This is a genomic window from Reichenbachiella sp. (assembly GCF_965223055.1).
Classification (GTDB): Bacteria; Bacteroidota; Bacteroidia; order Cytophagales; family Cyclobacteriaceae; genus Reichenbachiella.
This window is the reverse complement of record NZ_CBDCVM010000010.1, coordinates 115343-173013: the sequence shown is the minus strand read 5'-3', so window position 1 is coordinate 173013 and position 57671 is coordinate 115343. Positions and strand designations below refer to the sequence as shown.

The 57671-nt window shown below is 39.2% G+C and carries 56 protein-coding genes (2 of these 56 running past the window's edge); 20 read left to right on the top strand and 36 right to left on the bottom strand.

The window, feature by feature from the left end; all coding sequences use genetic code 11:
• From ACOQO5_RS08635 to ACOQO5_RS08575, 13 genes are all read right to left on the bottom strand, one after another.
• A protein-coding gene (locus tag ACOQO5_RS08635; RefSeq protein WP_420581291.1) for a hypothetical protein crosses the window boundary here: on the bottom strand, positions 1-619 show its start. The gene continues 716 nt to the left of window position 1, outside the view; only the first 619 of its 1335 coding nucleotides appear in the window; it begins with the start codon at positions 617-619; its stop codon lies beyond the left edge, outside the window.
• On the bottom strand, positions 603-2351 hold the full coding sequence (locus ACOQO5_RS08630) for a VWA domain-containing protein (RefSeq protein ID WP_420581290.1): 1749 nt from the start codon (positions 2349-2351) through the stop codon (positions 603-605). Before ACOQO5_RS08630 ends, ACOQO5_RS08635 begins: the two co-directional genes overlap by 17 nt.
• Positions 2314-3234 (bottom strand): VWA domain-containing protein, encoded by a 921-nt coding sequence (locus tag ACOQO5_RS08625; protein WP_420581289.1) that lies wholly within the window; start codon positions 3232-3234, stop codon positions 2314-2316. Before ACOQO5_RS08625 ends, ACOQO5_RS08630 begins: the two co-directional genes overlap by 38 nt.
• A gap of 82 nt (positions 3235-3316) precedes the next feature.
• A complete protein-coding gene (locus tag ACOQO5_RS08620; protein ID WP_420581288.1) occupies positions 3317-3796 on the bottom strand; it encodes a DUF4381 domain-containing protein in 480 nt (159 codons plus the stop codon).
• Positions 3793-4737, bottom strand: a complete 945-nt coding sequence (locus tag ACOQO5_RS08615; RefSeq protein WP_420581287.1) for a DUF58 domain-containing protein — start codon at positions 4735-4737, stop codon at positions 3793-3795. The genes ACOQO5_RS08620 and ACOQO5_RS08615 overlap by 4 nt, the downstream gene beginning before the upstream one ends.
• A 78-nt stretch (positions 4738-4815) precedes the next feature.
• Complete coding sequence (locus tag ACOQO5_RS08610; RefSeq protein ID WP_420581286.1) at positions 4816-5781, bottom strand: AAA family ATPase; 966 nt, start codon at positions 5779-5781, stop codon at positions 4816-4818.
• Between the two features lie 7 nt (positions 5782-5788).
• Positions 5789-6796 (bottom strand): HAD family hydrolase, encoded by a 1008-nt coding sequence (locus tag ACOQO5_RS08605; RefSeq protein ID WP_420581285.1) that lies wholly within the window; start codon positions 6794-6796, stop codon positions 5789-5791.
• A gap of 77 nt (positions 6797-6873) precedes the next feature.
• Positions 6874-8373 carry an arylsulfatase gene (locus ACOQO5_RS08600; RefSeq protein ID WP_420581284.1) on the bottom strand — a complete coding sequence of 500 codons (1500 nt, stop codon included), beginning with the start codon at positions 8371-8373 and terminating at the stop codon, positions 6874-6876.
• Positions 8374-8424: 51 nt separating this feature from the next.
• Positions 8425-9216 (bottom strand): hypothetical protein, encoded by a 792-nt coding sequence (locus ACOQO5_RS08595; RefSeq protein WP_420581283.1) that lies wholly within the window; start codon positions 9214-9216, stop codon positions 8425-8427.
• Positions 9217-9380: 164 nt separating this feature from the next.
• On the bottom strand, positions 9381-10433 hold the full coding sequence (locus tag ACOQO5_RS08590) for a formylglycine-generating enzyme family protein (protein WP_420581282.1): 1053 nt from the start codon (positions 10431-10433) through the stop codon (positions 9381-9383).
• 16 nt (positions 10434-10449) lie between these two features.
• A complete protein-coding gene (locus tag ACOQO5_RS08585; RefSeq protein WP_420581281.1) occupies positions 10450-11676 on the bottom strand; it encodes a sodium:proton antiporter in 1227 nt (408 codons plus the stop codon).
• Positions 11673-12146, bottom strand: a complete 474-nt coding sequence (locus tag ACOQO5_RS08580; protein WP_420581280.1) for a GNAT family N-acetyltransferase — start codon at positions 12144-12146, stop codon at positions 11673-11675. The genes ACOQO5_RS08585 and ACOQO5_RS08580 overlap by 4 nt, the downstream gene beginning before the upstream one ends.
• A gap of 100 nt (positions 12147-12246) precedes the next feature.
• Positions 12247-14682 (bottom strand): ABC transporter permease, encoded by a 2436-nt coding sequence (locus ACOQO5_RS08575; RefSeq protein ID WP_420581279.1) that lies wholly within the window; start codon positions 14680-14682, stop codon positions 12247-12249.
• Between the two features lie 302 nt (positions 14683-14984).
• On the opposite strand from ACOQO5_RS08575, the gene miaB reads away from it, so the two are divergent.
• The 10 genes from miaB (at position 14985) to ACOQO5_RS08525 (ending at position 23667) form a co-directional block, all read left to right on the top strand.
• On the top strand, positions 14985-16442 hold the full coding sequence (gene miaB, locus ACOQO5_RS08570) for a tRNA (N6-isopentenyl adenosine(37)-C2)-methylthiotransferase MiaB (protein WP_420581278.1): 1458 nt from the start codon (positions 14985-14987) through the stop codon (positions 16440-16442).
• Positions 16443-16454: 12 nt separating this feature from the next.
• A complete protein-coding gene (locus ACOQO5_RS08565) occupies positions 16455-17732 on the top strand; it encodes a sigma-54 interaction domain-containing protein (RefSeq protein ID WP_420581277.1) in 1278 nt (425 codons plus the stop codon).
• Positions 17716-18243, top strand: coding sequence for an LPS assembly lipoprotein LptE (gene lptE / locus ACOQO5_RS08560; protein WP_420581276.1), 528 nt, complete (start codon positions 17716-17718; stop codon positions 18241-18243). The genes ACOQO5_RS08565 and lptE overlap by 17 nt, the downstream gene beginning before the upstream one ends.
• A 42-nt stretch (positions 18244-18285) precedes the next feature.
• Positions 18286-18672, top strand: coding sequence for a hypothetical protein (locus ACOQO5_RS08555; RefSeq protein WP_420581275.1), 387 nt, complete (start codon positions 18286-18288; stop codon positions 18670-18672).
• Positions 18599-19039: a hypothetical protein gene (locus tag ACOQO5_RS08550; RefSeq protein ID WP_420581274.1), complete on the top strand. Its 441-nt coding sequence runs from the start codon at positions 18599-18601 to the stop codon at positions 19037-19039. Before ACOQO5_RS08555 ends, ACOQO5_RS08550 begins: the two co-directional genes overlap by 74 nt.
• 133 nt (positions 19040-19172) lie before the next feature.
• Entirely contained in the window at positions 19173-20423 is a 1251-nt protein-coding gene (locus ACOQO5_RS08545) for a hypothetical protein (RefSeq protein WP_420581273.1), read from the top strand.
• Complete coding sequence (gene secG, locus ACOQO5_RS08540) at positions 20424-20801, top strand: preprotein translocase subunit SecG (RefSeq protein ID WP_420581272.1); 378 nt, start codon at positions 20424-20426, stop codon at positions 20799-20801. It abuts the gene before it with no gap.
• A gap of 228 nt (positions 20802-21029) precedes the next feature.
• The gene (locus ACOQO5_RS08535) at positions 21030-21308 is read left to right on the top strand and encodes a co-chaperone GroES (RefSeq protein ID WP_420581271.1); all 279 of its coding nucleotides are present in this window, start codon (positions 21030-21032) and stop codon (positions 21306-21308) included.
• Between the two features lie 45 nt (positions 21309-21353).
• The gene (gene groL / locus ACOQO5_RS08530) at positions 21354-22991 is read left to right on the top strand and encodes a chaperonin GroEL (protein ID WP_420581270.1); all 1638 of its coding nucleotides are present in this window, start codon (positions 21354-21356) and stop codon (positions 22989-22991) included.
• A 280-nt stretch (positions 22992-23271) separates the two neighbouring features.
• Positions 23272-23667, top strand: a complete 396-nt coding sequence (locus ACOQO5_RS08525) for a DUF3127 domain-containing protein (RefSeq protein WP_420581269.1) — start codon at positions 23272-23274, stop codon at positions 23665-23667.
• 55 nt (positions 23668-23722) lie between these two features.
• Here ACOQO5_RS08525 and ACOQO5_RS08520 read toward each other — a convergent pair whose 3' ends face one another.
• Positions 23723-26071: an FtsX-like permease family protein gene (locus tag ACOQO5_RS08520; RefSeq protein WP_420581268.1), complete on the bottom strand. Its 2349-nt coding sequence runs from the start codon at positions 26069-26071 to the stop codon at positions 23723-23725.
• A 68-nt stretch (positions 26072-26139) separates the two neighbouring features.
• Complete coding sequence (locus ACOQO5_RS08515; protein WP_420581267.1) at positions 26140-27273, bottom strand: helix-turn-helix domain-containing protein; 1134 nt, start codon at positions 27271-27273, stop codon at positions 26140-26142.
• A gap of 337 nt (positions 27274-27610) precedes the next feature.
• On the opposite strand from ACOQO5_RS08515, the gene ACOQO5_RS08510 reads away from it, so the two are divergent.
• The 5 genes from ACOQO5_RS08510 to ACOQO5_RS08490 all read left to right on the top strand — a co-directional run bounded on the left by ACOQO5_RS08510 (position 27611) and on the right by ACOQO5_RS08490 (position 32808).
• Positions 27611-29005: a tetratricopeptide repeat protein gene (locus tag ACOQO5_RS08510; RefSeq protein WP_420581266.1), complete on the top strand. Its 1395-nt coding sequence runs from the start codon at positions 27611-27613 to the stop codon at positions 29003-29005.
• Positions 29006-29121: 116 nt separating this feature from the next.
• Complete coding sequence (locus tag ACOQO5_RS08505; protein WP_420581265.1) at positions 29122-29895, top strand: phosphosulfolactate synthase; 774 nt, start codon at positions 29122-29124, stop codon at positions 29893-29895.
• A gap of 17 nt (positions 29896-29912) precedes the next feature.
• Positions 29913-30866 (top strand): DUF368 domain-containing protein, encoded by a 954-nt coding sequence (locus ACOQO5_RS08500; protein WP_420581264.1) that lies wholly within the window; start codon positions 29913-29915, stop codon positions 30864-30866.
• Positions 30863-31603, top strand: coding sequence for a shikimate dehydrogenase family protein (locus ACOQO5_RS08495; RefSeq protein ID WP_420581263.1), 741 nt, complete (start codon positions 30863-30865; stop codon positions 31601-31603). The genes ACOQO5_RS08500 and ACOQO5_RS08495 overlap by 4 nt, the downstream gene beginning before the upstream one ends.
• Before the next feature lie 50 nt (positions 31604-31653).
• Positions 31654-32808: an MFS transporter gene (locus ACOQO5_RS08490; protein ID WP_420581262.1), complete on the top strand. Its 1155-nt coding sequence runs from the start codon at positions 31654-31656 to the stop codon at positions 32806-32808.
• Here ACOQO5_RS08490 and ACOQO5_RS08485 read toward each other — a convergent pair whose 3' ends face one another.
• Genes ACOQO5_RS08485 through ACOQO5_RS08465 form a run of 5 tightly spaced genes read right to left on the bottom strand, consistent with a single transcriptional unit; the run spans position 32809 to position 34991 of the window.
• A complete protein-coding gene (locus tag ACOQO5_RS08485) occupies positions 32809-33021 on the bottom strand; it encodes a hypothetical protein (RefSeq protein ID WP_420581261.1) in 213 nt (70 codons plus the stop codon). It lies immediately after the preceding gene.
• A 55-nt stretch (positions 33022-33076) separates the two neighbouring features.
• Entirely contained in the window at positions 33077-33766 is a 690-nt protein-coding gene (locus tag ACOQO5_RS08480; RefSeq protein WP_420581260.1) for a nitrilase-related carbon-nitrogen hydrolase, read from the bottom strand.
• Positions 33767-33778: 12 nt separating this feature from the next.
• Positions 33779-34258 (bottom strand): hypothetical protein, encoded by a 480-nt coding sequence (locus ACOQO5_RS08475; protein WP_420581259.1) that lies wholly within the window; start codon positions 34256-34258, stop codon positions 33779-33781.
• A complete protein-coding gene (locus ACOQO5_RS08470) occupies positions 34231-34620 on the bottom strand; it encodes a hypothetical protein (RefSeq protein ID WP_420581258.1) in 390 nt (129 codons plus the stop codon). The genes ACOQO5_RS08475 and ACOQO5_RS08470 overlap by 28 nt, the downstream gene beginning before the upstream one ends.
• On the bottom strand, positions 34605-34991 hold the full coding sequence (locus ACOQO5_RS08465) for a hypothetical protein (RefSeq protein WP_420581257.1): 387 nt from the start codon (positions 34989-34991) through the stop codon (positions 34605-34607). Before ACOQO5_RS08465 ends, ACOQO5_RS08470 begins: the two co-directional genes overlap by 16 nt.
• 111 nt (positions 34992-35102) lie before the next feature.
• On the opposite strand from ACOQO5_RS08465, the gene uvrB reads away from it, so the two are divergent.
• Positions 35103-37127: an excinuclease ABC subunit UvrB gene (uvrB, locus tag ACOQO5_RS08460; RefSeq protein ID WP_420581256.1), complete on the top strand. Its 2025-nt coding sequence runs from the start codon at positions 35103-35105 to the stop codon at positions 37125-37127.
• A 7-nt stretch (positions 37128-37134) separates the two neighbouring features.
• On the opposite strand, the gene ACOQO5_RS08455 is transcribed toward uvrB, so the two are convergent.
• The 6 genes from ACOQO5_RS08455 to ACOQO5_RS08430 form a co-directional block, all read right to left on the bottom strand.
• Positions 37135-37749, bottom strand: coding sequence for a LysE family translocator (locus ACOQO5_RS08455; protein WP_420581255.1), 615 nt, complete (start codon positions 37747-37749; stop codon positions 37135-37137).
• Between the two features lie 41 nt (positions 37750-37790).
• Positions 37791-38993 carry a hypothetical protein gene (locus tag ACOQO5_RS08450; RefSeq protein WP_420581254.1) on the bottom strand — a complete coding sequence of 401 codons (1203 nt, stop codon included), beginning with the start codon at positions 38991-38993 and terminating at the stop codon, positions 37791-37793.
• A 6-nt stretch (positions 38994-38999) separates the two neighbouring features.
• Positions 39000-39869: an outer membrane beta-barrel protein gene (locus ACOQO5_RS08445; protein WP_420581253.1), complete on the bottom strand. Its 870-nt coding sequence runs from the start codon at positions 39867-39869 to the stop codon at positions 39000-39002.
• Between the two features lie 4 nt (positions 39870-39873).
• On the bottom strand, positions 39874-41595 hold the full coding sequence (locus ACOQO5_RS08440; RefSeq protein ID WP_420581252.1) for a DUF1501 domain-containing protein: 1722 nt from the start codon (positions 41593-41595) through the stop codon (positions 39874-39876).
• A gap of 10 nt (positions 41596-41605) precedes the next feature.
• Positions 41606-43363, bottom strand: coding sequence for a DUF1800 domain-containing protein (locus ACOQO5_RS08435; RefSeq protein WP_420581251.1), 1758 nt, complete (start codon positions 43361-43363; stop codon positions 41606-41608).
• A gap of 109 nt (positions 43364-43472) precedes the next feature.
• Complete coding sequence (locus ACOQO5_RS08430; RefSeq protein WP_420581250.1) at positions 43473-45041, bottom strand: GH3 family domain-containing protein; 1569 nt, start codon at positions 45039-45041, stop codon at positions 43473-43475.
• A gap of 118 nt (positions 45042-45159) precedes the next feature.
• Between ACOQO5_RS08430 and ACOQO5_RS08425 the strand changes: the two genes are divergently transcribed.
• The gene (locus ACOQO5_RS08425; RefSeq protein WP_420581249.1) at positions 45160-45843 is read left to right on the top strand and encodes a YggS family pyridoxal phosphate-dependent enzyme; all 684 of its coding nucleotides are present in this window, start codon (positions 45160-45162) and stop codon (positions 45841-45843) included.
• Between the two features lie 5 nt (positions 45844-45848).
• Here ACOQO5_RS08425 and ACOQO5_RS08420 read toward each other — a convergent pair whose 3' ends face one another.
• The 10 genes from ACOQO5_RS08420 to ACOQO5_RS08375 all read right to left on the bottom strand — a co-directional run bounded on the left by ACOQO5_RS08420 (position 45849) and on the right by ACOQO5_RS08375 (position 55558).
• A complete protein-coding gene (locus ACOQO5_RS08420) occupies positions 45849-47069 on the bottom strand; it encodes a hypothetical protein (protein ID WP_420581248.1) in 1221 nt (406 codons plus the stop codon).
• Positions 47070-47079: 10 nt separating this feature from the next.
• Positions 47080-47430: a hypothetical protein gene (locus ACOQO5_RS08415; protein WP_420581247.1), complete on the bottom strand. Its 351-nt coding sequence runs from the start codon at positions 47428-47430 to the stop codon at positions 47080-47082.
• Positions 47431-47455: 25 nt separating this feature from the next.
• Positions 47456-48709, bottom strand: coding sequence for a hypothetical protein (locus tag ACOQO5_RS08410; RefSeq protein WP_420581246.1), 1254 nt, complete (start codon positions 48707-48709; stop codon positions 47456-47458).
• 247 nt (positions 48710-48956) lie between these two features.
• Positions 48957-49322, bottom strand: a complete 366-nt coding sequence (locus tag ACOQO5_RS08405) for a methylglyoxal synthase (RefSeq protein ID WP_420581245.1) — start codon at positions 49320-49322, stop codon at positions 48957-48959.
• 58 nt (positions 49323-49380) lie between these two features.
• Positions 49381-51030 carry a glucose-6-phosphate isomerase gene (gene pgi / locus ACOQO5_RS08400; protein WP_420581244.1) on the bottom strand — a complete coding sequence of 550 codons (1650 nt, stop codon included), beginning with the start codon at positions 51028-51030 and terminating at the stop codon, positions 49381-49383.
• A 94-nt stretch (positions 51031-51124) separates the two neighbouring features.
• Positions 51125-51799 carry an HAD family hydrolase gene (locus ACOQO5_RS08395; RefSeq protein ID WP_420581243.1) on the bottom strand — a complete coding sequence of 225 codons (675 nt, stop codon included), beginning with the start codon at positions 51797-51799 and terminating at the stop codon, positions 51125-51127.
• Between the two features lie 103 nt (positions 51800-51902).
• The gene (corA, locus tag ACOQO5_RS08390) at positions 51903-52910 is read right to left on the bottom strand and encodes a magnesium/cobalt transporter CorA (RefSeq protein WP_420581242.1); all 1008 of its coding nucleotides are present in this window, start codon (positions 52908-52910) and stop codon (positions 51903-51905) included.
• 75 nt (positions 52911-52985) lie between these two features.
• Positions 52986-54023, bottom strand: coding sequence for a DUF3667 domain-containing protein (locus ACOQO5_RS08385; protein ID WP_420581241.1), 1038 nt, complete (start codon positions 54021-54023; stop codon positions 52986-52988).
• The gene (locus ACOQO5_RS08380; RefSeq protein ID WP_420581240.1) at positions 54024-54206 is read right to left on the bottom strand and encodes a hypothetical protein; all 183 of its coding nucleotides are present in this window, start codon (positions 54204-54206) and stop codon (positions 54024-54026) included.
• A 2-nt stretch (positions 54207-54208) separates the two neighbouring features.
• The gene (locus ACOQO5_RS08375) at positions 54209-55558 is read right to left on the bottom strand and encodes an NfeD family protein (protein WP_420581239.1); all 1350 of its coding nucleotides are present in this window, start codon (positions 55556-55558) and stop codon (positions 54209-54211) included.
• Positions 55559-55628: 70 nt separating this feature from the next.
• Between ACOQO5_RS08375 and ACOQO5_RS08370 the strand changes: the two genes are divergently transcribed.
• The 3 genes in view from ACOQO5_RS08370 to ACOQO5_RS08360 are tightly spaced (each overlapping or abutting the next) and all read left to right on the top strand, a layout consistent with a single transcriptional unit that may run on beyond the window.
• Positions 55629-56405 carry a hypothetical protein gene (locus ACOQO5_RS08370; protein ID WP_420581238.1) on the top strand — a complete coding sequence of 259 codons (777 nt, stop codon included), beginning with the start codon at positions 55629-55631 and terminating at the stop codon, positions 56403-56405.
• Positions 56395-57456: a LysM peptidoglycan-binding domain-containing protein gene (locus ACOQO5_RS08365; RefSeq protein WP_420581237.1), complete on the top strand. Its 1062-nt coding sequence runs from the start codon at positions 56395-56397 to the stop codon at positions 57454-57456. The genes ACOQO5_RS08370 and ACOQO5_RS08365 overlap by 11 nt, the downstream gene beginning before the upstream one ends.
• Positions 57446-57671: the 5' portion of a TIGR02757 family protein gene (locus ACOQO5_RS08360; protein WP_420581236.1), read on the top strand. The gene runs 536 nt beyond the window's last position; the window shows 226 of its 762 coding nt (coding positions 1-226); its start codon is at positions 57446-57448; its stop codon lies off the right edge, out of view. The genes ACOQO5_RS08365 and ACOQO5_RS08360 overlap by 11 nt, the downstream gene beginning before the upstream one ends.

The following is a 57671-nucleotide window of genomic DNA, read 5'->3' as shown; positions in this document are numbered from 1 at the left end:
GTCCGACATGGGTTACGCTATCCCAATTTATAGGAGGAATTAATTCTGCCACTGTACCTTCTGCTCTCCGAGTTATACTTCGTTCCAGTACACTTCCTACTTTTACTTCTAGTTTAGACTGGTTCCATTGGTCATGCACGGTTAGACCATTCGCCACCAACCAATCTGATTTATTAAAGCCTGGAGGAATTGGGCTTACTTTTATAATTCTTTCCTTGGTTTTCAATTTCCTTTTTACACCCTTATAGTCTCCTTCAGGAGGTGACTCAACTTCCAGTGTTAAGGAGGGGAAAACCACATCCTTTTCATCAAAAGGAAACACATTATAAATGAGCTGGATACCTGCATAGTTTTGATTCCCATCCATATACGATGTACTCACGGGCCTAAAATAAGTAGTAAACGCTCCATTTACTTTGATATTCCCAGGGTCGAGTCCACTGGTAAACCAAGTGGAGGTGTAAACGGTAATCGTAACTTCTACAGGTTGATTGACATAAGTAGTCGCTCGATTGTGTCTGACTTGACTCCATAGCTTTTGAGCCGGACTTCTGTTTGCTACAAATGAAAAACAGAACAAAAGCATCAATCCATATTTTGCCTTACCACTTATCTGCATCTGGATTGGGTTTTAGGTTTTTCTGTTTGACTTGATATTCAAATTTTCTTTTTAAAAAAAGCATCGGATCATCATCCACTTTTCTCATGAGCACCTTACTCTGATCAGTTCTAGGCCCATCATTCTCTATATCTTCAGGCACCTCATCTAGTTCTTTCCCAAGTCTGACATCAGTAGACACTGTTTCTTCTTTGCGCTCTTTCTCCATATCTTCCTTCGTTGCTTCTTGCCCACCGCCACTTAAGTCTTCCATATCTTTATTCTGTTCATTTTTTGCAACACCAGATTCTGTGGCTTCCTGTGCTTCGGAAGGATTAATTTTTGAAGTCCCTCCTACTATTTGTTCAATTTTTTGTTGATTCTTTAAGGCTGAAGAATTACTTGGATCCAATTCAATAGCCTTGGCAAACGCTAATTGAGCGGCCAGCGTATCTCCATTGCTGAAGTATGCCAGCCCAAGATTATAAACACCTTGAGCTGTAGTGTCTTCATTAAATGCTTTTATAGCAGATTCAAAATCGCCCGACTTAAAATAAGCCACCCCTTTGCGCATGGGGTTTTCATATTTTTCAGCAGCCTGGTCATAAGCCCCTTGATTACTCAATTTCTGCCCTTGGAAATCCTGTGAATACCAGAGGTCTTGAAAACTATTCACTTTTTCGCAGGAGGATGAAAACAAGATAATTGTTACATAAATGACCCACCCTTTGCGAAACCAGAATAATATCAACAATGCCATAGGAAAAACAAAGAGTAACCCTGCATCTCTCCACTCGTCATTTTTTTCCTTGGGATCTTCAGTGAACGTAAGGTTGGCTGATATTTTCTTACTAATGACCTCCATGTCGCTCTTGTCTAAAGTCAGTGAATGAAGCGTAACACCTTCTAATGCCCCTAATCGATTCAGGCTTTGTTGATTCAAAGCAGAGTACACTGGCTGTCCTTTCTTATCTTTCATCACTTTCTTCCCTCTTCTACTTGGCACTTCACCTCCTGTTATTGTACCCATAGGTACAATCTCAATGGTATGATTCGTCTGGGATACAAACTGACCAAAAAGTTCAGTATTGGACGATTCAAAATCATCAGCAAAAATGACTACTGTGCCCGGCGCATCTGTAATTGACATCACAGAATCAGCTAAAGTCAACCCCAAGGACAAATCCGAACCTGCAAAAGGCATGACTGACGGTTTTAGTCCTTCGACATGACTACTGATAATTTTATAGTCTTTTGTCAATGGAACAATAGTATGTGCCGTACCGGCAAAACCCACCAATGCGACCCTCGCGTGTGGATTAAAATCCAGTAAATCCTTGATTTTGAACTTAGCCCTTTCTAATCGATTGGGTTGCAGATCTTCAGTCATCATACTTTGTGACAAATCCAATAGAATGACTACTGGTGTCTCCAAATTTCGTCCAGACACTTCCATGCGTTTCCAAGTGGGCCCAGCAGCACTTATTATTCCGAAAAGAAACACCAACAACAGAATGAAATTCATCCATACTTTTACAGTTAAATTTCCTTTTTGGATCACGAAAGGCCTTAAATGGGGAGCAATAATACTTTTCCATTTCACTTCTTGTCGAATACTAAGTAATCCTATGATAAAAAAGCATAAGACAGGCAAGAGCGCCCAAAGAATTAATGGACGAATAAAATGGAATTGCTCCCAATCTATTGGCAACCAATCATTGAACATACGACTCCTTTCTTGATCTGATCGCATTAATTAAATCCATGACGATTACAACAAAAGTTAGTAGCAGCATGAGACTCAAGGCTGCATACAAAGGATACATATAAAGCAGAGTAACTGGTTTGTTTTTCTCCTCCTCAAACTCCATGGGTTCCATTTTATCTAATTCAGCATAGATTTCTTGAAGCCGCTTATTGTCCTTTGCCAAGAAGTATTGCCCACCTGTCAGTTCAGCGATCTCTTGCAATGTCTTTTCATCCAAATCTGAACCTTTGTTGCCCGGTGTGCCAATTCCTATTGTATAGATCATCACTGAATCTTTCTTGGCTAAAGCTGCAGCATCTAAAGGCAAAATATCTGTTCCTGCGTCTATACCATCTGTAAGCAGTAGCATTACTCTAGTTTTGATGGTGTCATTTTCAAATAATTCTACACCTTTCGTTATGGCTTTCCCTATATGTGTGATTTGACCTGCCATTCCTACATCAGCTTCCTCTAGCATCTGATTGACAGTTTCCAAATCTGGTGTAAATGGGGCTTGAATATAGGCGTTAGATCCGAAGAATATTAATCCCATACGATCACCCCTCCTTTTTTCGATGAATTCATGCATTACAGATTTCACCGCATGCCAACGCTCGGTTTTCTCACCATTTACTTCCCAATCTTTTTGAGCCATACTAAATGATATATCGGCCACAATTAGGAAATTGCGTGATACTTTTACCTTCATTTCGGGCTTGCCTACCAATCTTGGATTAGTGAGAGTAGCTACCATTAACAACCATATTATTCCAAAAAACAGTTTTCTTAGTAGCCCACTTCTTTTTACAAATGAAGCCTTTCTAGCTTTGAGAGCTGTATAAGTAATCGCCTTTTGATAGTTTGGCAAATTGAGTGATGCGCTTCGCATTCGTAATGGTGGAAAAATCCAATAGACCAAAATTGGTAATGGAAGAAGGAACAACGCCCAAGGAAATGCTATTTCAAAATTATTAGGCATGCGTTTTTATCCATTTTACAGCATTCACACTCAATTGATATCGTGTGGCAGTATCGAGTTCGACTTGTTCATAGAGTAGTTTTTCTATATTAGAATTCATTTTCAAAAACTGGACCTGATGGGCAGTTTCATCTAAATACTCCAGCCATTTTTCACCCGTCAACGGAGCCACTATCTTTCTTCCGTATCGATGAATCGCCACTCGTTTTAGAACAACCAAAATGCTAACGGGATCATTTTCCAGTTTTTCAATCTGTGCAATAGCATCTCTTCTGTATTTATTTTTTATATAAATCCTAAGAGCATATATCATCCATATGAACGCAAAAACAATTGACACTCCTAATAAAACTGCCCATCCGATAGTTTCAAATGCAAATGCCACAGGTGGTGGTTCATATAGACCATCCAATTCAAGAGAATTAAAACTTTGAATATTGGAGTCCGATATATTAAACCTAATCGATTTCATTTTCTAGATTGTCCGAATGCCTCTTTGAGTTGTTCATCTACTGGGTCAACGGTATTAACTTGAATTACCGGAATACCGTGTTTTCTCATTTGAATTTTGAAGTCACTTAAATCCATGTCAAATCCATCAGCAAACTGCTTCCTCAGTTTGTTATTTTTGCCATCTATTGTAATTTGTGTTTCAGTGTCACCTGCAACAAATTTTGCAGGTGGCAAGTCTTGCTCCAGTGGGTCTGTAACTTTAATCAACACGACATCATTGTGGTGTTTAATCCTCGTTATAAACTGAATTACTTCTGGTGAATATCTATGAAAATCACTAATCAAAACCACTAAATAATCATGAGTTACAAGGTTCTGTACTTTGGCCATGGTTTCCTTCAACAGGTCACCAAATAAGGTAGATTTTCCTTCGATAAGTTCTCGATTTCTTGACACCACTTTTTCTAAAAATCTAAGGATGTTTCTTCGATCTCTTTTGGGTTTCAATACATCAATTTCCTGATCTGCCAGCACGATACCTCCAACGCGATCTCCTTGCTTCAATACCTTGAAGGCAGCAATAGCCGCCAATTCTGCTGCGACCACAGATTTAGTGCGTTGTTTTGATCCAAAAAACATAGACTTCGACTGATCGACAATGATCAAAGCTGGTTTTTCCTTTTCTTCACTGAACACTCTGGTGTGCGTGACCTTCGTTCGGGCAGTTACTTTCCAATCTATATTTCTAATATCATCTCCCTGTACATAATTCCGAACTTCTTCAAAGTACAAGCCTCTGCCCCTCAGCTTCGAAGCATGTTTCCCGCCAAGAACGCTTTTTACTTTCTTCCTAGAACTCTTAAAGAGGAAATTGCGTGCAAATCTTTCCATCTCCAACAATTCTTTTAGAGTAGTGAAAATATCTTTTGGAAACTCAGTATTCAAATCTTTGACTTTCATTAATCAGTTAGCATTCTATTCAAACAATAATTAATTAGAACTAGAGAAATTAAGTAAAAGGATTTTGAACTAAACCTTTCAACCAACTACAGCCACTTGCTTTACTACTTCATTGAGGACTTGATCCGCATCTATACCATCCGCATTCGCTTCATAGCTCAATATCAATCTATGACGTAAGCAATCATGAATGACTGCCCTGACATCATCTGGCATCACTGTTTTACGACTATGCATCCATGCATGTGTTCTACTGGCCCGATCTAATGCGATTGTTCCCCTTGGGCTAGCACCAAAATCGATCCATTGGGCTAATTCTTCTGAATACTTGGAGGGATGCCTTGTAGCTGAAACCAGGTCGACTATGTATCGTTCCATATTTTCAGAAATATTTACTCCCAAAATTTCATTTCTTGCAGAAAAAATCACCTCAGGAGAAATTCTATCTTTTTTCTCTGCCTTGGCTTTTGATTGTTCTGATCGATTCAGCCGAAGGATTTCTAATTCCGCAGCATCATCTGGATAACTGATGATAACGTGCATAAGGAACCTGTCCATCTGAGCTTCAGGAAGTGGGTAAGTTCCTTCTTGTTCCACAGGATTTTGAGTTGCCATGACCATAAATAAAGGATCCATGGTATAAGTCTTTCCTGCCACTGAAACTTGGCGTTCTTCCATGGCCTCTAATAAGGCTGATTGCACTTTTGCTGGTGATCTATTTATTTCATCGGCTAAAATTAAATTGCTAAAGATCGGACCTTGCTGAAAAACAAATTTCTCTTTCAATTCGGGCTGATAAATTTCTGTGCCGGTAATGTCTGAAGGCAACAAATCTGGAGTAAACTGAATTCTACTTAACCCGCAATCCAATTCTTTAGACAAGGTTTTGATGGCTCGTGTTTTTGCCAATCCCGGCAAGCCCTCTAAAAGCATATTTCCATCAGCCAACAATACCAATAATATCCGGTCTATTAGCTGATCCTGACCTATGATAGAAGCAGACATTCTAGACTTTAATTCTTGTATGGATTCTAATGCATTCATTTCTCTTCTATTTATCTAATTCGAATGGATACACCACTTTCCAATCTTTTTTCATATCAGCTATGGTCCAGCCAGAAGTAGTAGCAACGCCAAACCCTTCTTTCAATCTACCAATATGAGACAAACTATCATAAGCCCATTCTCGCTCGGCATCAGTATGATGTACGAACATCATAAAAGAATTTTCATTAGTCGAGGTCCATTCCAACATTTGAAGGTCTCCATCTGAATTGCCAAATGCAGCGATGGGTTTCTTTCCTATGAAATTATAAATGCCAACAGGCTTTCCTGATTTATCATCAATAAAAGCTAATTCTGGATATCTATTAATCACTTTGTTCTCCTTGTCGTATTCCACTTTCATCATGCTCCCCATCACTTGCTCTGCAGGAATACCGTACAATAGATTAGTCACAGGTCTCATAAAACCGATTCCTCCACCAGAAACAATGAAAGTCTTGAAATCATTTGCTCTGAGATATTTTAATACCTCTAACATAGGTTGGTATATCAAATCAGTATAAGGGCGATTAAACCTTGGATGTTTAGCTGCCTTCATCCATTCAACCACATTAGCTTCAAAAGCATCGGCAGTCATTCCTCCATGAGTAGCCAATACGATTTGAATAAGTGCCCCTTCACCTTGTTGCATGACTGAAGCTATATCATTGTTGAGCACAGATTTGAAGGGTTCAGTTTCCTTCCACTCTGGGTTATTGGGTGCCATTTTTTTTATTTGATCCAAAGCAAAAGCCAATTGAAAATACATGGGTTGCTCGGACCATAGGGTACCATCATTGTCAAAGACTGCAATTCTATCTTCAACGTCAACGAAAGAGGCACTGGTTGAATCCGTCACACTTTGTACAAAGTTCAAAATAGCAGATTTGCTTGCTCCTTCGTTCCAAGAAGGCAATGGGTCAACATCTTTGATTTGTACTTCATTGGATGTTTTTTGGCAACTCGCTATTAGGACAGTGAGAAGCATGTAGTAAATAAGTCGTTGAATTTTCATGGTTCTTTTGATAATAAATTAGGGCATCGAATGGATGCCCTAATACTATATTTATTACTGACCCTTGGGATGTGAAGTCATACTCTGCACGACTTTGTCGATCGACAAGGACGACCCTTGAACTGGAGGATAATCCTTAAATGTCGACAAGAATTTTCCAGCATATTCTTGGCTGGTACAAACAGCCACATGTTTTCGCCATACCACTTCGTATAAAGGGCTGCCTTCCATGACACTTCAAATGGATCTGCTCTCAAATTGATGACCAAAGGCCAGCTTGGGCTCTTGCGATAGGCTTCGTTGATCGAGCCTTCCATAAAAGTAAAATGGAGCTTCCAATTATTATATCGAATAGCATTCAAATTGCCACCTGCATCGAAATAGAATATTTCCTTTCTTGGTCCTTCAGTTGTTTCACCCTTGAAATAAGGCATCAAGTTATATCCATCCAAGTGGCAATTGAATGTCTTGCCATTGGCCTTATAACCTTTCAATAACTTTTCTTTCACCTTAGGTTCGCCTGCTGCTGCCACCAACGTTGGCATCATGTCTTCGTGTGAGAATATATCGTTATACACTGATCCTGGTTTGATAACACCAGGCCAACGAATAGCACAAGGCGCTCTAAAACCGCCTTCCCAGGTAGTGCCCTTTTCTCCTGCAAACGGAGTCGTTCCACCGTCAGGCCATGTAAATTTCTCAGCACCATTATCAGTAGAATACATAATTATGGTATCATCAATAATACCCAATTCTTCCAATTTGTCTAGCACTTTACCAACAGCCTTGTCGTGCTCCGCCATGCCATCTGCATACAAACCAATGCCCGTCACCCCAACACTCTCTTCTTTCAAATGTGTCCAGACATGCATACGAGTTGCACTCAACCAAACAAAGAATGGCTTTCCATCAGCATTGGCTTTTTCAATGAATGCAATTGCGGCATTGGTAAATTCTTCATCGGCAGTCTCCATGCGTTTCTTTGTCAATGGTCCCGTATCTTGAATTCTGCCATCAGCTGAGCTTTTGATCACACCTCGAGGACCATATTTTTTTCTGAATTCAGGATCTTTTGGATAGTAATATCCCTCGGGCTCTTCTTCAGCATTCAAGTGATAAAGGTTACCATAGAATTCATCAAACCCATGATTAGTTGGAAGGTGTTCATCTCTATCACCTAAGTGATTTTTTCCAAACTGACCAGAAACGTATCCATGTGGCTTCAGTAATTCTGCTATGGTAGGCTGATTGTCTTTGATTCCTTGCTTAGCACCAGGCATTCCAATAGTCAATAGTCCGGTTCTAAATGGATGTTGTCCTAATATGAATGCTGCGCGGCCAGCAGTACAGGATTGCTGCGCATACCAATCGGTGAAAATCGCTCCTTCTTTTGCGATTCGATCAATATTGGGTGTTTTATATCCCATCATTCCATTATTATTAAACCCGACATTGAACCATCCAATATCATCGCCCCAAATCACCAATATATTGGGTTTCTTATTTTTCTGTCCTTTTGCCAATGGCACGCAAAGCGTGAACAAGGCGATCAGAAGTAGTGTTGATTTATTTTTCATAGGATAATTATTAGTTGATTATGATTAAATGTTTTGAATACAACTCCTTACTTAAGGATTGACAAATTGCAAATTGATACCTGTAAAAAGTTGAAGCTGTGGCTGCGTTCCTTTGTGAAGCATGGAGTACTGTGGTTCTATGAAGCAATTGAATACGGTGTTTCCAACTTTAATAACTTTGCCGATTCCCAAGCCAATTGGCACAGCATAGGATTCATTTTCTATATCAAAATACCATATAGGAGCCCCTCTTAGATAGGTTCCTTTACCAAGTTGCCAGAAATAGAAAGGCTGAACTGCCGCATTATTGGTATCAGCTCGATCCGCATCACCACCTACAGAAGTTTGCCATGTAATCAATCCGCCTAATTGAAATTGTGGAGATTTAACCACAAAGGCCACGAATGCCAATCCCGCTTGCCACTTGCCAGTGCCCAAAGCATCCGCCGAAGCAGTCGGAGCTGATATCATTGGACCTATACCTACTGTCGCATTTGGTTTTGAAATAAAATTGTAGGACATAAAAGCATTGATATCTCCTAAACCATTTTCAGCATTCACTGTTCTGGTATCATCCGGAATGGCTACCGTGCTTAGTGGCACAGAAACTCGGAGCAATAATTTTCCTTTACTTAACGGTTTAGCAAAGCGAATCCAAGAAGTATTGAGGTAAGCATCATTAGGTGCATCATTCAACTTTGGCATATAATAATTATGAAAATTGAGGGCCGTCATATTGGCCAGAGGGTTATTCGCTTGGGCAGCCCCTCCTGCTTCCTCCTTCTCTTGAGCCAATCCTAAGGAAGAGATTGACAAAAACCATACAAGAGAAATAAATCTCAAACAAAAAGTCATTTTAGCGTTTAGGTTTGTACTATGAACTGGCCAAATACCAATTTCACTTATCAAACAAATTAATAAATAGTTTGATAAGTAAAAAACATGAATCCAAATATCTATAGAGAGGTTAAAAAGATAACACTACCGTAACGTTCATGTAGCCATAACTAGTCCTTCACGCTAATCACACATCTAAACCCTAAATGTTCCTGCCCAGAATCAATAGCCGTTGCCATTCTAGCGCTTGGACGATAATTGCTACAGTACTGATCACTGCACAAAAAAGAACCACCCTTGATTACTCGCTTGGGCACTTGTGGTTCTCTAGGGTCATAACTAGATTCCGGACCCGTTGGATTACGACATATAGTAATTGCCTTTTTTTTACTTTGTAAATGACTGTCCGGTCGATACCAATCACTGGTCCATTCCCAAACATTGCCTATCATGTCATATAATCCGTAGGCATTAGGAGGATAACTTTTTACTGGAGCAGATTTTTCGAAACCATCCTGCTTGGAGTTTCCACCTGGAAACGTACCTTGAAAAAAATTAGCTAAGAACTGACCAGCTGGAGTGAGTTCTTCGCCCCAGGCAAAAGGAAGTTGCGAACCAGCTCGACTGGCATATTCCCACTCCGCTTCAGTAGGCAATCTTTTGCCCGCCCATTTTGCGTAAGCTTCAGCATCCTCATGAGCCATATGTACTACAGGGTGATTTCCTTTGCCCACTATGTCGCTTCCTGGGCCATAAGGATGCTTCCAATCTGTTCCTATCTGCCAAGCCCACCATTGAGAGATGTCGTAGAGGTTTGTTACATTTGGAATGGGTGCAAAAATCAATGACCCGGGTTGCAACAAAGAATCGGCAGGTTTTTCAACGCCTGCAGGTAATTGCTTTTTGAGATCTTCCCAGTCCACTGGCCTTTCTGCTACAGTTTTATATCCAGTAGCATCTACAAATTTTTGAAATTGAGTATTAGTTACTTCGGTCTCATCCATATAAAATCCAGAGAGCTCCACAGCAAATTCAGGCCCTTCTATGGCGGTGGCTTCTTCACCTTCATTTCCCATCACAAATGTCCCTCCAGGGATAAACACCATACCTACAGGGGTTTCAGCATCCGTCTCTTTTTGAAGGTTAGTATTCTTATGATTGGAATCTTTCGAGGTACATGCTATCACTCCAATGGCAAGTAAGGCTACTGTGAATCTCTTCATTCTATGCTTTGTAATTTTACGAATTTGATAATTTTTTTTGTTCTATCGAGGACTCATCTACAGTTTCAAATTCCTCCTCCTCTTCTGTATCTGTTGTCATTATCCCGACGGCCATCACTACAGCAGTTAATAAAATAATCTGAATGATCAAAGAATTGTTTACCCATGGTATTTGCTGAGTAAGTGGCACATTCAAAAATAATAAGATGGTGATCAAACCACGAGGTGCCACAAACAAAAGTGGTTTAAACGGAAGTCTAGATATTTTCAACTGAATACTTCTTACAAGAAAAAACAAAGCTACTATTCCAACCGACCATATCAAGGTTTGAAGGTTTAATATCTCGGATGTCTCTAACAAAAAGCCAAAAAGAATAAAGAATAAGGCTCTGACCAAAAACGCAAGTTCAATGGTCAAATCTTTAAATTTGACACTTTCAGTCTCTAAAACATCGAGTTTCAGTCTATCAATCCATGCAAACCAGCGAAGTTGGTTCACGTTGCCAATGAACAACCCGAAAATCAAAATAAAAATCAATGCCGGCAGATGATATATTTTTAAGATTGTGTAAATCAATATCACCAACAAAATGATCGGAATAAACTTAACATGGTGATCTATTCTTCGAATAAGCAAGGCCAATCCCAAAGTAGCCACAAAAGAAATAATAATGATCGCCACCAATTGAATGCTGAAATGACCGAATGAAGACGCTCCAATACTGTCGTAAAGCACAACAAAATTGAAAAATAAAACACCAAGTATATCTGATAAACTACTTTCATATATCACAAATTCTCGATCAAATTCTGAAAGGTTTGAAACGCTAGGAACTGCAATGGCACTACTAATGATACATAAGGGTACAGTGTTGGTCAAACACCTCAATAAAGAGTATTCTCCTATCAAGGAAAACACATAAGCTAGCAGCAAAGAAAGGCCTAGCATAGGCACAAGCGCCCCAAGAACAGACTGCTTTATGAGTGGAATTTTAGATTTATTCAAACGTAACTCAAGCGAGCCTTCCAATACGATTAAAATCAACCCGGCCGTAGCCAAAACAGGCAGTATAGCTGCTAAATCAGGCACGTTAATCTCAAAGTACTCCACCCCTCTTTTGAGGGCCCACCCTAAGATTAACAACAAAATCACTGAGGGCACTTTCGTTCGTGCTGATGAAAGGTTGAACAGGTATGCCACCAGTAATAAGGTGCAGAATGTAATTATTATCGCTGTAGTCATATAAGGTTGGTTTTTCGCTTAACCAATTTTACTTTTTCAATATCAAATGAAGTCATCCATTGCTCCACTAAAACAAACCCATGCTGCTGATATAATTTTATGGCGGGGTAATTAATGGCTGCAGTCTCTACTGTACTCCGTTCAGGTTTAAATTTCTCTTCAGTAAAAATTAACAATTCTTTCGCAAGGCCTTGTCTAAAATAAGCTGGATCCACCACTAAACTCCAAATCTCTAACTCTAATTTTTGATAAACTATTTCGATAGCGGCAGCCAATTTTCCATTGACCAAAATACCAAAAAACTCTGTCTTACTTTTTTGAAAATCCTTAACTGTTCTGCGTAGTGGCGGAAAATCTTTTACTGCCACTAATTCTGCTTCCACTTTGTAGGACTTTTGAAACAACTCCCAAAGCATCTTGGAAGTGTTGATGTCTCCGGACTCTAGCTTCTGTTTTTTTCGTACTTCCAAGTATTGTTTTTTTATGCAAAATAGTACAATTGGTTTAGTAAAAAACAAAAAGAAAGCCGTGCCCTCCGGCACGGCTTAAAACTCAACTTGAAATCAATGCTTATTCTTCTCTCAGGGACTTTACCGGATTAAGTCTTGCTGCTTTCCACGATTGGAATCCCATGGTCAGCCACGCGATAGCAAAGGCCAAAATTCCAATTCCAATAAAAGTCACTGCTTTAATTTCTGTCCTATAGGCAAAATCCTCCAACCAATAACCCATCGCGAAATAAGCTGCAGGCATGGCTAGTACGAAAGCTACAGCCACCAGCTTGATGAAATTTTTGGACAGCATAAAGACGATTCCAGCAATGGATGCTCCCAATGCTTTTCTGATACCTATCTCCTTGGTTTTTTGTTCGGCAGTGAAGGATGCTAGACCAAACAACCCCAAACAAGCTATCAATATGCCTAATATGGCAAATACAGTAAAAATCTGTCCTATTTTTTGTTCGGCTTCATACATGCTATCAAATTTCTGATCCATGAAGCTGTAGGTAAATGGTTGACCAGGAGCAACTTCCGACCACGTCCGCTCGATATCTGAGATGGTCTGTTGAATATTCTGAGTATTGACCTTGAATATGGCAAATCCTGTACTTCTACCCAAAGAGAAAATTAAAGGGGTTATATTATCTCGTAGTGATTTGTAATGAAAATCCTCCATCACGCCGATAATTTTTAGTGCAATAACTTCTGGCTCTTGCTGACTGCCTCCATACGTATATATCTTATCTCCAATCGGGTTTTTATAACCAAACATTTTAACAGCCGCCTTATTGATCACCACAGCATTGCTATCGGACAAAAACTCCCGAGAGAAGAATCTTCCTTCTGCCATTTCAATACCCAGGGTCTCCAAAAAGTCATGATCTACTCTAGCTTTGTTTGTCACCAAACTTTGATCAGCTTCTGCTGACGGGCTCTTGAAAAATAAGTCACTATTATCATTTCCTCCAACCGGAGTAAAGCTGGCTACCGTAGCATTTTCCACATTAATATTTCTCTTGACCTCTGTTTTGAAAGTTTCCACTTTCTGATCCAAAATCCACGCATCTTCGACCATGAGAATTTGATCTTTATTAAACCCTAACTTTTTATTCTGGATAAACGAAAGCTGATCGAAAACCACCGCCGTGCCGATCATAAGAACAATTGATATACTAAACTGAAAAACTACTAACAGACTTCGCAATGCACCACTCTTCATTCCGAGTTTTACTTTGCCTTTCAGCACTTCAGCAGGTTGAAATCTCGATAGATAGAAAGCGGGATAACTTCCAGCGAATAATCCCACAACTAGCATGATACCAATCATCAGTAAGACATACGATCCGTTAAAAAGCTGAGCGATGACTAATTCTTTAGATGCGAGTTCGTTGAACGATGGCAGGAAAACCATAGTCAATAGATAAGCTATCAAAAAAGAGAAAAAACTTATGACCAGTGCCTCAGCAATAAATTGAGAAACCAATTGATTTTTCAGTGCACCCATCACCTTTCGCACCCCTACTTCCTTCGCCCTACTCGCTGACCTTGCCGTGGCTAAATTCATAAAATTGATACAGGCTAAAAGCAAGATGAAAATAGCGACAGCCGAGAAAATATAAATGTAACTGATATCACTATTTGGAGCCAGATCTCCATCCTTATCCGAATGAAGGTGGATCATTTCCATAGGAAAAAGTGAAAAACCCACATTATTGCCGGCTTCCTTAAATTCAGTCAAAGACTGACCGAAAAATTTCTGAATTAATGGACCTATATATTTCTCGATCAACTCAGGGAAGTTTTTCTCCAGTTGTTCCGAGTCCATTCCCTCCTGGAATTTGATATAAGTATTAAAAGCAGTATTCACCCAATTTGTACTTTTAGCCCTTCCTGGAAAACTGGCAACTGAAAGAATGATATTCTGTCGAAAATGAGAGTTTTTCGGTAAGTCCTCATACACACCAGTAACTTCATAATCTGTGGTGTTATCCAAAACTAGCGTTCTGCCTACTGGATTGTTATCTCCAAACATTTTTTTGGCCGTGGTCTGATCCATCACCAAAGTATTAGGCCTTACCAAAGCTGTTTTAGGATTTCCATGAATCATCGGTACAGTAAAGAATGAGAAGAAGTTTGAATCTGCCATGAGCACATGCTCTTCCTTAAAAGTTTTTTCAAAGCCTTTTTCTTTGATAAACCAATTTCCAGTGGCAGACATTCTGATGGCGTCCTTTACAATCGGATAATCATTCAGCAAAGCTTGTGCAGCAGGTGCGCCTACCTTGGCAGAAACATGATCTGAGCCATTGAGCTTAGCAGCAAAGTCCATTCGATAGATATTATCCGAATCATCATGAAACTTATCATAGGAAAATTCGTCAATCACAAAAAGTGAAATGACCATAAAGCAGGATAAGCCAATAGATAGACCCAGAATATTGAGCAGGGAATAAAACTTATGTTTTAATAAGTTTCTAAATGCAATGTTGATAAAGTTTTTGAGCATGACCTTTGAGTTTTGAGTTCATAATACAACCAAGATGCATATCCTAAAAGAAGGGTTGCATCGGGTTTATTATTTCCCATTAGACTACACTTATACTCAAGCAGTTACTTATTCGCTAAAAAAAATATTGTTTCAGTTTGGCAATAAGATTCACAGTCCTTTTCAAAGGTTTTGCAATAAACTCAAACATCAGTGACTTCGACCAGAATCCATGTCTTCGAATAAATTGTATTATGCTTATAAGAAGGACTGACATTTTGTCGCATTTATTCTATCTTTGCGTTCTCAAAAATTTATTACAAGTGAAAGAGATTATTGGCGACATTGATATTTTGGACAACACACAAGAAAGTTGTGAGGTTGTAAATATTACAAAGGATGAGAATAACGTGGGTCAAAAGAAGCTTTATATAGAAAGCTATGGCTGTCAAATGAACTTCTCAGATAGTGAAATTGTATCTTCCATCTTAAAGAAGGAAGGTTACACTACCACTTCCTCCATTGAAGAAGCTGATGTCACTTTTCTCAACACTTGTTCAATTCGTGAAAAGGCAGAAACAACAGTCAGAAATCGACTGAGTGAAATCAACCAATACAAAAAGAAAAATCCAGAATTAGTGATTGGTGTATTGGGCTGTATGGCCGAAAGACTGAAGTCCAAACTACTGGAAGAAGAAAAGATTGTGGATTTGGTAGTAGGCCCGGATGCTTACAGAGAACTGCCTAACATGCTCGATGAGGTAAGTACAGGCCAAAAAGCGGTCAATACTTTCTTATCCAGAGAGGAAACTTACGACGACATTACTCCAGTTCGATTAAATTCTAATGGTGTGACGGCCTTCATCTCAATTATGAGAGGTTGCGATAATATGTGCTCTTTCTGTGTAGTTCCATTTACTCGAGGACGTGAAAGAAGCAGAGATCCATTCTCCGTGGTGAAAGAAGCGCAGGACTTATTCGACAAAGGCTATAGAGAAGTCACGTTGTTGGGCCAAAATGTGGACTCTTATAAATGGTCAGCTGAACAAAATAACAAAGCCCGACTTGAAAAAATTGACAGTGCTGATATAGTCAATTTTGCCAATTTGCTAGAAATGGTGGCTAAAGTAAGTCCTGAGTTGAGAGTCCGATTTGCCACTTCCCATCCAAAGGATATTACAGACGATGTACTCTACACGATGAAGAAATACGACAATCTGTGCAAGTACATCCACTTCCCAGCCCAAAGTGGAAACTCAAGAATCCTGGAGAGAATGAATCGTACTTATGATAGAGATTGGTACATTGGAAAAATTGATCGAATCAAAGAGATTTTGGGTGAGGATTGCGCCATATCAAGTGATATGATCTCTGGCTTTTGCGGAGAAACTGAAGAAGAGCATAAGGACACCTTATCATTGATGGAGTATGTGAAGTATGATTACTCTTATATGTTCTTCTACTCTGAGCGTCCTGGTACGCTGGCCGAAAAGAAATATGAAGATGATATCCCAATGGATATTAAAAAACGAAGGTTGACTGAAGTGATCAACCTTCAAAGAGAACTATCCATCGAAAGAAACAAAAGAACTATTGGCAATACTTATAAAGTCTTAATTGAAGGATTCTCTAAAAGATCAGACAAACAATTGCAAGGCAGAACCACCTGTAACCGTGTAGCTGTATTCGATGCTGGTAATCACAAAAAAGGTGAATACGTCAACGTCAGAGTGAATGAAGTAACCACAGGTACTCTACTAGCCTCAGTGGTCGAAAACTAAACCTACTCCCAAGTGAAAGAATCGGAAATACAATCCATCAAACAGCGCTTTGGTATCATTGGCAATTCGCAATTGCTCAATCAGGCCATCAATGTAGCCGCGCAAGTCGCGCCTACGGACATGAGTGTATTGATCACAGGCGAAAGTGGAAGTGGTAAAGAATCATTCTCAAAAATCATTCATTCACTAAGCAAGAGAAAGCACGGGCAATTCATCGCAGTCAACTGTGGTGCGATTCCTGAAGGAACCATCGATTCTGAATTGTTTGGTCATGAAAAAGGGTCCTTTACCGGAGCGCACGAAGCTAGAAAAGGTTACTTTGAGGTAACAGATGGCGGAACCATCTTTCTGGATGAAATTGGTGAAATGCCGATGAGTACGCAAGCTCGATTACTTCGTGTTCTTGAAAATGGAGAATTCATCAAAGTAGGATCCTCAAAGGTTCAAAAGACTAATGTTCGCGTATTAGCAGCGACAAATGTCAACTTGATTTCTGCCGTAGAAAACAACAAGTTCAGAGAGGACTTATATTATAGATTAAATACAGTTCCAATTTACGTTCCGGCACTTCGTGAACGAGGTGCAGACATAGAATTGCTATTTAGAAAATTTGCTTACGATTTTGGTGAACAGTACCATGTAGACCCTATCAAGCTAACTGAAGGAGCCAAGGAAGCTCTGATGAGATTCCGATTTCCTGGAAATATTCGCCAACTCAAAAATCTCGCCGAGCAGATATCGGTACTCGAAATGAACAGAACCCTTGATGAAGAAACCTTAAAAAAATACCTTCCACAAAATACAAGCAATCTTCCTGCGCTGCTAGATAAAAAAGCTCAGGGAGAAGGTTCAAGCGACGGATTTACTGAACGTGACATTCTATACAAGATCCTGTTTGACATGAAACAGGATATGAATGATCTCAAAAAACTTGTACTTCAGAATGCCGGAGACAGTACAGACCAGGCTGAAATCATGAAGGAGCACGGCAAACTGTTTAGTAATATGGAACTGAAAGATGAGCAATTTGCTGATTTCAGTGAAGACCCTATTAATTCACCCGTAATTCTTAGTCAGGATGATTACCAAGATTTTGACACGGATAAGGTAGAAGACATCGCTCATGAAACAGAGCAAGACGATTCACTCTCTATTGAGAAAAAAGAAAAGGAATTGATTATTAGGGCATTAAGAAAAAACAGAAATAAAAGAAAGTATGCCGCTCAGGATTTAGGTATTTCTGAACGAACATTGTATAGAAAAATCAAACACTATGAATTGGAAGACTAGTATATTCATTTTCATGTCTTTTGCCCTAATGAATACTTCTTGCGGAGTGTACTCATTCACCGGTGCATCCATTTCACCAACGGTTGAAACTATTTCCATTCAAACTTTTTATAATAACTCCCCTTTGGGGCCTTCTAACATGAGCCCTCTCTTTACAGAGAAAATAAAGGACTACTACCTTAGAAACACAAGCCTTACACTGGTTGACGGAGAAGGAGACTTACAACTCGAAGGAAGCATCGATAACTATACCTTGACTCCAGTAGCTGTTTCTGCCAATGAAGACCCCAGTCAGGTAGACCTCACAAGCCTGACGCGAATTACCATATATGTCTCGGCTACCTACACCAACCTGGAAGATGATCAATTTGATTTCGATCAAACTTTTTCGTTCTTCAAAGACTTTGACCAAAACAGAGAGGATTTGTCTGCCAATGAAGAAGAATATGTAAATGAAATCTTCGACCAAATCATTCTTGATATTTTCAACTCTTCTGTTGCCAATTGGTAAATTTTGTTATCTTTATCGCTTACGCATAACTGAGAGCCATCCTTGAATAAGCTAACACTTCTAGAGTTGATGAAAGCCCCTGAAAAGATATCAGAGGCAGATTTTGTAGAACTGGAGACCCTGGTTAAAGCAAATCCATTTTTCCAAAATGGTCACAGCATTGTGGCAAGGGCAAGCAGAAGACTTAAAAAGCCTAATGCAGCCAAAAAGATGAGCACTGCAGCCATTTATGCGACTAATAGGAATATCTTCAAGCATTATATTCTTGGGCAAATAAAGTTTACTCAAGCCAGTACAACTGCTCCTACCCCAGCTAAACCTGCCTCACCTGAAAAAAGAACCACACCACCTACTGTTGGAACCCCAAGAAAAGCACCTACGCACAACACAGAAGAAGAACAAAAGTGCGCTGGTAAAAGAAATTTATGAAAATCTAGAAAAGTGGAAGGCAAGCCGAGAACACTATCTTGATTATGACAAAAAGCACCCCGAGGAAATTGTAATTGAAGATCCACATGCTTCTCAGACTTTAACTTCTCAACCTGAAGTTCCTGCAGGAAAAAGTCCCGACTCCAGAAGAAGAACCAATTGCCCAAACATCGACAGAGCTAACCGAGAAAAAGAAGAATTAAAAGAACCAAAAGAGGTAACTCCTGAAGAGAATACAAAAGTAGATGAAGTTGAAAAGCTGAAAAATCAGGTGGCTGAAGAAATAGAAGCTGAAGAAGAATCTATCTCGAAAGCACTATCTGAGATTACTGAGAAAGGGAAAAAACAAAAAGGACACAACATCTGAAATTGAAGAGGTTAAAGAGGAGCCTGTTGCTGAAGACATAAAAGAAAAACCTAAGACCACAGAAAAACCAAAAGAATCCATTCCTACCATTTCTTCTGATGAACTCACAGCTATTGTAGACGCAGAGTCCTCAGTGGAAGAAAGTTCTTCTCCCGAAGAAAAAGACGAATCTGTTGAAGAAATAGAACAGTCTATTGAGGTTCAAAAGCCAGAAACCCCAGAAACTGAAATTCAAGAAATTCAAGAAACAGAAATAAAGGATGATCCTATTGTAATAGAAGAACAACCTCAGGATTCCGAAACTAAAGAAGAAATAAGCGAGGTTGCTGATCAAACGCAAAATGAACCAGCAGAAGATATCGAATTAGCCATCAGCATTGATACTGATTCTGATAAGTCGACCGAAGAAACTGAGGAAGAGCTTGACCAAATCGATAAGGAAATTCAGGAGCTCAAATTGACACCTGGAAGTTCTAAGACAGGTAAGAAATTTAGATTGGGTGTTCTCAAGAGAGGAACAAAATTCACTAAAGATAAGGTTAAAAAAACAGGCACCAAAACAGCAACAAAGAAAACTGAGACAAAATCGAAAGCTGCTGAGGAGGTAAAAGAAACCAAGCCCACATCTAAAAAAACCGCAGTAAAAAGCACGACTAAATCAAAGTCTGCGAAAAAAGAAACCACGAAAAGCACGACTTCTAAAACCACCAAGAAAACCAGTGCATCAAAGACTGAAAAGAAAGAAGTAAAAGCAACTGCTACAAGCAAGAAAGCTTCATCAACTAAGAAAGCCTCTGCGGTAAAAAAGACGACAGCGACAAAAAAGAAAGAGGCCGAAAAGAAACAAGTAGCCAAAAAGACAGCGGCAAAAACTACCGCCGCTAAAAAGGACACCAGCTCAAAAGCTGAGTCTAAAACTAAAAAGGAGCCAACAAAGAAAGTACCCGCTAAAAAGACTGCTCCAAAATTTAGGATGTCTGCAACGTTAGGTTCTAAAACAAAGAAGAAAACAACTGCAAAAAAATCCACAAAAAAAGACGACGATTCTTCGTCAGAAAAAAAAAAACCTAAAGAAGTAGGTGGGTCTGGTAAAAAAGCCAGAAAGAGCGTTGAAGACCAATCTAATATCATTGATTCATTCATAGAGTTGAATCCCACCATTCAAGTTTCAAAGGATAAAAAACAGGATGATGGCCCTGTTGAGGATCTTGCAGCACGCTACGACTCCTTTCCTGATCACTTGATTACAGAAAATTTAGCAACTATTCTCGTTAGTCAAGGCAAGGTCGAAAAGGCCATTGACATCTATCAAAAATTAATTTTGAAAAATCCTCAAAAAAAGGCTTACTTTGCGTCTCAAATTGAAAAATTAAATAAGAAATAGATGTTTACTACGATTGTTGTATTGATAGTTTTTGTGGCAGTAGTGCTAGTATTAGTTGTTTTAGCCCAAAACTCAAAGGGTGGTGGATTGACTAGCCAGTTTGGCGGATCAGGTACTTCTCAATTGATGGGAGTAAAGAAAACTGGTGATTTGTTAGAAAAACTAACTTGGGGATTGGCTATTGCTTTAATTTCCTTAACCCTTTCTACGAAATTCTTAATCACTGAATCAAGAGCAGGTGAAGAGTTTGCAAGCCCAAACATAGAAAGCGCACAAGAAAAAACAATCGCTCCTAACTTAGATTTGGATGCTGAAGGAGGTGATGCAGAAGGTCTGGACGAAGTATTAGAAGTAGAAGATACTGACAGCGAAGAGTAGTCTTCAGCACATTATGAAAATGTTGAAGTCCTGAACCTAAAGTTCAGGACTTTTTTTGTGCTCATTTTTGAAGCAATCTTGTCAGAGAAAATGCACCACTCCCCCACTCTTGTCACTTTTCCTGCTAGTTTGACCGACTTTTTGACAGGTCGATGATTTGGCATAAGAAATGCTAATAAGGAGAAAGAAATTTCTTTATTTATAGAATCAAATAAAATTTATAAGAACATGTCAAAAGTAAGCTTTAAACCAAACGAAGATAGAATTTTGGTTGAACCTGCTGCTGCAGAAGAAAAGACAGCTTCTGGTATCATCATTCCTGATACTGCCAAAGAAAAACCACAAGAAGGTGTAGTTGTTGCTGTTGGTGAAGGTACCTCTGATAAACCTGTAACAGTAAAAGTTGGAGACAAAGTGCTTTACGGCAAGTATTCTGGCACTGAGTTGTCATTGGATGGTGCTGAGTACCTCATCATGCGCAATTCTGATGTATTCGGAACACTATAATTTCAATTAACCTATTTTCAATTAGAATATTAAAGATCATTTAAAATGGCAAAAGACATAGTATTTAATACCGACGCAAGAGAAGGCCTTAAAAAAGGCGTTGATCAATTGGCGGACGCAGTAAAAGTGACTTTAGGTCCAAAAGGAAGAAACGTAATCCTTGATAAGAAATTTGGTGCACCTTCTATTACAAAAGATGGGGTTTCTGTAGCCAAAGAAATTGAACTGAGTGAGCCAATCGAAAATATGGGAGCTCAATTGGTAAAAGAAGTTGCTTCTAAGACTGCAGACGATGCCGGTGACGGAACTACAACTGCTACTGTTCTAACTCAGGCAATCTTCGCTAACGGAATCAAAAACGTAGCTGCTGGTGCCAACCCAATGGACATCAAAAGAGGTATCGACAAAGCAGTATCAGCTGTTGTTGAAAACTTGAAAAAGCAGTCTAAAGAAATCAAAGACTCTAGCGAAGTAGCTCAGGTAGCTACCGTATCTGCCAACAACAATGCTGAAGTTGGAAAGATGATCGCTGACGCGATGGATAAGGTAGGCAAAGATGGTGTAATCACTGTAGAAGAAGCAAAAGGTACTGAGACTGAAGTGAAAACTGTAGAAGGAATGCAGTTCGACAGAGGTTACCTTTCTCCATACTTTGTGACCAACACAGAGAAAATGGAAGCAGAAATGGAAAATCCTTACATCTTGATCTACGACAAGAAGATCTCTACGATGAAAGAATTACTTCCTGTATTGGAAGCTACAGCTCAAACCGGAAAACCTTTGGTAATCATCTCTGAAGATGTAGATGGTGAAGCTTTGGCTACTTTGGTAGTAAACAAAATCAGAGGTTCTCTGAAAATCGCAGCGGTGAAAGCTCCTGGTTTCGGAGACAGAAGAAAAGCTATGTTGGAAGACATCGCGATCTTGACTGGTGGAACTGTAATTTCTGAAGAAAGAGGTTACAAATTGGAAAATGCTACTTTGGAGTACTTAGGTACAGCTGACAAAGTAAACATTGACAAAGACAACACTGTAATCGTAAATGGTGCTGGCAAGAAAGAAGATATCGATGCTAGAGTAAACAACATCAAGCAGCAAATCGACAATACAACTTCTGACTATGACAAAGAGAAGTTGCAAGAAAGATTAGCCAAGCTTTCTGGTGGAGTAGCTATCCTATATATCGGAGCAGCTACTGAGGTAGAAATGAAAGAAAAGAAGGATTTGGTTGACGATGCTTTGCACGCAACTAGAGCTGCCGTACAAGAAGGTATCGTAGCTGGTGGTGGCGTAGCCCTTATCAGAGCCGTACAATCTTTGGAAGGTTTGACGCTTGACAACGACGATCAGAACACTGGTGTTGCTATCGTGAAATCTGCGATCGAAGCTCCGCTCAGAACTATCGTAGCTAATGCTGGTGGAGAAGGTTCTGTAGTGGTGAACAACGTGAAAGATGGTAAGAAAGACTACGGATACAACGCCGCAAATGACACCTACGGGTCAATGTTTGAAGCTGGTATCATCGATCCTACTAAAGTGACTCGTTTGGCACTAGAAAATGCAGCTTCAATCGCTTCATTGCTATTAACTACTGAAGCGGCAGTATCTGATCAGCCTGAGCCAGAAGGTGCAACTCCAGCTATGCCTCCTATGGGCGGCGGCGGAATGCCAGGCATGATGTAATCATGAAGCCATAGTCGACAGACTATTTTATCATAAATAAGCCATCTCGGCCCCGATAGCTATCTGGGTGGGATGGCTTTTTCATGTTATAATTTTTATATCTATATACATAATATATCCTATCTTCCTCCTATACAGTTTAATTCTCAACTATTAAAGTCCCATACGATGTCATTCATCAAATGATTAGTTTTTTTTGCCTTCAAAATTTCAAAGACTTCATTGAAGTTTACCAATTGAATTTACATCTTTGTGCCCATTCATTTAGAAAAAACACACCATGGAAATTAAAGCTAAACTGCTAGAGAAATACGAAACCGCTACCTTCGGAGCTAGTGGCTTCAAGAAGAGAGAATTTGTTGTTGAATTTGCTGAAAATCCGCAGTATCCGGAGTTTATCAAATTCGAATTGATACAAGACAAATGTGAACAATTGGATGCTTTCAATATCGGGCAGGAAATGAATATAGCTTTTAACCTTAAAGGTCGAAAATGGACTAATCCAAAAGGAGAAGTTGTTTACTTTAATTCTTTGCAAGCATGGAGAATTAGTGCTGCCAATGATGTGAGTGCTGCTCCGGCTCAAGGCCAAACAGACGAAGCAGGTGCTAACCTTACGGAGCCAGAATGGCTAAACTCAGACAACAGCGGAGAAGCTGATGATTTACCTTTTTGAAAATAAAAAATCTAAAAAGGGCTCTTTGGTTTAAATCAAAGAGCCTTTTTTGTTTCTATTCTACACGAATTTGATTTACAGGATTCATTCTAGCTGTAGTAACTACTTTATATCCAATTGATATAGCAGCTGATAAAAGTATGGTAACAATTGAGAAAACGTAGTTTATAAAATCAATTTCAATATGATAGGCATAGATAATATTCAATAGCATATTAATGAAATAAGTACCCATAATCAGCCCCGTTACAATCGATACGATCATCATCCACCCGAGCTCTTTGAGCAACAGATTAATCACATGACCAAACGATGCACCTAAAGTCTTTCTAATTCCTATTTCTTTTATTCTACGTTGGATAGTGAGAGAAATCAAGGCATACAGACCTAGTATAGAAATCAAAATAGAAACTATCGCAATAAAGACATTAATTCTTATCATGATCAAATTGGTTTTGTTTTCACTTTCAAAAACTTTCTCCTGATAAAACCCTTCATATAGCTGATCTGGAAAGATACTGTACCAAATTTCCTCCAGTCGATCCTGATCTTCACTTATGATAGTTCTCTCGGATTTTACTACCAAATACTGGCTGAGCGAATCAGGTGCAAAAAAGAATATGGTTGGTTTTATCTTATTGGTCAGCATGATATTTTGAAGATTAAAATCTTGAGTTACTCCCTGGACTCTGTATTTTTTATCGCGGACTGTTATCCAACTACCCATCATATCCTCGCCTAGTTGTTTGTTAAACATTTGATTCACTATGACTGTATGTTCATTAGAAGATCGATTATCTTGAAAATCATCCCCTTCAACAAACTCCACTCCCAAAGTGCTTAAATATTTGGCTCCAACGCTGAGTTCTCCAATCCTGTGTTCTACACCTTCATGCATAAAGGCTACTTCTTGATTTGAAAAACCAACCAGCTGATCTGTACCAACAACAACGTCGAATCCTGTTGTTTGCGATACTTCATTTTTCAGCTGTACAAATTGATTGGATAGAACTGGAACATTGATGAATTTTCTCACTTCATATCCTCGGTCCAACGATTCTTGGTAGTAGGCATTTTCTACAAAAACTCCTAAAGCGAAAAGGTTATACACACAAATCGAAAACTGAATAGTCAGCAATGCTTTAGTGAATAGGCTATTCCCTTTGAATTTGGCCTTATTTTTCAGGATATCTAATGAGCGAAACTTACTTATATAAAAGGCTGGATACGCTCCAGAAATCAAAATGGTTAACACACATATCCCAACTGAAAACACAATATATGGCTGAAGGTAAGCCGGTTGAAATTCTACCAATTCAAAACTAAACATGGCATTATATGGATCAATAAGTGCTTTACTTATAAATAATGAGATTATAAAAGCAGCAATCACTTGAAGCGCACTTTCAGCCATAAACTGAATAATGATATCCTTGCGTCTACCTCCAATGACCTTTCGCATACTTATTTCTTTCAGCCTTTTTCCCGAATTAGCAATCGACGTATTGAAAAAATTGAAACACGCCAAAAGCAGAATGGCAAGTGCTGAACTGATGGTACCTATGACTGATGCCGGATGCAACACTCCACCAAACCCTCCACCTTTTAATTCTTTTTCAAAATGAGCCCAATCAGCTAAGCGGTCTAATCGATAGGTCGTAAGTGTCAACCCTGGGTTCGATTTATTCTGAGCAGATAGATACTCATTCATAGCTTTTCTTAGTGTTTGCAAATTCTCAGTTTCCGTTTTCACGAAGGTTCCACTAATCCAGGAATTCCAATCGTTGGAAGCAATATGCTCAGCATCCAAATAATGGGATATAGGAAGCAGTATGGCAAACTTGAAGCTTGTGTTTTCATTAGGCACTGGAATGACGGCTTTGACTTGAAAAGTCCGCTCCATGCCATTGGCGAATAGCACAGACAATATTTCATTCTCAATATCAGTGGCACCATACAACCTCAACGCAACTTCATCAGTAAGTATCACTTCATCTCTTCCTAATTGAATTGGTTTTTTATCCAATCTGAAGATTTCCAAAAATACAGGGTCAATAAAACCCACGGACTCTTTGAACAACCTATCATCCAATCTTACACTTACACTTGCACTATGATATCTTGCAATATTCAATTCAGGAAATTGGATCTGAAGGTTTTCCTTCAATGCAACTGGACTGATTCCTACATCTTTAGACGAGGAAGGCGATAGTTGTTCTGCATTTATCTTGTAAATCGAATTATACGATAAGAAACTATGGTTATAAGTCTCATTGTACATATAGTTGAAAAATGCAATCGTGCAAAGAGCAAATGCCATAGCCAAACTGAGCAAATTGATGAGCACATAGAACTTCTGCTTTTTCAGCGTTCGAATAGAAGTGAGTAAATAATTCTTCCACATAATTCTGAGTTTTACATCAAAATTGTGAGCATAAGACTAAGGATTCGTCCGATTCGATAAATTCGGACTTATTGAAAGCATTGTTTACGAAATTGTGAGGGCGTAATACCTTCGGATTTTTTAAACAGGTGATTGAAAGTGGATTTAGAGTTGAAACCACAATCAAAGGCCAGTCCAAGTAAAGAAAGATTGTCAGCTTCTCCACCCTTCACTCTTTCCTTAAATTCCTCAATTCTAAATTGATTTACATATTCATAGAAATTACCGGAAGTATTTTTATTGATCAACTCTGACAACTGATGCTTAGTTATTCCCAAAAATTCCGAAACCTGATTTGCACTCAGTGTTGGATTTCTATACAGTTTTTCTGATCGCATTTTGTTGTTGAGTTCATGAACTAATTCATCCGATGCCAAATGACTCAGGTTTGAATGACGATATTTCTCTTTGCTTTCTTGACGACTGAAACTCCCATCTTGAGTACCTATGAAAATATTTGATTGTTTGACACCAAAATAACCAATCACAAAAACGTTTGTAATAATAAGTGTAGATATGATTTTGAATGAAGTAATAATATCTACTATATCCATGTCTCCTGCAATAATGATCAAAAAGGAAATCCAAAAGCCAATAAACTCAATGACTATCCAGTACTTCATCCAGTTGAGTGTCTTTTCCTTTAAACTGGAAAACTCATTCACAATAATTGATTGATGTAGGAGAATTTTTATCAAACACAAAATGGGGTAAATAAAAGCCGAAAACGCCATGATCAAAGACCAGTGTTTCACATGAAATGGTATTTGACCTTTCACATTAATATACCCATTAGACACCTTGATTACATGATTATCGCTGGGCAACCAATAAAACCACCACATGGAAAGTACCATCATTATAAATGGAACAAAATGAATGAGCTGCTTAAACCAAGAAAACCTTTCTCCTTGCACCAAAGATGATACATAGATAAAAAGTAATGGAGAAAGCAAAAAAGGAATCAGGCTCATCGCGATTAAAACCGGCACCCACTGATCAGTCCTTCCTTCGAAGTTTAAATGATAAAAAAAAAGTAGAATGGCGTTTAGCACTAACCAAGTCAATAAAATGAAATCAAAAGTTCCTTTCTTTTTCTTTTGAATTAAAAGAAAGGAAAGAAACAAAGCCAGTCCAATTCCAATGAAATTTATAGCGCTCATTTATTGATCGATTACTCCGAGATTTAGGTCTTTGGTTTATTCAAACCTAGATGATAATTATCCTAAGTAGAATGGTTTATTCGAATTCTTCAAAACCATATCATCAATAGAGAACCTCACATTTTAACTAAAAATTCACAAAAATGTATTTATCTATCTGATTATCAAAATAATACATTCAATATGTCAATTGAAAGCACCATCCATCTCATTGAAAAACATTACAAAAATCAACCTATACCACAGTTTTGTTAATTCATAATGAGTATATTTCATAAATGATAATGATGCTACAGATGGAGCATTCAGTATCTTTGCAACCAAATGCTATCGGATAATGGAGGAGAATTTTAAAAAACGAAACGAGGAGAAAGAACTTATAAAAAAGTATGAATCGTTTCGTGAGAATAAAGAGGCCTTTTATTTTACTTCAGATGAATACGAGTCTATCATCCAAACTTACCTTGACAACAATAAGTATCGAAAGGCACTAAAAGCCACAAACCTTGCCATAGAACAGTATCCATATGCGATCGAGTTTATGGTATTGAAAGCTCAGGTTTATTCAAACCTCCAAGAATACGGTATAGCCATAGATATCCTAGAAAAAGCTGGAAACCTCCACCCTGGCGATTCTGATATTTTTCTAATTAAAGGGAACATACAAATCCTAAATGGTGATATCAATGATGCATTGGCAAGTTTCGATCGAGCACTAGAGCAATCTGATGACAAAGATGAGATATTCTACAGTATAGGGCTTGCCTATCAAAACCGAGGAGACTACAAAGAAGCAATTACCTACTTCAAGCAATCTCTAGAGGAGAATTTGAACAATGAAAACGCATTATATGAACTCGCCTATTGTCTAGATGTAACCGGAGAGTTAGAAACTAGCATTTCCTACTATAAAGAGTTTATTGACAAGGATCCGTATTCAGAATACGCTTGGTTCAATTTGGGCATAGTTTACAATAAGCTAGAAAAATATGAAGAGTCAATCAATGCTTATGAGTATTGTCTGGCGATAGATGAAAAATACAGCTCTGCATATTTCAACATGGGTAATTCCCTCATGATGTTGAAAAAATATGAACAGGGTCTAAATGCGTTCAAGACTACATTAGAGTTAGAAGGTCCTACTCCTGAAATATATTTCAGCATTGGTTCGGTTTATGAACAAATGGAACAATTTGACCTGGCCATACGATACTATAGAAAATCAACTAAACTGGATCAATTTTACGATGAGGCGTGGTATTGTACCGGCATATGTTTAGGACAACAAAACAAATGGTACGAGGCAGTTCACTTTTTCAATAAAGCGCTCAAACTAAGTGTAGAAAATGCAGATTATTGGATGGCATTGGCCGAAGCTGAATACAAAGTAGGCAATGTAGTATCCAGTATAGATGCCTACGACGAAGTGAGTCAGTTAGACCCTGGTAATGTAGAGGTATGGAAAAAATGGTCGATGATCTATCATGAACAAGGTGACCACGAACAAGCCATGAATATCATTCATGACGGACTGGAAGAACTTCCAGATGAAGCCTCTCTATTCTATCAAGCTGTAATCTATTTGATTGAAAAAGGTCAATATAAGTTGGCTTTCACTTACTTGGAAAAAGGACTGTTTTTGGACTATGATGGTCATACCGTTCTGTATGACCACTTCCCAAAACTAGAAACCCAAAAGGCACTGTACAAAATCATCCAGCAGTACAAATAAGACATTAGTCACTTACCCCAAATCATTCGTAAAAAGCCTTTGCAAATAAGGCTATAATCAATTTATTTGCAGGTTGAAAAATAAGACCAGCTATATTTCCGATTTGAATACTTAGAATGAATTACACCCTTAATAATATACCTGAAAGAACGGTCAAACCACGTGAAAAAGGATTCACCATGGTCATGGACAAAGGTTTAAGCGTCCGTCAGGCAGAAGACATGTTAGAAACCTGTGGGGATTCTATCGATATAATAAAACTAGGATGGGCTACTTCGTACGTCACCAACAACCTACAAAAAAAATTAGACTTCTATAAGTCTGAAGGTATACCAGTCTATTTGGGTGGAACGCTGTTCGAAGCATTCATCATAAGAGACCAATTTGACGATTACCGAAGGGTTCTTGAAAAGTATGACATCAAGCATGCTGAGGTTTCCGATGGCTCTATCACTTTGGATCACACCAAAAAATGTGAATACATCAGTACATTGGCCAAAGAAGTTACTGTCCTTTCTGAAGTAGGCTCAAAAGATGCTGCTGAAATAATTCCTCCATATCAATGGATTGAATTAATGCAAAAAGAATTAGATGCTGGTGCATGGAAAGTAATCGGAGAAGCTCGTGAAGGCGGAAATGTAGGCCTTTTCAGATCAGACGGAGAAGTAAGGTCTGGACTGGTTCAGGAGATTCTAACGAAAATTCCAATGGAAAAAGTGATCTGGGAAGCGCCTCAAAAATCTCAACAGGTTTACTTCATCAAACTATTGGGATCAAACGTAAACCTTGGCAATATCGCCCCGAACGAAGTAATTCCATTAGAAACGCTTCGACTGGGACTTAGAGGAGATACTTTCGATTACTTCCTCAATGGTGACGCCAAGCTTTAATATAGCAAAACCACCTTATGCGTTCGTTTAAAGATTATTGCTTGTTATTCCTTAAAGGAATTGGCATGGGTAGTGCTGATGTAGTTCCTGGAGTTTCCGGTGGTACTATTGCTTTTATTACTGGTATCTACGAAGAACTTCTCAACTCTATCAATTCGTTTGATCCAGAGGCGTTTAAACTTTTGTTCTCATTCAAACTCAAAGAATTTTGGAGTAAAGTCAATGGATCTTTTCTATTGCCACTGGTATCCGGCATATTACTAAGTGCCGTTTCACTCGCAAAAATCATCACTTTCCTTCTGGACAAGCATCCTATCCAAATTTGGTCATTTTTCTTTGGGTTAATTATTATCTCGTCCATATCCGTAGCCAAGGAGATTACAAAATGGAACTTCATCACGGCCCTTTCATGTATTAGTGGCATAGTCATCGCCTATGTGATTACGGTAGTTACTCCTTCCACTACCCCGAACGAACTATGGTTTGTATTTATTAGTGGCGCAGTAGCTATTTGTGCCATGATACTACCTGGAATTTCTGGAAGTTTCATCTTACTGATATTAGGGAAATATGCTTACATCATGTCTGCCCTCAAAAACCTTGACACAGCTGTAATTGCTGTATTTGGGAGTGGTTGTATTGTTGGCCTATTTACCTTTTCCAGATTGATTGCCTGGTTTTTAAAAAAATTTCACAACTACGCCATCGCTTTATTGGCTGGCTTTATGATTGGCTCGTTGAATAAAATTTGGCCCTGGAAAAAAGCAGAACTTTTCAGGTTTAATTCGAACGGTGAGCAAGAACCAATCTTTGAAAGAAACCTACTTCCTACAGACTACATGGCCGAAACAGGTCAATCGCCTTTGATCATACAAGCCATACTCTTTATGGCACTTGGTTTTATGATGGTTGTGATTATGGAGAAAATTGCTTTTGCCATAAAAAAAGCAAATGAAAAAAAACAATCATGAGGCAATTCGGACTTATCGGAAAAACCTTAAAACACTCATTTTCCAAAAAATACTTTACGGATAAATTTGATAATGAAGGAATAGAAGACAGCAACTATAAGCTATTCGAGTTGGCTGAAATTTCGGAAATTCAAAACCTTATCGATCACTTTTCGGATTCACTAGCTGGCCTGAACGTAACTATTCCATACAAAAAAGAGGTCATGGCCTTTTTAGATGAATTGGATCCTAAGGCTGAAGCCATCGGTGCTGTCAACACGATCAAAGTACTAGCGGAAGGAAAACTTAAGGGGTATAACACAGATTATCTAGGTTTCATTAACTCTCTGCAAGAAGGCTGGAATCTTGAGGGTAAGAAGGCACTAGTATTGGGAACTGGAGGCGCTTCCGAAGCGATCAAAAAAGCACTTACAGATTTGAAGATTCCTTTTCAATCTGTTTCGAGAAAAAAATCCGATCAATCAATTAGTTATGAGGATCTAAATGCTAAGAATTGGGTAGAGACACATCAGTTGATAATTAACACCACACCGCTAGGCACCTACCCTGAAGTAGCAACAAAGCCTGCTCTACCTTATAACCAACTTTCAGATCAACATCTTCTGTTTGATTTAGTTTATAACCCTGAGGTCACAGCTTTCTTGCAAGAAGGGTTAAATAAAGGAGCACAAATCAAAAATGGCCATCAAATGTTGATCGGTCAGGCCGAAGCTTCTTGGAAAATTTGGAATGATTAGTCATCTTTCCTCGCCAGTTCACGTATCTCCTATCTCTACATAACACTATCATGCTATCACTTCCTAAAAATGTTTGGGTACTTACCCTAGGATTGGCCCTCATGATGTCTGCCAGTTCATTGGTAGTATTTGTTGGTGGCCTGGTTGGCACTACCCTGGCTCCCTCTCCCAACCTGGCTACCTTACCAGTTGCAGCTATTATCATCGGTACCGCTCTAGCTACAGTACCAGTGGCTCTGTTGATGAGAAAGTGGGGTAGAAAAAAGACGTTCCTTACTATCATTACATTTTCGATATTCATTTCTTTATTAGCAGCCTATAGCATCCATGTGCAATCCTTTTATTTATTCTGTCTCAGCCTGGGCCTAATCGGTATTTCTGTTGCCTCCTTGAATCAATTTCGGTTTGCGGCCATGGAAAGTGTAAAACCTGACAGGATTCCAGATGCCGCTTCCACGGTACTTTTAGGAGGTATTGCTGCTGCATTCATTGGGCCTGAAATTGCCGTCAATGGAAAGGACATTCTAGAGCAACCGTTCGCCGGTTCATTTTTATTTTTAGCAGTCTTATTTGTTTTAGGGTTTGTCATTATTTCTTTTTTTGAAAATGTAAAACCTACAAAAGAAGAAAACACAGTACCGGGAAGGCGGTTAAGTGAGATCATCAAACAACCTATTTTTTGGACGGCTGTACTTTGTGCCATGATGGGCTATGCAGTGATGAGTTTTATCATGACAGCTACACCTGTCAGTATGCACGTCATGGATGGTCACTCCTTAGCAGACACTAAATGGGTCATACAAAGTCATATCGTCGCCATGTTTTTACCAAGCTTAGTGACTGCATGGATTATCAAAAAGATTGGAATCAAAACTATGATGCTCACTGGTATTGCAGCCTTTGCAATTTGCATAGGCATAGCCTACTCTGGGCATCATGTGGGTCATTACTGGGGTTCTTTAGTGCTGTTAGGCATTGGGTGGAACTTCCTCTTTATTGGAGGAACAACACTCCTACCACAGGCCTATGCCAACAACGAACGATTCAAAGTTCAAGCATTGAATGAGTTTATGATTTTTGGAACGCAAGCTACGGCAGCATTATCTGCCGGTTTTGTTGTTCATGCCCTGGGTTGGGAAAGTATGCTTCTTACTACTATTCCACTGCTTATCATTCCTCTACTAGCCATTATAAGAAGTAAATAGCTAATCCTGCTTTAAAATGCCCTGTCTGTCCCTGTTTACAGATAGTTGTGTGATGTCTGGCCGAGAGTAGTGACCGGCTACATCGAAATTCTGTCGTTCTTCTAATACCCAGTTAAAATCCAGGGTAGCTGTAATTAGTTTTTCTTCATGCAACACAGGAGGAACTACCCATTCTCCATCAGGACCCGCAATACAAGAAGCTCCATTGGCCATGACATCAGGCGCATTCTTTATGATCTCCTCATAATGTGGAATACCTTCATGAATATCAGTTTTTTTTCATCAAACCAGAAGCGGAAATCACAAATGACCTTCCTTCCTTAGCTATGAATTTAGTAATATCAAAAGTATTCTTTTCATTCCCTGGCCAAACCGCAACGTGCAAATTTTCGCCTTGACCATACAATGCGGTTCTTGAGAGTGGCATCCAGTTCTCCCAACAGTTCAATCCACCAACTGTGAACTCCTTTAAAGAATGAACCTGCAATCCATGCCCATCACCAGGTGCCCAGGAAAGTCGCTCTTCATAAGTAGGCTGTAGTTTCCTGTGGACGGACTGAATACTTCCTTCCTGATTGATGTATACCAATGAGCAATATAAACTGTGCCCTCCTCTATTGGCTGCTCTTTCTATGGTACCTAAATAGATAGATAACTCATTGCTCTTAGCCATTTCACAAAGTACTTCCAAGTCACCTTTTTCTATTTCGACAGCATGACGAATGTAATGGGCATGTAGCTCTTTTTGCGCCTTAGAATTAAACTTTGCTCCATCTGTGAGTTCAATCCAAAACGGATAACCAGGTAACAGTGCTTCTCCAAAGACCACCAATTCGCAAGACTCCTTTGCTGCGGCTTCAACAGACGCATAGATTTTATCCAATGTTCCTTTTTTGTCCAACCAAACTGGTGCAATCTGCGCAATACCAACTTTTAATAAATTTATACCACTCATCATATTTACATCTTTTTACTCTGCTGGAACTCCAACAAAAATGACTAAAAGGCAAAGCACAAAAACAACAAAAAATAGTAAGAGCTTTAACCAATATTTGTTTTTAAAAGCCATTTGAATGGCTGACAAACACTGAATACTATAGAAGATCGCAAAAGCTTTTGATGCCAATGCAATTATTTGAAATATATCAAAAAGCCACGTGAGCCCTAGCCCTAAAAGACAAATTAAGAAAATTCCTATTTTACTTTTCACAAAACCATTCGTCACTTCTACTGTTAGTCCAGAACCGCCATTTGTATCCGCAACAGCCGCGCTAAATTGAGCCGCTAGAGCCGCAATGATCAACAGAATAGGAAGCCATGAGGCTATTACTCTACTTTGATCAATAATGGCTGTTTCGGATGCTTCTCCAGACGAAGGGCCTATATAGTTGACTAGCGAAAAGCCTATGTATAGAACATAAATCATTGTGGGATATCCACTGAGGCCCATTTCATAGATTTTATTCTAGTTTTTTGATCATACTTTTCTCCTAAAAACCTAGAAGTTTCGAACCCTTGAACTGTAATAATCAAACCAACCAAAATAGCAAAGCTGTTCCATGTAAACGTTAAATGAGGCTCTTTCAATACCCATTCACCACTTGCAGCTAATTCCCCATTATATATCATTAGGCCAAAGAGTAAACCTCCAATAATAGACAGCTTTATTCTCACACTTACTTTTTCTAGTTTTTCCAAAAAGTCTAACCCCTTTGACAAACCAAAAAACCCGATAAAAGCAATAACAATCGTTGAAACAATCTTTTGCTCAAATATTATCCGTACGATCAAATGCTTTAATAAAAAACGCACCAAATAAAATTCAAGTAATAAGTAATGGATACCACGTAAGCTAATACCAATGAAATGTCACCCAATTTCTCTGTGACTTTAATACCTCTTGCAGTATTTGGGGATTGCAATTCGTCTTCTACATACTGAATATTGAATCGAATAACATAACCTATGAGATAGGCTGCAACACATAAAAAAAACATTCCCCAAAGCGCATTTGTTCCAAGAGAATTTTGCAACAATGGTCCCAAAATCAAAAAACCACTACCAATGATGGAAGCCAAAGGAGTAAGTGTAGCCAACCAAATATCTGATTTCGTCCAGCCCGGAATAAACAAAAGCAGTATTACACCGATTGACACAAAAGTGATCAGTAAGTTTTCAATCATATATTCATGGTTCTACAACAATTCTCAAAATAATTAGAAATACAGAAAGAACTACTGATCAGCGCCACTTTTGATTTGTTCATCCGTATAGACTAGTCGATATTTACGCTTATGGATTTCAAACTCACTTCAGAATACGTTCCAACAGGTGATCAACCTCAAGCCATTGCCGAGTTATCCGAAGGACTTAACAACGGAGAACCATCACAAGTGCTTTTAGGAGTTACCGGTTCCGGTAAAACCTTTACGATGGCGAACGTAATTGCTAAAACCAATCGCCCGGCACTTGTTCTTTGTCATAACAAAACATTGGCTGCACAGCTCTATGGTGAGTTAAAACAGTTTTTTCCAGAAAATGCCGTGGAATATTTCATCAGCTATTATGACTATTACCAACCGGAAGCTTTTCTCCCCACTACAGGCTTGTACATTGAAAAAGATCTAAGTATTAATGAGGAAATTGAAAAACTTCGTTTAGCCGCCACTTCTTCCCTTTTAACTGGCAGACGAGATGTAATCGTTGTAGCCTCCGTTTCCTGCATTTATGGTATAGGCAATCCAGAAGAGTTTGGCAAAAACCTTGTGACTTTGGAAGTAGGGCAGCAGATTTCGAGAAACCAATTACTTTTCAAGTTTGTAGATATTTTATACAGTAGAACTGAAGCCGATTTCAAACGTGGAAACTTTAGAGTGAAAGGAGACACCGTTGACATTTTCATTGCATATGGTGACTTTGCATACCGTATCATTTTCTGGGGAGATGAAATTGAAACTATTCAGCGCATTGAACCCCTAACAGGAAAAAAATTGTCAGATGAAAAAATTGTCACCATCTTCCCAGCCAACCTATTTGTGACAGGTAAAGATCTACTCCACCAAGCCATCAATCAGATTCAGGATGACATGGTGAAACAGGTACAATATTTTGAAGAAGAAAGAAGGTTTCTTGAGGCCAAGAGACTAAAAGAACGCACCGAATTTGATATTGAAATGATGCGTGAATTGGGATACTGCTCCGGGGTTGAAAACTACTCCCGCTATTTTGATCAACGTCAGCAAGGCGCACGTCCCTTCTGTTTGTTAGACTACTTCCCTGATGATTTCTTGATGATCATTGACGAAAGTCATGTCACTCTACCTCAGGTAAGAGCCATGTGGGGTGGTGATCGCGCCAGGAAAGTAAATCTGGTAGATCATGGCTTTAGACTACCATCGGCCATGGACAACCGACCATTGACGTTTGATGAGTTTGAAGGCATGGTCGGCCAAAGTGTTTATGTAAGTGCAACTCCTGGAGATTATGAACTCAGAAAATCCGAAGGTGTAGTTGTGGAACAAGTCATTCGACCGACCGGTCTCCTGGATCCTATTATAGAAGTACGACCAAGTCTAAATCAGATTGATGATTTGATGGATGAAATAGATGAGCGGGTCCGACTAGAAGAAAGAGTACTGGTCACTACACTGACCAAACGAATGGCTGAAGAACTCTCCAAATACTTGATAAATGCTGGCGTAAAGACAAGATACATTCACTCTGAAGTGGATACATTGGACCGGGTAGAAATACTTAGAGAACTGAGGTTAGGTGTCTTTGATGTGTTAGTTGGAGTAAACTTATTGAGAGAGGGACTGGACTTACCTGAAGTATCATTGGTGGCTATTATCGATGCGGACAAAGAGGGATTCCTAAGAAACGAAAGATCTTTAGTTCAAACTATAGGGAGAGCCGCGCGAAACGAACGTGGTATGGTGATCATGTATGCAGACAAAATAACAGGTTCCATGCAGGTAGCCATAGACGAAACCAATCGAAGGCGAGGTATTCAGATCGCCTACAATGAAAAGCATGGCATTACACCTACCACAGTCAAAAAATCAAAAGAAGCTATCATGGAGCAAACCTCTGTGGCTGACTCTAAGAAAGCGACCCGACCTAAACCCTATATTGAATCTGAAACGGCAGATATTGCAGCTGACCCAGTGGTAGCTTACATGGATAAAGAAGGCATAGAAAAGATGATAGAGAAGACGAAAAAATCTATGGAGAAGGCAGCAAAGGATCTCGACTTTATGGAAGCCGCCAGATTGCGAGATGAAATGCTCGCACTTGAGAAACTAAAGACTGAAAAGTAATAATCTACTACAAAATCAAAAACTCCACAATCAACTTCAATCCAAGAATTGTCAGGATCAATCCGATGCCTATTCGTAAATACCTTTTAAACTTTTCATTCAAGTATTTATTCAACTTTTGTGCATAATATGCCTTGAGCACATCTGTTACCCATACCATATTCAATACTCCGGCAAAGAACAATAGCTCACTAGAATTGTCATTAAATTCAGTGATGGCGTAATTGGATATTGCTGCCCAAAAACCCCAAATGATAGGGTTAATAGCATTGAGCATGATGGCCTGTGTAAACAAACCAAACTTCTGTAAATGAGTGGATGATGGTGCTGTTGGTTTTTGTTCTTTTTCCTTTTTGAATATAAAGACCAGCCCAAACAGGATTAGCAAAAGCCCACCACCTATCGATAATTCTGCTGGCGGTTCACTCCCATCTGAAATCTGACTCAAACCCAGCCAGGTCAATAAGATAATAGAAGTATCAGTCAGAGCTACGCCGACTATAAAATAGATGGCTTTTTTAAATCCATGATCAATGGCATTCTGAACCAATGTGAGAAAAACAGGGCCAGTAGAAAGCGCAGGCACCAAACCCGCCGACAGGCCAATCAAGTATGCAATCAAAGTTTATAACGTTTGCTTATCATTGACCAATTTAACACTAACTATTGAACTATAGCGCTCAACTCGGCTTCAGATTTTTTGAATAGGCACATCCTTTGAAATTTACCAGCCACTTGTGTTGACCCCAATATAGCTAATCCATTGTCAGCAGTAACTCGTATGGCTCCTAGCTGATATGGACTAGAAAACCCCAAATAGTCGACTCCAACATAGGCGCCAGTGTTGTCATAAAAATGAAGCACAATCTGTTGACTTTTGGCAGTTGTAGCAATCAATGTGTAAACAGAACTATTGAGTTCTAAAGATGTAATTTTCACTTTTCCATCCACTACCCACTCCAACATTGGGTGGCTGTTTATATCGTTAGCTGAAGTGGTTCCTGAAGTATTCAAAGTAGCCATACTGGAAGCAAATTGATCTCCATAGTTGAACCTAGACAACGCGAAATTATCACCGTTCAAAGGAAGCAATGCACTGATACCCCCTTGATCCTGTTGTCCTTGTACGACACCTCGTGGTGAATTGTCACTAAGATCTGTAAAAAGCAAGGACAACGTATAATTGTAAAATCCATTGGCATAATACGTACCATTTTCCATTCTTCCAGCGAAAAATGGTAGCTCTCTTCCTGTCCGAGTAAAATGGTCAATGATTGGCTCTTCCACTTCCTGTCCGGCTCCAATACCAAAAGCACTTTGTTGAAGGATAGTACCATCTACATTCACTACAGAAACTTCGGTAGTCCTGTCCACTGAATTGTAACTCAACAGAACGAACTGGTCATCTCCATCATTTTTCGCAAACATAGGATAGGTAACACCAATCCCGATGGTGCTCACTACACGAGCTGAATCATCTACGTGATTCAAGTAAGCTTGAAGACTAACAGCATCCATACTTACGAAATAATGCTGACCACCAAGCATTAGAAACTCTCCAACTGGGTGAACATTATTGTCACGCATATATGTATTTCTAATAAAGTGTCCATTTTCATCCGTACTTGCTATATAGGTGCCCAAAAAATCAGTATCATCTCTTCTATAATTACCCAGTAACAAATAACCGTTTTCACTGGTCTGAGCAACATCCACTGGACCAATAGCATGGTCGAATTGATGACTGTCATATATTCTCAAAAAAGAGTCGGCCGGATTTACATCCTTATTATCTCTTATGTCGCAGGATGAAACTGCCCATACGACAGCCACACCCAAAAACAGATTAATTAATTGTCTTTTCATAAGAGATTAAAAATCAGAATTAAAACTTTTACTAATAAAACGCATCGGAAAAAAAACACCAACATTCATGGTGATGTTGTCTATGGTAAGATCATCCATCGCATCACCAGATGCAGCCAGTCGATTTTCAGAATACCTATTTGATGCGCTTGCAATATTGTTCAACCCATATCGGTAATTAATGTCTAAAGAGAGTCGAATATTACCAGGGTCATAGTGAACACCGACCCCAGCCATAATACCAAAGGACGATTCAATGAAAACATCCTTGGCTCCAACGATAATAGCTGGTGGCCGATAGGGTTGAACGGCTCCTGCAGCCATGTCATTATTTTCGATCTTTACTTCCTTATTTGCATCAAGTAACCGGCTATAATAAGCACCTATCTGTACAAATGGCCTTACCTTTTCTTGGAGAATATCATACTTGAACATCAAGGGTAAGTCAATGTAATTCAGATGATTTTTCTGTTCGTAATTGAGTATCACCATGTCATCCGGACGGCTCGCAGATTCATAAGTATAAGAATTGCGGTAAATAAAATTGTACGTCGCATAATTCGGGAAGAAAGCCACAGAAAAACCACGATGATAAAACACAAACTCTAATCCGACTTGTGATCCTAGCGTTTTAAAATTGTCGTAATCTTTCTCTAATTCTTCATCCAAAAAATCAAGACCTTCAAAAGTTGAATAGCGATGTGAAGGATTTGCTTTTGTCAAATTAGGTCCTCCCTTCAATCCAATCCAAAACTGTGTTTGTAAAAACTGTTTGAGAGGATTGGGTGGTTTTTTAGGTTGTCCTTTTCGCTGTGCCATGCCATCGAAGGCAAATAGCAAACAAAAAAGTAATAACAATCGAAATAAGCGATTCATAAGTTTAGTTCTTAACAATTAGTTTTTTTGAGTCTTTTAGTAATCCGGCGTCAATGCGATATATGTAGGTTCCCGGCTTGAGCTGTGAAACATCCAGCATTACCTCATGCTCTCCGATGGTCTTTTGTTCCTGTAAAATATGCTTTATGAGTTTACCTTTGTTATCATACAGTCGAAGACTGACCTGAGCTGGGCTATTGAGGTAAAATCCAATCTTTGTTTCATTTATTGCTGGATTAGGGTAGCACTCTTTTAAATGGAAACGATGCGTAATGAAATCTTCTACTCCATCAATCACAGATTTAGATACTTCTACCTTTTCTACAGCTTCACCGTCATCATTCGTTCCATCTATGTAGTTATTGAAGAAGATATCATTGGTTATCACGTTCTTATCTACCTGCATCCAGTCTTCTAAAATACTGGCATAGATCTGACGATAATCGTACTGCATGCCTACATTGTTTGCAGTCATGTCTGGGTTTGTTCCATAGACCCCAGCATTAGCTCCTTTGCCAAAAATGAACATCGGACCACCCGTACCATGATCGGTTCCATAACTTCCATTTGACCCAATTCTTCTACCAAATTCCGACATAGTTACCGTAAGCACTCGATCTTCGATGCCTCTGGCTCTCAAATCATCCTGAAAAGACTTCATAGCTGACGAGATGTGATAAAGCAGAGACGCATGATTACCCATGGTGGGATCGTAAGATTCTACCTGATCGGCATGTGTATCGAAGCCTCCCACTTTAACGAGAAACACCTTGGTTTTGGCACCTAACCCAGGCCCTCCTCCATCTAACAATCTTGCTACCAATTGTAACTGTGGTGTGAGTCTATTTCTTTTTGCACCATCTGGTGCATTGTATGGATATACTTCTGGATAAGTGACTGATGTCGCTGTCGCATTATTGTAAATTTCTAATAGCCTGGCTGCATAGTCTTCTGACTTATCCTCTAACCCCAGTATCCAATTCATTTCTTTATAGTAGGGAGAATCTAGCAAGTATTCTGGTGGACGACCTCTAGGGTCAGTCCCCTGATCAATAAACCCGTCCAGGTTTTCTATCAAATTAGCAAAACCTTGGGGATTACCTCCTAGTGAAATTGAAGAAGGAATATTTCCTTGCTGATGAAAAACCAGAGAAACATCACTTCCCAGTTCAATTGCCAATGGGTCTGGCATGCTTTCATTCGGAAAATCATCAGGGTAAACTTGGGGAGCATATTGGCTCTGTAGGTAGCGTCCCACCCAGCCTGAAGAATAAAAGTCGTCTACGCCACCACCCATGTTCCAAATATCTCTTCCACGGAAGTGGGACCCATTGTTATTCTTATAGGACACGCCTTGTACAATGGCCATTCGGCCACGATCATACAGGTCTTTCACTCCTTGCATGTCAGGATGCAACCCGATTTGATCTTCTAAGGCTAGGGTACTATCCAGCGGAATGTATCTTCGAGCACCATTATTTGCAGGAATTGCTATGTTAGCTCGGCGGTTGTAGTATTGATCATATTGATCCACTGGAATAATTGTATTCACTCCATCATTACCTCCCGAAAGTTGAAGAATGACAATAACTCTGTCATTAGTGCTACTTGCCGCCATTTGCTGGAAATAACTGTTTTTGGCAATGAGGTTAATGGGTACACCACTGATGGCAAAAGGTACTCCAGCAGCTAATGGGATTTTCTTTAGGAATTTTCTTCTTTTCATTACGCTGGGGTTAAGAGAGTTGGTATTCTGGTGATTGTAAGATGGCGTTGAAAAGATTCTTCAATTGTGTTTCAACCACCTCTCCGTCTTCTAAATTAGTCCATCTAAAATTCCAAGACCCTTCAGGATCGGAGTCAATCTGCGGAGAGTATAGAAAGGCCATTAAAAAATAGTTCAAACGTTCAGCAGTGATTTCAGATGAGTCATCACCAGCCGCATCAAAGGTCAAATTATCATTCATTGGAAGGAAATATCTACACAATTCAATGATCAAGTCATTCGCATCAGCGGCTACTGCCGAAAAGTTGTCCTTTACAAACTGAACCACATCCACACCTACATGGCCAGGATCGTCTGCATTCATATTGTCAACTAATTGCTGAGCAAATTGATAACGCTCTGCCAAGTAATTAGTAGAAATCCAGCTTCTATTAAAAATGGGAAACTGATGATAGGCTGCATAGCCAGCTACTTCAGCTGGTTCATAATACACCATCCCATGACTGTTCATAGACTGCTGGATATTACCCATGAATATGTAGTAATTCTCCAAGTCGGTTGTATAATCCGGAATAGTGACTTCCAGCATTTTCAGTGCACCTAATGTAAGGTCCAAAGGAGATTTAATGATAGAACCAAAATGGTCATTATCAGTCCCTGCTCCATCCTCATAAAAATGCTCGCTCTGGAACAAATCCATCAGTACTGGTTGTAACTTATAACCACTATTAATAAAAGTCTGTGTTAGGTTGTCGATGATATCATCATCCAAGGCTTGATCTATGTCATAGTAAACATAGAATCGGTAAATTTTTCTGCAAATATTTCGTGCAGCTTCTTCAGATACTCCGTAGATCATTTCTACCAGTTGATCTATCTCATCTAATGCACTTTCTTCTGTAGGCGAGCCTCCTTGAAGTAAATCTGGATTGGGAATAACTGTAGCATCATTGAATCGGTAACTGAATTGCTTGGTAGAATTATCATGAGAAGAAGCGATGGTTCCTCCACGAACCACTCCACGGGGCAACTCCGTATCTTCATCAATATTACTGAAAGTATCATCAATATTGAATCCGGAAAATACCAGAGCCGCTGCTTGTACATCTTGTTCGGTATAATTAAAATAATCACCTGGGGCAGGCAAAGCGGACAGAGACCCTTCTAACCCTCTGCCAATTGAGAATAGCTCTAAAAACTCACGTCCAAAATTTTCATTTGGGCTCCCTAATACATTAGTATCACCATCTAGAAAACGCAACATGGCATTCTCTACACAAACCTTTTTTGATAAAGTCTTAAAATTGAATTCTGGATCACCATTATCATCGAAACTAAATTTTCTAAACAACGCATTTTGGTAATAGATCGACGTACTATTAGCTACTTTAGATTCTATCGTCGTGAAAATGGTATGTAATAAAAAAGTAATTTTTTCACGATTAGCGTACGACAAAGCCTGATCATCTGATACTCCTAAGGCAAGTAGCTGTCCAAAGTGCCATGATTTTAAAAAACCATTCAACCCTCTATCACTTGTGTTGGCGTCTGTCCTTGGCGTAGTAATCCACTCCTCGCCTGTAGCAGGATCTATCGGTAGTTCAGGATCTGGTAGTCCATCCGTGATGAACAACAAGTCCATCGCTTCACTGGCGGTCAAAGCCGCCACCTGATCAATTTGTGCTTTAGTCGCTCCGAAGGTAGCTCTTCTGAGCAAATGTGCGGCTCGCTTTCTTCCAAGCGTTCCAGCCAAAGCGGTTAGTGGCATAGCGGGTTATTTATAGTTTCAAAGTAGGCCAAATGCCTAATACAATATTATCTTAAATATGATTCAAAACGAACTATGCTAAGAAATAATATAACTATTTGTAGATTTTTTATTTAACCTTAGAGATCGTCACCCTAGTCTTACTTGCAATAAACTGATTCCAGCTTTTTTGCCGCTCAGCATTTAATACACGGGGAAATTTATGTTGCCCTCCTTCCTTACCTTGACTTCGCATCCAGGAATAAAATATGGATGAAGGAAGAAATTCAACGAATAATTCCTTAAGCGCTGCATGTCGTTCTACACGATAATCGTCATTTAGTTGTTTAAGGTTCTTGTCTAGCTGCTTTCTAAACCTACCTTTGTTCACAGGATCATCTGTTCCAATATACCACCGATGAGCAAAGAGTGAATCAAATGATTCTCCACAAACTGTGAATTCTTTGACGGTTATTTCCAGCTGGCTAGCAGTCAATTCTAGTGCCTCATTCATATTGTCCAATGACAAGTGTTCCCCACAAAGACTCAAAAAGTGTTTGGTTCTACCTTTGATAATAATCTCTGCTTCTTTTTTATTTGTAAACTCAATCACATCACCAACTAAATACCGCCAGGCTCCTGCGTTGGTACTGATCAACAAGGCATACTCCTGTCTCTCTTTTACTTCTTTTATGTTGATGGTTTCAGGGTCTTTCTCTAACTGACCGTTCCTATCAAAGTTGCGATTAGTAAAAGGAATGAATTCATAAAAAATCCCATTGTTCAAAATCAATTTCATGGCAGAATGATTGGGTTTATCCTGAAAGGCTATGAATCCTTCCGATGCCAAATAGGTTTCCATATAATGGATGGACTCTCCTAGAAGCTTCTCAAAACCTCTTTTATAAGGTTTAAATGACACACCACCATGAACAAATATTTTCAAGTTTGGCCAGATGTCGTGTATGGTCTGCACCTTATAGTGCGCAATTATCTTTTCTAACAACAATTGTATCCATGAAGGCACCCCAACCAATACACCCACATTCCAATCTTTGGCCTTATGCACCATTTCTTCCAATTTGGTATCCCAATCTGAAGCCTTAGCAATTCGCTTTCCAGGCTTGGCAATTCCTTGCAACCAAATTGGAATCTGTCCAGTAGTTATTCCACTAAGGTCGCCTTCGAAATAGGTTCCATTGAACTTCAAGTCAGTACTTCCTCCTACCATCAAAATGTGAGTTTCGTAATACTTAGAATCAATCTCTAACTTGGACAAGGCCAGCAACTGGCGCACACCCGCTTTCTGCATAGATTTCAGTGCCTCCTTAGTCACAGGAATGTATTTAGAAGGTGCGCCTGAAGTACCAGAGCTCAAGGCGTAATATTTCACTTTGCCTGGCCAACACACTCCTTTTATCCCTTCTCTAGACTTAGACCACCATTCTTCACTGATGCTGTTGTAATCGTGTATCGGTACATTGCTCTTGAAATAACTATAGAAGAGGTTCTGATCCTGTTCTTTAAAACCGTTCAATATGGTTTTAAAATAATGATATCGGCCGAAGTAAGTCTCCTTTGCTGCGATTAATAGTTTTCTCAGTTCAGCCTTCTGAAGATCAAAGGGAGAGGTATAATCTTGTTCTAAACTCTCTCTGAGCCTAATACCACGTTTGAGCAATGTCCCTAATATAGCCATTTGAGCTGAACATCAGATTGAAATTATTGATTCATCAAATTAGCAGAAATAATCCACTGAACTATTCTAAGTTAATTGTTATTTTGTTAATTCACGATTAAGAAATCAAGTAATCATTATGTCGGTCGTAGATCAAATACAATCCATAAATAAAGAATTAGAAAACACCCAAGCCAAACTTATTGCTGTGAGTAAAACCAAACCCAATAAGTTAATTATTGAAGCTTATGAGAACGGGCACAGGGCTTTTGGTGAAAACAAAGTACAGGAGCTGGTAGATAAAGCCGCAGACTTACCTAAAGATATTGAATGGCACATGATTGGTCATCTGCAACGAAATAAGGTGAAGTACATTGCTCCATTTGTACACCTCATTCATGGCGTAGATACTATCAAACTACTCAAAGAAATTAATAAAGAAGGCCGGAAAAATGATCGAGTCATCCCATGCTTGTTACAAGTGCATATTGCAGCAGAAAGCACCAAATTCGGGTTTAGTGAAAGTGAAATTGAAGAGTTTCTAAAATCGGGTCTGTTAGATGAATTTAAACATGTGGTAATCGTAGGCTTGATGGGCATGGCGACGAATACTCCTGACCAAATTCAGGTAAGAAAGGAATTCGCAGGATTGAAATCCTTTTTTCAAACGATTAAATCCGAATACAATCATCCCCAATTAGATTTTAAAGAAATTTCTATGGGAATGAGTGGTGACTACCAAATGGCTGTCGAGGAAGGCAGTACGATGGTAAGAATTGGCAGTACCATTTTTGGAGCCAGAAATTACGCTAATAAAGAATAAACTCATTAAAGCTGAACCTTCGAGCCAAACCCTCTGACATAAGATAGAGCTGCTATTACATTTCCGTTTTTGGTTATGGTCCCGTCGAAGTCTCGTCCAAAAATGAAAGTCAATTTTTGATTCTTGCTCACTTCATATGAGGTGTTGAGTGTAAATCTCCAGGAGTTTTCAATTTCTGATACAGAAGCACTTCTATAGATTGCTTCCAAACTTCCTGAAAGTTTGTTTTTATTACCGATAATAAACCTTGCTCCTACATCTACGGTGGAAACATCAGATTCGAGGATATTCGCATTATTCTCATCAGCATAGATTTTATTTGGATTGTACATGTATCTAACCAATCCCAGCACAGAAGCTCCGGAAATTTGTCCTTCATGACCAAAAACTGTCCATATGCCCGCTTTTGTCAATGTTCCATCATCGAAACTACTATTTGGAAAATCTAATACCATACCCGCAGCTATATCCCATTTGAAACCAAACCTATCGTAAGAAAGGCCTTCTGTCAGTGATTTAATTTGAGCAAAAGTTGAATTGAACTCCTTTTCCACCTCCTCATTAATCACGTTTGATAGCACTGCGATTCTTTTTTTAAGACTATCTGCACTTTTGAAATTTCGCTCAGAAATTTCCAAGCTCATTTCTTTCTTGAGCCGTTGAATCTCTGAATCGAATTCCACCCTCGCAGCGGCAATAGAATCCAACACCGGAATTTTTTCCTCCTTCAGTTTTCTTATGTTTAGAATTTTTGAACGAAAGTCTTTATCTAAATCACCCCGTGCCAGAGAAAGTTTAATTCCCAAACCAAATTGCTGTGAAGAAACGGCCACGTCATTTTTGGCCGAGTCCAGCGACTGCGTAGCCACAGAAAACACTAAACTTTGCTTGAGGTTAGACTTAAGGTTGACATTGTTATAATGTTCATTGGTTTTCGAATTATAATTCATGAAATCGTTCAACTCCTTCCTAAAGGGGGAGTAATCGAAAGCAAAGCTGGTCGGCAGAGAGGAAAAATCGTCAGAGGATTGTCTAATCAACCCAACCAATTCGTTCCTATCTGAAGGTTTTTGAATGTCTGAATCAGATATGCCAAGCAAGTTGGCTGCGGGCGAAGAGGGTGCTTGAAGCATTTCTAAATCTAGCGATTCTTTCTCTTGGTCATCATTCTGCGCCATTGTAGATAATGAAGACAGTAAAACAATTAGGCTTAGAAAATATTTCATAGTTCTATTCTTAATCATAAAAGCCAATTACTGTTGTAAAAACGTAAGTTTCTCCGTCATCAGAGTCCTGTTCCAATGCCCATGATTTCTTTTCCTCTCCCCCTCGAAGAACCACTTGTTGGCTCACCAAGTCAAAGTCAGTCTGAATATCTGTCAGAAGTGATCTTATTCTTAATTCCTTGCCAATGAGATCCTGATTTGATCCTAACTCTAGCTGGAAAGATTCGTGCACGGTTTTCACCTCAACATCGTCAATAGTCACCCTGGATGTGCATTGTTGATTTTGCCCAATAAACACCGTAAGTTTTACCGGGCTCTCATTCTTATCGAGCAGATAATAGTCATAGATAGATTTGGCCATTATGATTAAGTTTAGATGATAAATTTTATTTTGCTGAAGGATCGGTGGCGCCTTTTCTTAGATTCATCAGCCGGTGGAGCAAATTGAACCAAAAAGGAGCACCTAAGGATAAGGCCAAGGCAGTGACGACAAGACCGAAAAATCGAAACCAGTTGAATAGCAATCCAAAAATATATCTCCACTCTGTAGTAGTGTCAATTTGGACATATTTACTATCTGAACAATAATGGCCAATGGCCCAGTTGGCCGCATCTACCACTACATGAGCCGGGAATTGTATTCTACCTAGTGTATCTAAGGGTAGCGAATCTGGAAGAAAAACACCCATTCCTAAGATCGAATTGGCAGACTCCATGTCATTCATCAATTCACGTTTTAAATTCATCAATGAATCTAGCCGTTCATTGTACCGGGCTACCAACACAGAATCATTGTTACTGAGTTTAAGCGCAGTGGAATCCTTGTTGACCCGCACTGTATCTGGTAACAGGATAGCATATTTATCATAACTGTTGTTTTCCAAATAAGCACTGGCCAGATCCACTATTTCGGCCCTTGCATTAGTATCAACAGAAAGTTTCTTTACAATTGAAAACGTATCCACATTAAAACCCCAGGCAATAAAAAAGCCGATTACAAAGAGAATTTTTTGCATTCTCTGTCGATACCATTCAGTAGTCTGCTCCATGGTACGATCAAACCAACTTTCAAGTGAAGATTTAAATGCCAACAACTGTTCTTCCGCATTGGTTACGGACACCTCACAGTCCTCCAACACACTCAATATATACGCGGAGGTTGACACACCCAATATCCGCTCGGTATCTGGTACATGGTTTGGGTCTGTGGTTGGTAAGGCCAGACGTTGCAATCCAGACTTTATTTTATCCACTTCTGAAACTCCAGCACCCTCAACTGAGGCCTGAGCTTTCACATTATCCATAATAACCTTAGCAAAATTGGCAGCTTGAATGGCCGATGGGCCTAGGTTACTTTTTCTACCCAAATATTTGATTTCCTGATGATTATAAAATCGTTCGATCAGGTTTCCCTTAAAATCTTTCGGAAAGAAATTAATCAATTCCATTAGACGAGGGAATTTGGACAATTCACTCGACGATTCGTCATTAATCATTCGATTGATAGCTTCTTTCAGATTTCTAGCTCGCAGCGTGATGGCGGTGGCAAAAATTTCAGCAACCAGAGATGCCAATAAGCTATACAATAAATAAATGAACACCAGTCCAATGGCCACATCCAAAGCAACGCTTCCAGTCATATTAGTAAAGGTTTAGGAGAAATAAATCAGATATACACCTGGGAATACCAGAGTAGTTCGGCGCAGTTAACGATTCGGGAATTGTGTTCACTTTCAGGAATGTCGGCTTGACCCAATTTCCCGAAAGCCACTTAAAGAAGTTGCTCATCGTAGGTTAGTTTTGGTTTATACGGCCAATTTAGAGCAATTACATAGAATTTTCAATACCAAAATTCATGTATTTGCTACATCCAATAGAATAATAAGATTACTCGGCTTGCCATCCATCCAATAGAAGTTGTGCTCCTGCAGGATTAGTGGCAAATGGAATATTGTGCACATCACACAGTCTCATTAGCATCTGGATATCAGGCTCGTGTGGGTGCTTGCCCTGTGGATCACGAAAGAAGAATATGAGATCCATGTTGCCCTCAGCCACCATAGTAGCAATTTGCGCATCTCCACCCATAGGGCCGGAAAGTAGTTTTCTCACTTTCAACCCGGCCTTCTCGGCATGCGACCCTGTAGTGCCTGTGGCCACTATATCGGCTTTGGCCATTCGATCCTTATTCTGAAGTAAGAAGCCAACCATTTCGGCTTTTTTTCCATCATGGGCAATTACTGCTAGTCTCATGTTTTTATATATTACAACTTTCCTAAAGTTATAAACTTTAGGAAAGTTTATATCCTACTTATCTCCACTCCTTCCACTGATTGATCAAACTATTAGTCGATCCATCATGAGTATTCACTTTTTCGTCGTTTTGAAGTTCAGGCAATATTTGACCTGCCAGCTGCTTGCCAAGTTCCACTCCCCACTGATCAAAACTGAATACATTCCAAATGACGCCTTGCACAAATATTTTGTGCTCATACATGGCGATTAGGGCACCGAGGTTAAAAGGAGTGATTTTTTTAATTAAGATTGAATTCGTTGGCTGATTACCTTCAAATATTTTGAAAGGCAACAGAGCATCGATATCCTCCTCTTCCATACCAGTCTTTAACAATTCATCAATGACCTGATCTTCCATTTTACCTTTCATTAGCGCTTCAGTTTGCGCAAAGAAATTGGCCAAAAGTTTCTCATGATGATCGCTCATTGGATTCTGACTCTGTGCCGCTGCAATAAAGTCCGATGGGATTAGTTTAGTCCCCTGGTGAATCAACTGATAAAATGCATGCTGACCATTGGTACCTGGTTCTCCCCAGATGATCTGTCCAGTTTGGATGGCTATTGGCTCTCCATTTCTGTCAATAAATTTACCATTGCTCTCCATGTCTCCCTGCTGCAAGTAGCTGGCAAATCGATGCAAATACTGATCGTAAGGTAAGATGGCATGCGACTCCGCACCAAAAAAATTGTTGTACCAAACACCCATCATAGCCAATACTACCGGAAGGTTGTTTTCAAATTCTGTTTCACGAAAGTGAATATCCATGGCTTCTGCCCCATCCAGCAACTCTCTAAATTTGTCATATCCGATCGCGCAAGCGATAGACATACCGATGGACGACCAAAGGGAATATCTTCCTCCTACCCAGTCCCAAAATTCAAACATATTGGCAGAATCGATACCGAAGGCCTCTACCGCCTTTTTGTTAGTAGAAAGTGCAACAAAGTGTTTAGCGATGGCACTTTCATCTTTAGCAATTTCCATGAACCAATCTTTCGCGGAATTGGCATTCGTCATTGTTTCCTGGGTAGTAAATGTTTTAGAAGCGATGATAAACAACGTTTCAGCAGCATCCACTTTTTGTAATACCTGATGTAGGTGGGAGCCATCTACATTCGACACGAAGTAGGAATTAATATTTTCTTTTTGGTATGGCTTTAACGCCTCTGTGACCATATAAGGTCCCAAGTCAGACCCACCAATGCCGATGTTCACAATGTTCTTAATCACTTTCCCATCAAATCCTTTCAATTCTCCGGCATGTAACTTACCAGTGAAAGTCTTCATCTTGTCCAACTCCTTTTGGATCAACGGACGAACATTCACGCCATCTACTTCGAGCGATTCTTGACTATTACTTCTTAGCGCAGTGTGCAGCACCGCTCTATTTTCGGTCTCATTGATTTTTTCGCCAGCGAACATGGCTTCTATCGCATCCTTCAATTGACAGTCTTTGGCCAACTGCATCAGCAAATCTTGCGTCTTGTCCGAGTAAATGTTTTTAGAATAGTCTAGCAAAAAGTCCTTCCACTGAATGGAGAATTTACTGAATCGTTCAGGATCATTTTCGAACATATCGATGATTGGGTCTTTCGAAATGTCCTCGTAATGGTTTTCTAGGGATTCCCACGCTTTGGTTTCGGCGGGATTTACTTTTGGAAACATATTAGTTAAAGTCTATTGGGAGTATCATGTACCAGTCTTCACAAAGACTGCAAAAAGCAGATTGTGTGTAATGGTCACATGGACTCCATGTAAATTAGTGTTTTAGTGCATCAATAATCAATTCATCAAGCATTTTCAGGTCAATGTCATGATGAGATTCTATGATCAAATGAGCTTTACTTAAATCCTGATTTCCAGAATTCAAATTGCGATAACCGATACATTTCATACCTGCAGAAATAGCTGCCTGTACGCCATGTTTAGCATCTTCTATGACCACACAATTTTCCGGATTTACATCCAAAGTTTTTGCAGCCAATAAAAAAATATCAGGATTGGGTTTTGTCTTTTTTACATCCTGGCTACTCACATAGCCTTCGAAGTAATGGGTGATGGCAAATTTATCTAAAACCAATTTAATATTCTCTCTTGAAGCAGAAGAAGCTACAATCATTTTTGTACCATTAGCTTTGATACGATCTAGCAACGTTAAAAGGCCATCGATCGGGTCAAAATCATTTTCTCTTAGGGCACGAATATAAGCTTCATCGCCTTCTATGGTCAAATCCTCTGCGGTAGCATCCAGACCATATTTAGCAATATGCCCGGTCCAGAGATCCCAGGTTCGCATGCCCACATATTTGGCATGCTCTGACTGCGGGTAGTCAGTCACACCAAAACGTTTCAAAATTTCGAATTCTGTTTCATAGTGGATGGGCTCACTGTCCATGATGACTCCATCCATATCAAATATTACGGCTTCTAGCATTGCTTATGGATTAGGCGGCAAAGCTAGAGAAGATTTGAACAAATGAAAGGAGATGACTCTATAAGTCATACTTGAAATTCTAAACCATAAAAATCCGTTATAACTAAAGCCATTTCTTCCTTTTCAGGATATAAAAGATCGTAACACCAATGATTCCCATACTGGACAACACCCCAAAATATCCATACTCCCAATCCAATTCAGGCATGATATGAAAATTCATACCATAGATTCCTGCGATGAAGGTCATCGGGATAAAAATAGCTGACACAATGGTGAGGGTTTTCATCACACGGTTCATTTCATTGTTTTGATTGGTATGGTGTAGGTCCATAATGTCTCTCAACATTTCTCGCGAGGTGTCACAAAAAGCCAAGATGTTTTTAACTTGATCTTGAAGGTCATGTAAGTAGGCCTGATTGGCCTTCCTCAAAAATTGTGCTCCTTCCGTTTTCATATTGGTAACGGCATCGAGCAAGGGCAACGTGTGACGTCTGATCAGGTTTACATTTCTCTTGATATTGATTACTTCCTTCATGACATCATAGTTGTCATTGGTTAATATCTGATCCTCAAGTTCTTCTATTTCAAACCTTAGTTTTTCAGCAATTTGCGCATAACTACTAACGATCGCATTGAGCACCTGATAAAACAGATAATCCACTGGATTGGCACGAATAACACCCAGAGCACTTTTGATTTTATTGCGAAGTTCATCGAAGACATCTCCTGGCAAACCCTCCTGAAAAGTGATCAACACATTCTTCTTTAATACAATGCTAATCTTCTCTTGACTGATCACATTTTCTGCATCTATGGATAGCATATTGGCTGAAAAGAAAATATAATCATCAAACACTTCAAATTTTGGCAACGATTCTACGACCAATATGTCCTCCAGTGTAAGTGGATGAAATTCATTAAGTTGAATGACTTCCTCCAATATTTGCCGATCGTGACTTTCAATGTCTAGCCATGAGATCTTCTTTGTTTTTTCTATTTGCTGAAACGCATCCTTAGCCGTAATTCCTTCTTCCTTATAATGTGCTGTTTTGTTGTATTGAATAAGTGTAAGCATAGTTAGATTTATATCAGCAATAGTGTCATTCATAGTACTCAGGTTTATAAAGAGCAGATAATAAAATACCCCACAATCAAATATCTAACCTCTCATTTTGTATAAAAATCAAAAAATTAAAAGTGAGATTAGCAATTCAATAACAATAGCAAAAACAAGAATGTAAAAATAGAACCAAGAAGAAATCCAATACTTGAGGACCGTTTTCTTCCAACTCTGATTATACACTCTTTTGAAGGATAGGAACGAATAGATAAAAACAGTAAACACGGTTATCATCATAATCCATTCATGTACCTCCTCCGACTCAAAAATCCAATGCACGAATACTATGGCTACTCCATAGACTAGGAAGGCAAAAGTGTGTAAATGAATGGTATGAATGAGGTGGTTGACATAGAGTGTTTTTCTTCTAGCATACATCAGTTTGAGCAAGAGTGCAAAGACTGGAATAAGAACAAACATCATCACAGATAGGTTCTGAACAATCTCCGACACTAGTGTCTCCTTATCTCGTTTGTAAATACGAATAATCTGTTTAATTGTCAATCTGGTAATCGCACCCCTATCTTCAATTTTCAGTGAATCATAAAGAGCCTGTTCACTTATGCTATTATCATTGAGTTTCTCATACAGTAGTTTCCACTGCCAATTTTTCAAAGGCCAGGAGTTTTCATCACCTTCTGCCAGGGAATCACCATCTAGGCTAACCATGATTGGCGGAGTATTCTTTATGGAGTCCATATTGAATTCAACCTCATTCTGAATGGCAGTTTTTACTGAATCCGCTTCCGGTGTATCAAATGCCTGACTAAATTCACGGGTCAAATCACCCATCATACTATTGAGAACAAAAAAGTAAAAGAAACTGACAATGATGTATAATCTAATGGGGTTCGCGTAAGTAAACCGTTTCCCCTCATTGTATTTCTTGGTAAGCTCTCCTGGTTTAAAGAAAAATGGAAAGAAGGTATGCGCAAGCCTTGAATCGAATGAGAAAAAATTCTCAAATAGATCCCGACTTAGTTCCTTAAAAGAAACATTCTTGTCATCATTCTGCTGACCACATAGTGGACAGTAGTTGTACACCTCATCAAGCGGCGTATGGCAATTGAGACAGTTCTTAGTCTTTCGCAGTGCCCGCATTTACTCTGGGGTATCTTCTTTTTTTACAAAACGATTCAGCAAAAACGCGCCACCCCACAGTCCAAGCGCTACAAGTGAATACTCCAATTGATAATATTGAGTTCGCAAACTGAAATAAAGGAAGACGACCGCCCCCACAAAAAGTATCCAATAAACAGATTTAAATAATTTTTCTTTTGACATGCTTAGCTGACTTCTTTTACTTTCAGAGAAGTTCCCTCCTCACCGATCACTTCTATTTTTGCTCCCTTATCGATGTAGCTCCCACGGGTATAAGCATCATAGATTTCATTTTCAATTTCCACTTTTCCACTTGGGCGCAAAATGGTATATGCCACTCCTGTTTTTCCCAATAAGGAGTCTTTCTTGAAATTGGACGTGTATCCGGAGGACTTATCTAATGTAGTTTCGAGGGCTATCCTTTTGAATAATCCAGACTCTGTCAAACGAACGCCTCCAATAAACATTACTATGAATGACCCAATCAGCCCTAAGAAAGTAACTAATACGGCGGTAGTCAAATGACCTGACGGCACAAAAGAAAAATCGAAATAGTCATTGTTAAGCATCACAAGAATCAAAGAAGTGACCATCAAGGTAATCCCAGATACTCCCGCCACACCAAACCCAGGAATCACGAAAATTTCTAGCACCAACAAAACAACTCCCAAAAAGAAAATAATGATCTCCCAGTTTTCGGCCAGTCCATTGAGATAGTATGGAGTAAAATACAATATCAGTGCAATCAATGACGCCAATATAGGAAATCCTACACCCGGTGTTTGTAGTTCGAAATAGATACCGCCTAATATGACAAGGATCAAAATTCCACTCACAAATGGATTGATAAAAATGTTTATGATTTTTTCTGCACCTGAAAGCTCAAACTCATAGGTCACAAAGTCATCAACACCAGATCGGCTCATGATCTCCTCTATTCCAGACACCTGAGCTTCACAAAATCCATGTTTGATAGCTTCAGATGTAGAGAACGTGATCACTTTTCCTTCTGTAGATATGCTATCCACTTCCACATCCTGATCTACCATTGCTTCCGCTATTTTAGGGTCACGACCATTGGCTTCAGCTGTCGAACGCATAATCGATCGCATATAGGATTGATATTTATCCGGTGCAGCGGCTCCATCCTGAGTCACTACGGTAGCCGCACCTATACTCGCACCTTTAGCCATGTAGATGCTATCGCAGGCGATGGAGATCAATGCTCCGGCAGAAGCTGCATCCTTGTTGATATACACATAGATGGGTTTTTCGAATTCCAAGACTCGCGTTCGGATATCATCGGCATCGTTGAGCGCTCCTCCGTAGGTATCCATTTCGATGATCACAAAGTCGGCTTTCCTATTGACAGCCTCTTCCAAAGCCAGTTCTGTATAGCGATTGGTACGAGGATCAATGTCAGCATCCAGTTTCATCACAAAGACCAAAGGACTAACCTTAGTACTATCCGAAGCTAAGAGCAACACGGAAAAGCACATAAAAATCAACAATAAAAGAAGGAGGCGTTTGTTCATCAATGATTACATTTAGATTTGCCCGAAAGATATTTATAATTTACCATATCCTATAAACGAATCCAGAATTTTGGAGGCCGAAAACACGCATCACCAAGTCTCTTTTGATTTCCCCATCAAATCGATCATACCCGGGTCAGATGAAAATCTGCTTTTGATTGAAACCTATGATGATCAATTAAAATCTCAGACTTTCCTCCTCCTTTCTTTCGAGCCACTAGCTATCATTCGGGCTATTTCCTTTGGGGAGGAATATGCAGGCTTGGTCTCCAAATCTTATGATGAGGAACACCTCCTTTTTATCCAGTATTCCGATCAAAACAATCCCGACCTTACCAACATCCATACATTCAACTGGAAGGGAGGCGAACCTTCCTTCAGCCTCCAAAACACCAGAATCATTCAATCTGGGACAACTTGGATCAAGGTGCCTCACCCACACTTTTCAAATAAGGAGATATACGTGGATCATAAATCGGGCTCAAAGCTTAAAGAAGCCCCTCCTATAGAAAGCGATTTTTTAGATGATATTTATTATGCCATTGCCTACCCTGAAGAGTCTGAGTATTTTCAATGGTTCGTGCAATATTTTACTAAACACAACATTACTCCTTGTAGACAAATTGAATACTTAAAATTCAAAAACTCCATCCTCATTTCCTATTATGAAAATAAAGAAGGAGGAATGATAAACAGCCTGGCATTTTTAGATAAAGAAGGCTCGGTTTTGGAGCAGGTACTTTTGGATGAAAACCTCCAAGGCATTGGTAAAGATACTTTTTTCGTCTACCGAAATAAAGCCATATTTGTTACAGACAAAAACACATTGAATATTTATGATTTATAGACTGCTCTATTTCATTTTCATCATGACTATGTCGCTATCTAGTTTTGCCAATAGCACGATCGACAGCCTTCGAGTAGAAAAGGTAAAAGGCAAAAAATATATCATTCACCGTGCTGAACCCAAGGAAACCCTTTATTCTATTACAAGGAGATATAGTGTAACTCTTGAAGATTTATACGAATTCAATCCTTCACTCAAGGAGCATGGTCTTAAGATGTATGATACCATTTATGTGCCCTTGTCGAAAAAGAAAAAAAAACAGAAGCCGAACGTTGAGCCTAACAACATCTCAAATTTTCATATTGTACAAGCTGGAGAAACACTCTTCGCAATATCGAAACAATATAATCTAACCATTGATTCTCTGGTGAATATCAACAATTTGAAAAATGCTCATTTGGATGTTGGAGATACACTTTTTATCATGCAACGTCAAAAAAAGGAACCAATATATGACCCTGGCATCAAGTATCATGTTGTCAAACCTTCAGAAACACTTTTCGGGATTTCACGATTGTATCAGGTGGAAATCGAAGATCTTCAGCAATGGAATAATCTTCCAGATTACACCTTATCTATTGGACAGAGGCTGATTGTGTCTGGAGAGACCAATGCAACTGAAGTAGTAGAAGATACAGTTGTAATTACTCCAATTGTTCAAAAAGGATTTGACTCCACTTTGATTAAACCCAAAAAACCTGTTTTGGATACGCTCTTTGTGAAAACTGACAACAGTCAATTCAAAACTAAAACCAAAGAAGTAGAAGGAAAGAAGCAGACTGTAGAAGAAGGGTTTGCCATGAAAATCGAAGATACTGACTATACAAAAAAATATCTGGCATTACATCGGTCTGCTCCTCTCGGTTCTACTATTCAAGTAAAAAATCAAATGACTGATAAGGTCATTGAGGCCAGGGTTGTTGGTAAGCTGCCAGAGAGTGCCATGAACCGCAAACTTCTGCTCAGGTTGTCATCAGCAGCCTATAAGGCCATGGGTGCAATAGATCTAAAAACTCCCATCATAGTGAGCTATTCGTCGGATGCAGAGTAATCTCAAAGATTTCCTGGATGAAAAGGTAGAATTATACAATCAACCTTCCTTCATTCCCGAGGACCCCATTTCAATCCCACACCAATTCAACAAAAAGCAAGACATAGAAATAGCAGGTCTGTTTGCGGCAACGCTAGCCTGGGGACAGCGCAAAACCATCATCAATAAGTGCAATGAACTGATGAGAATGATGGACCTTGCTCCTTATGATTTCA

Coding starts and splice junctions, on each gene's coding strand:
- ACOQO5_RS08375 (WP_420581239.1), bottom strand. CDS start 55,558: ATGAACAAACGCCTCCTTCTTTTATTGTTGATTTTTATGTGCTTTTCC.
- ACOQO5_RS08435 (WP_420581251.1), bottom strand. CDS start 43,363: ATGCCACTAACCGCTTTGGCTGGAACGCTTGGAAGAAAGCGAGCCGCA.
- pgi (WP_420581244.1), bottom strand. CDS start 51,030: ATGTTTCCAAAAGTAAATCCCGCCGAAACCAAAGCGTGGGAATCCCTA.
- ACOQO5_RS08450 (WP_420581254.1), bottom strand. CDS start 38,993: ATGAAAAGACAATTAATTAATCTGTTTTTGGGTGTGGCTGTCGTATGG.
- ACOQO5_RS08445 (WP_420581253.1), bottom strand. CDS start 39,869: ATGAATCGCTTATTTCGATTGTTATTACTTTTTTGTTTGCTATTTGCC.
- ACOQO5_RS08590 (WP_420581282.1), bottom strand. CDS start 10,433: ATGAAGAGATTCACAGTAGCCTTACTTGCCATTGGAGTGATAGCATGT.
- ACOQO5_RS08425 (WP_420581249.1), top strand. CDS start 45,160: ATGTCGGTCGTAGATCAAATACAATCCATAAATAAAGAATTAGAAAAC.
- ACOQO5_RS08625 (WP_420581289.1), bottom strand. CDS start 3,234: ATGCGAAGCGCATCACTCAATTTGCCAAACTATCAAAAGGCGATTACT.
- ACOQO5_RS08385 (WP_420581241.1), bottom strand. CDS start 54,023: ATGCGGGCACTGCGAAAGACTAAGAACTGTCTCAATTGCCATACGCCG.
- ACOQO5_RS08515 (WP_420581267.1), bottom strand. CDS start 27,273: ATGAGCGCTATAAATTTCATTGGAATTGGACTGGCTTTGTTTCTTTCC.
- ACOQO5_RS08485 (WP_420581261.1), bottom strand. CDS start 33,021: ATGGCCAATGGAGCTTCTTGTATTGCGGGTCCTGATGGAGAATGGGTA.
- ACOQO5_RS08420 (WP_420581248.1), bottom strand. CDS start 47,069: ATGAAATATTTTCTAAGCCTAATTGTTTTACTGTCTTCATTATCTACA.
- ACOQO5_RS08405 (WP_420581245.1), bottom strand. CDS start 49,322: ATGAGACTAGCAGTAATTGCCCATGATGGAAAAAAAGCCGAAATGGTT.
- uvrB (WP_420581256.1), top strand. CDS start 35,103: ATGGATTTCAAACTCACTTCAGAATACGTTCCAACAGGTGATCAACCT.
- ACOQO5_RS08575 (WP_420581279.1), bottom strand. CDS start 14,682: ATGCTCAAAAACTTTATCAACATTGCATTTAGAAACTTATTAAAACAT.
- ACOQO5_RS08395 (WP_420581243.1), bottom strand. CDS start 51,799: ATGCTAGAAGCCGTAATATTTGATATGGATGGAGTCATCATGGACAGT.
- ACOQO5_RS08495 (WP_420581263.1), top strand. CDS start 30,863: ATGAGGCAATTCGGACTTATCGGAAAAACCTTAAAACACTCATTTTCC.
- ACOQO5_RS08510 (WP_420581266.1), top strand. CDS start 27,611: ATGGAGGAGAATTTTAAAAAACGAAACGAGGAGAAAGAACTTATAAAA.
- ACOQO5_RS08490 (WP_420581262.1), top strand. CDS start 31,654: ATGCTATCACTTCCTAAAAATGTTTGGGTACTTACCCTAGGATTGGCC.
- ACOQO5_RS08415 (WP_420581247.1), bottom strand. CDS start 47,430: ATGGCCAAATCTATCTATGACTATTATCTGCTCGATAAGAATGAGAGC.
- ACOQO5_RS08440 (WP_420581252.1), bottom strand. CDS start 41,595: ATGAAAAGAAGAAAATTCCTAAAGAAAATCCCATTAGCTGCTGGAGTA.
- ACOQO5_RS08480 (WP_420581260.1), bottom strand. CDS start 33,766: ATGATGAGTGGTATAAATTTATTAAAAGTTGGTATTGCGCAGATTGCA.
- ACOQO5_RS08605 (WP_420581285.1), bottom strand. CDS start 6,796: ATGAAAATTCAACGACTTATTTACTACATGCTTCTCACTGTCCTAATA.
- lptE (WP_420581276.1), top strand. CDS start 17,716: ATGAATTGGAAGACTAGTATATTCATTTTCATGTCTTTTGCCCTAATG.
- ACOQO5_RS08365 (WP_420581237.1), top strand. CDS start 56,395: ATGATTTATAGACTGCTCTATTTCATTTTCATCATGACTATGTCGCTA.
- ACOQO5_RS08380 (WP_420581240.1), bottom strand. CDS start 54,206: ATGTCAAAAGAAAAATTATTTAAATCTGTTTATTGGATACTTTTTGTG.
- groL (WP_420581270.1), top strand. CDS start 21,354: ATGGCAAAAGACATAGTATTTAATACCGACGCAAGAGAAGGCCTTAAA.
- ACOQO5_RS08535 (WP_420581271.1), top strand. CDS start 21,030: ATGTCAAAAGTAAGCTTTAAACCAAACGAAGATAGAATTTTGGTTGAA.
- ACOQO5_RS08430 (WP_420581250.1), bottom strand. CDS start 45,041: ATGGCTATATTAGGGACATTGCTCAAACGTGGTATTAGGCTCAGAGAG.
- ACOQO5_RS08505 (WP_420581265.1), top strand. CDS start 29,122: ATGAATTACACCCTTAATAATATACCTGAAAGAACGGTCAAACCACGT.
- ACOQO5_RS08465 (WP_420581257.1), bottom strand. CDS start 34,991: ATGATTGAAAACTTACTGATCACTTTTGTGTCAATCGGTGTAATACTG.
- ACOQO5_RS08600 (WP_420581284.1), bottom strand. CDS start 8,373: ATGAAAAATAAATCAACACTACTTCTGATCGCCTTGTTCACGCTTTGC.
- ACOQO5_RS08615 (WP_420581287.1), bottom strand. CDS start 4,737: ATGAAAGTCAAAGATTTGAATACTGAGTTTCCAAAAGATATTTTCACT.
- secG (WP_420581272.1), top strand. CDS start 20,424: ATGTTTACTACGATTGTTGTATTGATAGTTTTTGTGGCAGTAGTGCTA.
- ACOQO5_RS08525 (WP_420581269.1), top strand. CDS start 23,272: ATGGAAATTAAAGCTAAACTGCTAGAGAAATACGAAACCGCTACCTTC.
- ACOQO5_RS08585 (WP_420581281.1), bottom strand. CDS start 11,676: ATGACTACAGCGATAATAATTACATTCTGCACCTTATTACTGGTGGCA.
- ACOQO5_RS08620 (WP_420581288.1), bottom strand. CDS start 3,796: ATGAAATCGATTAGGTTTAATATATCGGACTCCAATATTCAAAGTTTT.
- corA (WP_420581242.1), bottom strand. CDS start 52,910: ATGAATGACACTATTGCTGATATAAATCTAACTATGCTTACACTTATT.
- ACOQO5_RS08475 (WP_420581259.1), bottom strand. CDS start 34,258: ATGGGCCTCAGTGGATATCCCACAATGATTTATGTTCTATACATAGGC.
- ACOQO5_RS08610 (WP_420581286.1), bottom strand. CDS start 5,781: ATGAATGCATTAGAATCCATACAAGAATTAAAGTCTAGAATGTCTGCT.
- ACOQO5_RS08410 (WP_420581246.1), bottom strand. CDS start 48,709: ATGACTGGAAGCGTTGCTTTGGATGTGGCCATTGGACTGGTGTTCATT.
- ACOQO5_RS08500 (WP_420581264.1), top strand. CDS start 29,913: ATGCGTTCGTTTAAAGATTATTGCTTGTTATTCCTTAAAGGAATTGGC.
- ACOQO5_RS08520 (WP_420581268.1), bottom strand. CDS start 26,071: ATGTGGAAGAATTATTTACTCACTTCTATTCGAACGCTGAAAAAGCAG.
- ACOQO5_RS08630 (WP_420581290.1), bottom strand. CDS start 2,351: ATGCGATCAGATCAAGAAAGGAGTCGTATGTTCAATGATTGGTTGCCA.